Origin of the sequence: Streptomyces monomycini (genome assembly GCF_022271435.1) — a bacterium.
GTDB lineage: Bacteria > Actinomycetota > Actinomycetes > Streptomycetales > Streptomycetaceae > Streptomyces > Streptomyces monomycini.
The window spans coordinates 1-53,042 of the sequence record NZ_JAFIQY010000054.1 but is presented as its reverse complement, the minus strand read 5'-3'; the positions used below and the strand labels follow the sequence as shown (position 1 = coordinate 53,042).

Sequence of the window (53,042 nt, the reverse complement as noted above, 5' to 3'; positions counted from 1 at the left end):
ACATATCTGGCGTTGACTTTTGGCACGCTGTTGAGTTCTCAAGGAACGGACGCTTCCTTTGTGCCTGTTTCACCAGGCTCTCCGGGCGCTTCCCTTCGGTCTTGCGTTTCCGACTCTATCAGATCCTTGCGGTCCTGATTTTCGCCGGTGCGTTTCGGCCTTTCGGCTTCTTCGCGGTTCCAACCTTACCAGATCCGTTCGGCGTTTCCGCTTTCCGTTTCCGGCCCCTGTTGGAGCGGGGTGACCGTCCGGCTTTCGCTTTTCGGTCTTTCCGACTCTAGCAGATCCGATTCGCAGTCCATTTCCGGGCTGAATTCGTTTCCGATATTTGTCGGAGTGGTTTGCCTTTCGGCTGTTCCGACGCTATCAGATTTCTCTGGGCCGGATTTCCGCCCCGGCAGGGAGGTCCTCCGGACGCGCAGGCGTACTGGGTTCCCCTTCAGGCGGAGCCGTAAACGTACTGGAGCGGGGCGCCCGGATGCAAATCCGGTTGCCCCGCTCCCCTACCTGTGCAGGCGGCCCCTGAGGGGTCAGACCTCGACGACCACCGGAAGGATCATCGGGCGCCGGCGGAAGTTGTCGGAGACCCACTTGCCGATGGCCCGGCGGACCAGCTGCTGGAGCTGGTGCGGCTCCGCGACGCCGTCCTGGGCGGCCTTGGCGAGGATCTCGTGGATCTTGGGCATCACCGCGGCGAAGTCCGCGTCGTCGATGCCCGAGCCGCGGGCCTGGATGTGCGGACCCCCGACGATCTTGCCGGTGCTGGAGTCCACGACCAGGAACACCGAGATGATGCCCTCGTCGCCGAGGATGCGGCGGTCCTTCAGGGAGGACTCGGTGACGTCGCCGACCGAGAGGCCGTCCACGTACACGTACCCCGCCTGGACCTTGCCGACGATCTTGGCGACGCCCTTGACCAGGTCGACGACCACGCCGTCCTCGGCGATGACGATCCGGTCCTTGGGCACGCCGGTCAGTGCGCCGAGCTCGGCGTTGGCCCGCAGGTGGCGCCACTCGCCGTGCACCGGCATCAGGTTCTTCGGCTTGCAGATGTTGTAGAAGTACAACAGCTCGCCGGCCGAGGCGTGGCCCGAGACGTGCACCTTGGCGTTGCCCTTGTGGACGACGTTGGCGCCCCAGCGGGTCAGGCCGTTGATGACGCGGTAGACCGCGTTCTCGTTGCCCGGGATCAGCGACGACGCGAGGATCACCGTGTCGCCCGGGACGATGCGGATCTGGTGGTCGCGGTTGGCCATCCGGGACAGGGCCGCCATCGGCTCGCCCTGGGAACCCGTGCAGACCAGCACGACCTCGTCGTCCGGCAGGTCGTCGAGGGTCTTGACGTCGACGACCAGCCCGGCCGGGACCTTCAGATAGCCCAGTTCACGGGCGATGCCCATGTTGCGGACCATCGAGCGGCCCACGAAGGCGACCCGGCGGCCGTACTCGTGTGCCGCGTCCAGGATCTGCTGGATGCGGTGCACATGGCTCGCGAAGCTGGCCACGATGATGCGCTTCTGGGCGCCCGCGAAGACCGTGCGCAGCACGTTGGAGATGTCGCGCTCGGGCGGGACGAAGCCCGGGACCTCGGCGTTCGTGGAGTCGGACAGCAGGAGGTCGATGCCCTCCTCGCCCAGCTTGGCGAACTTCGGGAGGTCGGTCAGGCGGCGGTCCAGGGGAAGCTGGTCCATCTTGAAGTCGCCGGTGTGCACGACCATGCCCGCGGGGGTGCGGATGGCGACCGCGAGGGCGTCCGGGATGGAGTGGTTGACCGCGACGAACTCGCAGTCGAAGGGGCCGATGCCCTCCGTGTCGCCTTCCGCGACCTCCAGCGTGTACGGCCGGATGCGGTGCTCCTGGAGCTTCGCCTCGATCAGGGCGAGGGTCAGCTTGGAGCCGATCAGCGGAATGTCCGGCTTCTCGCGCAGGAGGTAGGGGACACCGCCGATGTGGTCCTCGTGGCCGTGCGTGAGCACGATGCCGTCGATGTCGTCGAGGCGGTCCCTGATGGACGAGAAGTCCGGCAGGATCAGGTCGATTCCGGGCTGCTCCTCCTCCGGGAAAAGCACTCCGCAGTCGACGATCAGGAGCCGGCCGCCGTATTCGAAGACCGTCATGTTGCGGCCGATCTCACCCAGGCCGCCGAGGGGGGTGACGCGCAGGCCGCCCTTCGGGAGCTTCGGCGGCGCGCCGAGCTCGGGATGCGGATGACTCAAAAGACTCTCCTCACCACACACGCCACGTCGCCGTGAGGCACACGTGGCGCGCATGACATTCGTGCACTTGCGGTTTGGCGGTTGTTTTCCGTGTTCAGTTGTGAAGTCTGTGGTTACAGCTGTACCCCGCCGGCGGCGAGATCGCGCTTGAGCTGTTCGGTCTCGTCCGCGGACAGTTCCACCAGCGGCAGGCGCAGCGGCCCGGCGGGCAGGCCCTGGAGCCCGAGCGCGGCCTTGGTCGTGATGACGCCCTGGGTGCGGAACATGCCGGTGAAGACGGGCAGCAGCTTCTGGTGGATCTCGGTGGCCTTGGTGACGTCACCGTGCAGGTGGGCGTCGAGCAGGGCGCGCAGCTCGGGCGTGACGACGTGGCCGACGACCGAGACGAAGCCGACGGCGCCGACGGACAGCAGCGGAAGGTTGAGCATGTCGTCGCCGCTGTACCACGCGAGGTTCGAGCGGGCGATGGCCCAGCTGGCGCGGCCGAGGTCGCCCTTGGCGTCCTTGTTGGCGACGATCCGCGGGTGCTCGGCGAGCCGCACCATGGTCTCGGTGTTGATCGGCACACCGCTGCGGCCGGGAATGTCGTAGAGCATCACCGGCAGGTCGGTGGCGTCCGCGATGGCGGTGAAATGCCGGAAGAGACCTTCCTGCGGGGGCTTGCTGTAGTACGGCGTGACAGCGAGCAGGCCGTGGGCTCCGGCGTCGCGCGCGGCGCGGGCCAGCTGCAGGCTGTGGTCCGTGTCGTTGGTGCCGGCTCCGGCGACGACGAAGGCCCGGTCTCCGACCGCATCCACCACGGCCCGGACCAGCTGGGCTTTCTCCGCATCGCTGGTGGTCGGTGACTCACCGGTGGTGCCGTTGACGATGAGACCGTCGTTGCCGGAGTCCACCAGGTGCGCGGCGAGCTGCTGCGCACCGTCGAGGTCGAGAGCGCCATCCGCCGTGAACGGCGTGACCATGGCGGTCAGCACCCGCCCGAAGGGGGTCTGCGGTGTGGAAGTCGGAGCCATGGGCACCACGCTACTCGTAGCTCACCTCGGGTCGCGCCCCTGGGGAGCCGGGATGTGGACTCCGGCACTGCTTGCTCGGGGGTTCAAGCAGTGCCGGGTCCGTTTCTTCAGCGTAGATGAACTTCTCAAAATGCCGCAATACGGACACCGGGCACGTCTGTGCGGTCCGGTACGGCCCCGGAGGGCGACGGCCGGTCCGCACAGCGGTCCGGCGGGTCGTCCACGGGAACGGGGCGTTACGGAGCGATACGGCCGTTGGCGTTGAAGGCGGCGTGGGTGAGGGGCATCAGGCGGGCCCAGTGGGCCTCCATCTGCTCGCCGACCATCTCGATCTCGCGCTGCGGGAAGGACGGCACGGCCGCGAGCTCGTGCTGCGTACGCAGGCCGAGGAAGTGCATCAGCGAACGGGCGTTGCAGGTCGCGTACATCGAGGAGAACAGGCCGACCGGCAGGACCGCGCGGGCCACCTCGCGGGCGACACCGGCGGCCAGCATCTCCTGGTACGCCTCGTACGCCTGCCGGTAGGAGTCCTCCATGACCTTGCCGGCGAGCGTGTGCTGCTCGGGGGTGCCCTCGACGAACTCATACTTGCCGGGGCGGCCCTGCTGGACCAGCTTGCGGGAGGCGCCGGGCACGTAGAAGACCGGTTCGAGCTGACGGTAGCGGCCGGACTCCTCGTTGTAGGACCAGCCGACGCGGTGCCGCATGAACTCGCGGAAGACGAAGATCGGCGCGCTGATGAAGAAGGTCATCGAGTTGTGCTCGAAGGGGCTGCCGTGGCGGTCCCGCATCAGGTAGTTGATCAGGCCCTTGGAGCGCTCCGGGTCCTTCTGCAGCTCCTCCAGCGACTGCTCGCCGGCGGTGGAGACACGGGCCGCCCACAGCACGTCACTGTCCGCGGCGCTGTGCTTGACCAGCTCGACCGTCACTTCACTGCGGAAGCTGGGGGCTGTGCCTTCGGAGCTTTCGACGCTCTCGGCGGGGGTAGGGGACACCGACGGTTCCTTCCGTTCATTCCACGTGGCGCGCCCCAGCCTACGGCCCGCCACCGACAGTCCCGGAAATACGACAGGAAGCCGCGTACCGTACAAAATCGGACTCTGTCTCGCCCGGCTCGTCCTGTGGTTGATATTTTTCACAGAACTTGCAGAAAACGGGCACCAAACGGGCGCGACAGTCGTCTAACCCTGTGACAGTGCCCACTTCGAGGTTCCAAGGAGAGCCCGCTCATGTTCCGCCGGCGAGAGCCAGTGCCGTTCGCCTTCGTCGCCGAGGCCGACCGGTTCCGCAGCAATGTCGCGCCCCCGCCCCGAGAACGCGTCAGTCGTGCCCAGCTCGCGGGCCGGTCCCTGATCGGCCTGACGGTCGTCGGCGGTCTCGCCGGCGCCCTGCTGCTCGGCGTTCCCGCGCTCCAGCAGGAGACCGGCGGTGTCGGCACGCACCAGTCCGAGGCGGCGCACGGCCGCTGATCCGGCCGGGCGGTCCGCGCGCAGTCGTCGCGCGTGCCGCCCGGCACGGAGTGGTTCCGGCACGTAAGTCTCGATAACCTCACCGGTCACAGCCTTCATCTGCGTGCCTGGAGTGAGGATCCGCCGTGCCCCTGACCTTCCTGACGGCCGACCGTGATCTCGACGACCAGGCCGGTCAGGCGGTCGAAGCACCGCTGCCCCATGCAGGGCCGGACCGCTGGCGCCGTCCCTACCGCCCGGGCCCCGGGCGTGTGGGGGCGGCCGCCGTCCTTCTGCTGCTGGCCTCGTTCGTCCTGCTGTCCGCCGTGATCATCGTGGCCACGGGGACGCTGCCCGCCGCCGCCGTCTGCGCCGGTGTCGCGGTGCTGATCATCGCCCTCGCGCTGCGTTTTTTGCGGGTGGGGGTGTGGGTGAGCGCCCACGGCCTGCGACAGGTGGAGCTGCTGCGGACGACGACGCTGCGCTGGAGCGAGGTCGCGGCCGTCCGCACCACCCAGCGGCCGGTGCGCTGGCTGGGTCTGCCGCGGACGGTCCAGGGCCAGGCGCTGGTCGTCGAGCGGCAGGGCGGCGCCACGCTGCGAACGCTCGTCACGGACCACAACGGGGACTTCCTGGCGCGCCCCGAGGCGTTCGAGCTGGCCGCGGACGTGCTGGAGGCGTGGGCGGCGGAGTACTGCCGGTAGCCATGCCGGGAAGTACCGCCGGTAGCAGCGGGCCGGGGCCGGCTCCTGGTCGGAACCGGCCCCGGTGGGCAACGGTGCCCGTACGGCTCAGGCCGTACGGGCACCGCGTCGTTGAGGCCCGTACGGGCCCCCGCGTCGTTCAAACCCGTACGGGCTTGCCCTCGTGCAGGGCGATGGCCCTCTGCATCGCCTTACGGGCCCGCGGGGTGTCCCGGGCGTCGTGGTAGGCGACCGCCAGCCGGAACCAGGCCCGCCAGTCGTCCGGCGCCTGTTCGGTCTCGGCACGCCGCCGGTCGAAGACCTCGTCGGCGGAGTCCCGGTCGATACGGCCGCCCGGGGTGCGCTTCAGCTCGTCGACCGGCAGCCCGCCCTCGGCCTCCAGCTCGCGCGCGAGGCGGCCGGCCTTGCGGGCGAACTGGGTGGTGTGCCAGAGGAACCACAGTCCGATGAACGGCAGGATCAGGACGGCGACGCCGAACGCGACGGTCAGCACGGTGCCCTGCTCGATGAGCAGGAGGCCGCGGCTGCCGACGAGGACGAAGTAGACGACCAGGATCGCCGCGAGGACGCAGTAAGTGATCTTTGCACGCACGGTCGGTTCTGCCCGTCAGTCCAGGTCGAGGAAGTTCTCCAGGCCCATGGTCAGGCCGGGAGTGGCCACCACGCGGCGCGCGCCGAGCAGGATGCCCGGCATGAAGCTGCTGTGGTGGAGCGAGTCGTGGCGGATGGTGAGGGTCTCCCCCACCCCGCCGAGCAGCACTTCCTGGTGGGCCAGGAGGCCGCGCAGCCGTACGGAGTGGACGGGGATGCCGTCCACGTCCGCGCCGCGGGCGCCGTCCAGCGCGCTGCTGGTGGCGTCCGGCTGCGGCGGGCAGTCAGCGGCGGCGCGGGCCTCGGCGATCAGCTTGGCCGTGCGGGCCGCGGTGCCCGAGGGGGCGTCCGCCTTGTTCGGGTGGTGCAGCTCGATGACCTCGGCCGACTCGAAGAACCGGGCCGCCTGCTGCGCGAACCGCATGGTCAGCACCGCGCCGATGGAGAAGTTCGGGGCGATGAGCACGCCCGTACGGGGCGACGCCTCCAGCCAGGTGCGCAGCTGCGCGAGGCGCTCGTCGGTCCAGCCGGTGGTGCCGACGACGCCGTGGATGCCGTTGCGGACGCAGAACTCCAGGTTCGCCATGACGGCGTCGGGGTGCGTCAGCTCGACCGCGACCTGGGCTCCGGCCTCGGTCAGCGTCTCCAGCTCGTCGCCCCGGCCCAGGGCCGCGACCAGTTCCATGTCCTCGGCGGCCTCGACGGCCCGTACGGCCTCGGAGCCGATGCGGCCCTTGGCGCCGATGACCGCCACGCGCAGCTTGCTCATCGTTTCCCGCTCTCTCTTTCCCAGTACCCCTGGTACGCCTGGTACCTCTGGTACGCCTGATGTGAAAGGTCAGGCGACCGCGTCGTGCAGCCGGTCCACCTGCCGGTCCTTCAGCGGGCCGATGACGGACAGCGACGGGCGCTGTCCCAGTACATCGCGGGCCAGTTCCCGTACCTCGTCCGGGGTGACCGCCGCTATCCGGGCCAGCATGTCGTCGACCGACATCTGGGCGCCCCAGCACAGCTCGCTCTTGCCGATGCGGTTCATCAGCGCGCCGGTGTCCTCCAGGCCGAGCACGGTCGAACCGCGCAGCTGCCCGATCGCACGGCGGATCTCGTCGTCCGTCAGGCCCTCGTCGGCGACCTGGTCGAGCTGGTCGCGGCAGATCTTCAGGACGTCGTCGACCTGGTTGGGGCGGCAGCCCGCGTACACGCCGAACAGACCGCAGTCGGCGTAGCCGGAGGTGTACGAGTACACGCTGTAGGCCAGGCCGCGCTTCTCCCGTACCTCCTGGAAGAGACGGGAACTCATGCCGCCGCCGAGGGCCGTGTTCAGTACGCCCATGGCCCAGCGGCGGTCGTCGGTCCGGGCCAGGCCCGGGACGCCGAGGATCACGTGGGCCTGCTCGGACCTGCGGTTGAGCAGTTCCACCTGGCCCGCCGTACGGATGGTGCGGGAGCCGTCGCGCGGGGTCATCGGCACGGCGTCCGTACGGTCGAGGGCTCCGGCCTTCTCGAAGGCGGCGCGGACCATCCGTACGACCTTGGCGTGGTCGACGTTGCCGGCGGCGGCGACGACCAGGCGGGTCGGGTCGTAGTGCTTCTTGTAGAAGCGGCGGATGCGCTCGGGAGTGAGGGCGTTGACCGTGTCGACGGAGCCCAGGACCGGGCGTCCGAGGGGGGTGTCGCCGAGCATGGTGTGCGCGAACAGGTCGTGCACGCAGTCGCCCGGGTCGTCCTCGGTCATCGCGATCTCTTCGAGGATCACGCCGCGCTCGGCGTCGACGTCGGCGGGCTCGATGAGCGAGCCGGTCAGCATGTCGCAGACCACGTCGATGGCGAGCGGCAGGTCGGTGTCCAGCACCCGCGCGTAGTAGCAGGTGTACTCCTTCGCCGTGAAGGCGTTCATCTCGCCGCCGACCTCGTCGATCGCGGCGGAGATGTCGAGCGCGCTGCGCTTCCTGGTGCCCTTGAAGAGCAGGTGCTCCAGGTAGTGGGTGGCGCCGTTCAGCGACGGGGTCTCGTCACGGGAGCCGACGTTGGCCCAGATCCCGAAGGTGACGGACCGGACGGAGGGCAGGGTCTCGGTGACCACGCGCAGGCCGCCGGGCAGGACCGTCTTGCGGACCGTGCCGGCGCCGTTGGTGCCCTTGAGAAGCGTTTGGGTACGGGCGACGGCCCGCCCCTCCGAAGAGGTGCGGGCCGTCGTCCGTGAGCTACGGGACGTCACTTGGCGGCGTCGTCCTTCGCCTCGTCGTCTTCGCCCTCGATGACCGGGGCCAGCGACAGCTTGCCGCGCTGGTCGATCTCGGCGATCTCCACCTGGACCTTGGCGCCCACGGCGAGCACGTCCTCGACGTTCTCGACGCGCTTGCCGCCGGCCAGCTTGCGGATCTGCGAGATGTGCAGCAGACCGTCCTTGCCCGGGAGCAGGGAGACGAACGCACCGAAGGTGGTGGTCTTGACGACCGTGCCCAGGTAGCGCTCGCCGACCTCCGGCATGGTCGGGTTGGCGATGCCGTTGATCGTGGCGCGGGCGGCCTCGGCGGCCGGGCCGTCGGCGGCACCGATGTAGATGGTGCCGTCGTCCTCGATCGTGATGTCGGCGCCGGTGTCCTCCTGGATCTGGTTGATCATCTTGCCCTTGGGGCCGATGACCTCACCGATCTTGTCCACCGGGATCTTGACGGTGATGATGCGCGGCGCGTTCGGGGACATCTCGTCCGGAACGTCGATCGCCTCGTTCATCACGTCCAGGATGTGCAGACGGGCATCGCGGGCCTGCTTGAGGGCCGCGGCCAGCACGGACGCCGGGATGCCGTCCAGCTTGGTGTCCAGCTGCAGGGCGGTGACGAACTGCTTCGTACCGGCGACCTTGAAGTCCATGTCGCCGAACGCGTCCTCCGCACCGAGGATGTCGGTGAGGGCGACGTAGTGCGTCTTGCCGTCGATCTCCTGGGAGATCAGGCCCATGGCGATGCCGGCGACCGGGGCCTTGAGCGGCACACCGGCGTTCAGCAGCGACATCGTCGAGGCGCAGACCGAGCCCATCGAGGTCGAGCCGTTGGAGCCCAGCGCCTCGGAGACCTGGCGGATCGCGTAGGGGAACTCCTCGCGCGTCGGCAGCACCGGCACGATGGCGCGCTCGGCGAGCGCGCCGTGGCCGATCTCGCGGCGCTTGGGCGAGCCCACGCGGCCGGTCTCGCCGACCGAGTACGGCGGGAAGTTGTAGTTGTGCATGTAGCGCTTGCGGGTCACCGGGGAGAGGGTGTCCAGCTGCTGCTCCATGCGGAGCATGTTCAGGGTGGTGACGCCCAGGATCTGGGTCTCGCCACGCTCGAACAGCGCCGAGCCGTGCACCCGCGGGATCGCCTCGACCTCGGCGGCGAGCGTACGGATGTCCGTGACGCCACGGCCGTCGATGCGGACCTTGTCCTTGATCACGCGCTCGCGCACGAGGGACTTGGTCAGCGCGCGGTAGGCGGCGGAGATCTCCTTCTCGCGGCCCTCGAACTGCGGCAGCAGCTTCTCGGCGGCCACGGCCTTGACGCGGTCCAGCTCGGCCTCGCGGTCCTGCTTGCCCGCGATGGTCAGCGCCTGCGCCAGCTCGCCCTTGACGGCGGCGGTCAGCGCCTCCAGGACGTCGTCCTGGAAGTCGAGGAAGACCGGGAAGTCGCCGACCGGCTTCGCGGCCTTGGCGGCCAGGTCCGACTGGGCCTTGCACAGCACCTTGATGAAGGGCTTGGCGGCCTCCAGACCGGCGGCGACGACCTCCTCGGTGGGGGCCTCGGCGCCGTCCTTGACCAGCTGGATGGTCTTCTCGGTGGCCTCGGCCTCGACCATCATGATCGCGACGTCGCCGTCCGGGAGGACGCGGCCGGCCACGACCATGTCGAAGACCGCGTTCTCCAGCTCGGTGTGGGTCGGGAAGGCGACCCACTGGCCGTCGATCAGGGCGACACGGGTGCCGCCGATCGGGCCGGAGAAGGGCAGGCCGGCCAGCTGCGTGGAGCAGGAGGCGGCGTTGATCGCGACCACGTCGTAGAGGTGGTCGGGGTTGAGGGCCATGATCGTCTCGACGATCTGGATCTCGTTGCGCAGGCCCTTCTTGAAGGAGGGGCGCAGCGGCCGGTCGATCAGGCGGCAGGTGAGGATCGCGTCCTCGGAGGGCCGGCCCTCACGGCGGAAGAAGGAGCCGGGGATCTTGCCGGCGGCGTACATGCGCTCTTCGACGTCCACCGTCAGGGGGAAGAAGTCGAGCTGGTCCTTGGGCGTCTTGGACGCGCTGGTGGCCGACAGCACCATGGTGTCGTCGTCCAGGTACGCGACGGCGGAGCCGGCGGCCTGCTTGGCCAGGCGGCCCGTCTCGAAGCGGATGGTGCGGGTGCCGAAGGAGCCGTTGTCGATGACGGCCTCGGCGTAGTGGGTCTCGTTCTCCACCAGGGATATCTCCTCGTCTGCGTCCACCGCCCGTGTGGCGGTGGACCTTCGTCGGTGGAGCGCCGGAGTTGCGGGCCGGTCTTCGATCGAAGCACCCGGACACGGGGTCGCGCGGATCGTTCCGCGCGCCGTCCGGGGGCCACTACCGAGGACCGGCGGCTGAAAGGCGCTCCACCTCTTCGCTATGGCGTTATGGGACCAGACTACAAAGCTCCGGTCCACCAGGCAGGGGACCGGACGTCCGGTGCGTACGGCAAAGGGAGCGGCCCCCGGGCGTGGGAACCGCTCCCTTCACGTCGTCCTACTTGGCGCCCGCCGCGCCGCGGCGGATGCCCAGGCGCTCGACCAGCGCACGGAAGCGCGTGATGTCCTTCTTCGCCAGGTACTGCAGCAGGCGACGGCGCTGGCCGACGAGCAGCAGCAGACCACGGCGGGAGTGGTGGTCGTGCTTGTGGGTCTTGAGGTGCTCGGTCAGGTCCGAGATACGGCGGGACAGCATCGCGACCTGGACCTCGGGGGAGCCGGTGTCGCCCTCCTTGGTGGCGAACTCGGCCATGATCTGCTTCTTCGTGGCGGCGTCGAGCGACACGCGTACTCCTCTAGGAATCCATCGGGCCCGTGAGCGCCCCTGGATTTGCTTCACAGGGGGTCTTGGATGACTCAGCAGAGGCCGTCACCCAGAGTACCAGCTGAAAACAGCCCCCGACCGGGTGGTCGGGGGCCGTGCGGACGGGTGACCCCCTGTCGCGGGCGGGTCACCCGTACGAGGAGCTTTTCGTGGCCCCCTACGAGGAGCCGGTCAGACCGCGCACGGTGCCGTACACGTCCAGCACCGCCAGGCACAGCGGCACCAGCGACAGCAGGACGACGCCGTCGAAGATGTCGAAGACGCGGCCCCAGAAGGGGGTGACGCCCTTGCGCGGGACGATCAGGCCCACACCGACCAGGATGGCGGCGCCGGCCGCGATGCTGCCGGCGAACCAGACCGTACGGATGTTGAGCGGGCCGGAGTCGCCGAAGCGCACCAGGTCGGCGATGACGTCGACCGGCGGGTGCAGCGCGATGCCCAGGATGAGCAGGACGACCGTCAAGATGCCGGCGATCGTCAGGCAGGCGACCTGCGCGGTGTAGTCGAAGAGCCGGGCCCGCAGCGTGATCGTGATGCCGGCGGCCAGCGCCAGCAGCTGCGCCCAGCTGTTGTCGGAGAAGCCGAGGACGACACCGGCGGCGCCGACGACCAGCGCGGAGCAGCCGGCGACCAGGCCGAGCAGGAGTTCGTGGCCGCGCTTGGCCTGGTTGCCGATCTTGACGAAGTCGACGGACTCGGTCGCCGCGCCCGGCTCGCCGTCGTTGTGCGGACCGGCGGCGATCTGGTCGGGCGACTTGTAGCCGATGGGCAGCCGGGCGAAGCGCGAGGACAGGCCGGGCAGCCAGGCGACCACCGCGATGGCGACGACGGCGGTGACCGCGGCGGTCTCGCGCGGCTCGGCCTCGGTGAGGATGGCGGCGAAGACCGCGAGAGTGCCGATGGTGGCCAGGAAAGCGGCGGCCACGAAGGGCGCGTCGCCGCGCGGCAGCAGGACCACCAGCAGTACGGACGCGATCAGTACGGTCACGCAGCCGACCAGGAACTGCAGCCGGCCGGGGCCCTCGCCGTCGGCCACCGGCATGATCCCGGAACCGGCGATCAGCAGGTGCGGCAGCGACGCCAGGCCCAGGGCGATGGACGAGGCGTGGTCGTCGTAGACCCGGGCCCGCACGCCGGACAGGGCGACCAGGACGATGCCGGTGACGCCGGCGATGATGCCGGGCAGGCGGTGCATGTCGCGGTCGACCGGGTTCGAGAACCACAGGGCGAACGCCATCATGACGAGCAGGAGCACGCCGGCGGTGAGGCCGACGATGTTCATCAGGTCGTCGCTCCACCGGTTGCGGTTGCGCTTGACCGCGGAGGCGACGGCGTCCGAGACGTCGTCGAAGACCGGCAGCGGCAGCGACTCGGCGAACGGGCGCAGCAGGAGCAGGTCGCCGTCGAGGATGCGCTGCTGGGCGAGGGACTGGCCGGCGTCCAGGACGGTGCCGTCCCGGCGCACCAGGTGGTATCCGGTGGGGGCGCCCTCCGCCTGGGACTGGCCGGAGAGTCGCAGGATCTCCGGATAAATATCGACGAGTGCGACATCCTCCGGCAGTGCCACGTCGATCCGTGCGTCCGGCGCGGCGACTGTGACCCGGCAGAAGCCGGTGCCTGTAGTCGTGCTCACCTGGCGGTTCCCCCTATCCGTTGGGCAGTTTGTCGCGTGCGTGCCTTATATATAGGGGCGCCGCCACCGTGCCTTATATATAGGGACGTCGTTACGGGGCCTTGGGCGCGCTCGCGAGGCGTCAGCGTACCCCCCAATTAGGGCGCCGCCCCACCCGCCCCGGCACTTGACCGTTAACAGTAGGATCAACGCCTGCGTCGGGCCATGGACTTGGTCCGGGGGACCGTCGAACCAACGGGGGCGGTCCGAGACTGCGAGATGCATGAAGGACTGATGCCTCGGTGAGCGTTGTCATCGTCAAGCGCCCGCCCCGCGCGCTTCCACCTGATATCACCGGTGAGGAGTTGACGCTCGAAGCTCCGCCGGAGCTGCCTCGCGAAGGCGAGGACAACATGCTGATGAACCTCATGCCGATGATGGGCATGGCGGGTTCGGCGGGTTTCCTGTTCATGGGCACCCAGCCGTTCATGAAGATCATGGGCGGCGTGATGGTGGTTTCCACCCTCGCGATGGCTATTGTCCAGATCGTCAAGGCTCGCCAAGGGCCTTCCGGGCAAATGCTCCAGGAGCGCCAGGATTACCTCAAATACCTGGCACAGAAGCGAAAGGAAGTACGGCGCACCGCGCGTAAACAGCGTGACGCGCAGCTTTTCCTCCACCCCGATCCGGGGCAATTGTGGGCGGTCGTCGCCGAAGGCAAACGGGTGTGGGAACGCCGCCCGTCCGACCCCGACTTCGCGCAAGTACGGATGGGACTCGGCCCGCAGCAGCTGGCCACTCCCCTGAAGGCGCCGGAGACCGCGCCGGTCGACGAACTGGAACCGCTCACCGCGCACGCGATGAAGGAGTTCCTCGACAAGCACGGGCACCTGGACCAGCTGCCGCTCGCGGTCTCGCTGCGCGCCTTCTACCACCTGACGGTCTCGGGCGACCCCGACACCGTGTACGGGTCGGCGCGCGCCATCCTCGCGCAGCTGTGCACCCTGCACTCGCCGGAGGACCTGGTCGTCGCCGTGGTGGCGGCGCCGGGCGCGCAGGCCGAGTGGGAGTGGACCAAGTGGCTGCCGCACGTCCAGGACAAGACCACCGACGGCGCCGGCACCCGCCGGCTGGTCGTCGGTGACCTGGGCGAGATCGAGGAGCTGCTCGCCGAGGAGCTGGAGGGCCGCGGCCGCTTCAACCCGCAGGGCACGCCGGTCACCGACACCCCGCACGTGGTGGTCGTGCTGGACGCCGGCGAGGTGCCGATGGACTCGGTGATCGCCGGGGCCGAGGGCCTCCAGGGCGTGACGATCCTGGAGGTCGTACCGGGCGACCTGGACGAGATCCGGGGCGGACTGGCCGTGCAGGTGTGGCCGGGCAAGCTGGTGCTGGAGTCGGCGGGCGGCGCGGTCTACAACGGCACCGTGGACACCCTGTCGGTCTCCGAGGCGGAGTCGCTGGCCCGTCTGCTGGCACCGCTGCGGGCCGGTTCGGGCGCCGACGGCGAGGAGCCGCTGCTGTCCAACCTGGACTTCACGGACCTGATGAACATCGGCGACGCCGGTTCGGTGGACGTCTCGCGCACCTGGCGCCCGCGCACGCTGCACGAGCGGCTGCGCGTGCCGATCGGTGTCGACAAGGACGGCCAGCCCGTCATGCTCGACATCAAGGAGGCCTCCCAGGAGGGCATGGGCCCGCACGGCCTGTGCGTCGGCGCGACCGGTTCCGGCAAGTCCGAGGTGCTGCGCACCCTGGTGCTCGCCCTCGCGGTCACCCACTCCTCGGAGACGCTGAACTTCATCCTCGCGGACTTCAAGGGCGGCGCCACCTTCACCGGCATGTCCGACATGCCGCACGTCGCCGCGGTCATCACCAACCTGGCCGACGACGTCAGCCTGATCGACCGCATGCGCGACTCGATCACCGGTGAGCTGCAGCGCCGTCAGGAGCTGCTGCGTTCGGCGGGCAACTACGCCAACATCACCGACTACGAGAAGGCCCGCGCGGCCGGTGCCCCGCTGGACCCGCTGCCCTCGCTGGTGATGGTGCTCGACGAGTTCTCCGAGCTGCTGACCGCCAAGCCGGACTTCATCGACATGTTCATCCAGATCGGCCGGATCGGCCGTTCGATGGGTGTGCACATGCTGCTCGCCTCGCAGCGCCTCGAAGAGGGCAAGCTGCGCGGTCTGGACACCTTCCTGTCCTACCGGCTGGGTCTGCGGACGTTCTCCGCCGCCGAGTCCCGTACGGCGATCGGTGTGCCGGACGCGTACCACCTGCCCAACGTGCCGGGTTCCGGCATCCTGAAGTACGACACCGAGACGATGGTGCAGTTCAAGGCCGCGTACGTGTCGGGCCCGTACCGCGGTCCCGGCGCCGGCGGTGGCGGCGGTGGCAGCCGTACGAACCGGATGCCGGTGCCGTTCACGGCGTCGCCGGTGCTGGCGCCGATCGTCGAGGAGATCATCGCCGAGGAGCCGGCGCTCACCCAGCAGCAGGACGACGCGCTGGCCGACACCGTCCTGGACGTGATCGTCCAGCGGATGCAGGGCCAGGGCCCGCCGGCGCACCAGGTGTGGCTGCCGCCGCTGGACGAGTCGCCCACGGTCAACCAGCTGCTTCCGGCGCTCGCGGTCACGCCCGAGCGGGGCGTGCACGCCCCGGAGTACACGGCGCTCGGCAAGCTGGTCGTGCCGGTCGCGCTCGTGGACAAGCCGTTCGAGCAGCGGCGCGACGTGATGTACCTGGACTTCTCCGCGGGCGCCGGTCACGGCCTGGTCGTCGGTGGTCCGCAGTCCGGCAAGTCGACGCTGATCCGCTCCGCCATGGCGGGCTTCGCGCTCACCCACACCCCGTCCGAGGTGCAGTTCTACTGCCTCGACTTCGGTGGCGGCGGCATGCTGGCCCTGGAGCAGCTGCCGCACGTCGGCGGCGTCGCCTCCCGGCTGGACGCGGAGAAGGTCCGCCGTACGGTCGCCGAGGTCGTCGGCATCCTCAACGAGCGCGAGGAGTTCTTCCGCTCGAACTCCATCGACTCCATGGGGACCTACCGCCAGCGGCGCGCCGCCGGCGCGTTCCCGGACCAGAAGTGGGGCGATGTCTTCCTCGTCATCGACGGCTGGGGCACGTTCAAGACCGACTACGAGCAGCTCGACCCGGTCATACTGGACATCGCCAGCCGCGGTCTCGGCTTCGGCGTCCACCTGATCCTCGGCGCCTCCCGCTACACCGAGGTGCGGCCCGCCCTGCGCGACCAGCTCCTGAACCGTGTCGAGCTGCGGCTCGGCGACCCGATGGAGTCGGAGTTCGACCGCAAGCGCGCGGAGAACGTGCCGATGGGCCGCCCGGGCCGGGGCCTGTCCCCCGAGAAGCTGGACTACCTGGCGGCCCTGCCGCGGATCGACGGCGTCCAGGAGGCGGAGAGCCTCAGCGACGGCATGGCGCACCTGGTGGCCACCGTCAAGGAGCACTGGCAGGGCGAGCCCGCCCCGAAGGTGCGGATGCTGCCGACGCTGCTCCCGGCGAGCGACCTGCCCAAGGGCAGCGACTACCCGGAGCACGGCATCGCGATCGGTGTCGACGAGACCACGCTGTCGCCGGCGTTCATCGACTTCGAGACCGACCCGCTGCTGGTCATCTATGGCGAGAGCGAGTCCGGCAAGTCCTCGCTGCTGCGTCTGATCGCCAAGCAGATCGCGGAGCGCTACCCGTCGGACAAGGCCCTCATGGTCGTCTCCGACTACCGGCGCGCGCTGCTCGGCGAGATCCCCGAGAGCCACATGTACAAGTACTGTGCCGCGGGGCCGCAGTTGCAGGAGGTCATCACCGGGCTGGCCGGTTCGCTGGGCCGCCGGATGCCGGGCCCGGACGTCACGCCGGAGCAGCTGCGCAACCGCAGCTGGTACGACCTGCCGGACGCGTTCGTGATCGTGGACGACTACGACCTGGTGGCGACCAGCAGCGGCAACCCGCTCCAGCCGCTGCTGGAGTACCTGCCGTTCGCCCGTGACCTGGGCCTGCGCCTGATCCTGGCGCGCAGCTCCTCGGGGGCCGGACGGTCCTCCTTCGAGCCCGTGATGCAGCGGACGAAGGAACTCGGCGCCCAAGGGCTGATCCTGTCGGGCGACCCGGGCGAGGGTCCGCTGATGGGCAACATCAAGGCGACCAGCCTGACGCCGGGACGTGCGCACTTCATCACGCGCAAGCGCGGTGCGCAGCTGGTGCAGACCGGGTGGCTGCCGGCGCACAGCGGCTGACGGGCGGTCCGGCGCCGCGGTGGCGCCGGACGGGCCGGCTGAAAGCGGTGGGGCGCCTCTCCTTTGGGAGTGGCGCCTTGGCGCTTTTCTGGGGGGGGAGTGGGTGGATGAGGGGGGCCGGTCGACTGATCGGCTGGTCGGGCGGCTGGGTCGGCTGGGCTCGGGCTCAGCCGAAGGCGCCGTGGCGGCGGACGTCGGGGGGCGGGGGCTTGGGGTCTCCGGCCTCGGCGTCCTTGGGATGACGGCCCTTCTTGGCCTGGGTGCCCTCGGGGGTTCCGGCGGTCTCGGCGGCTTTGTCCTCGTTGCTCTTGTCGCTCTTGTTGCTCTTGCTTTCGGTACCGGGCCGGGCCTGGGCGCCGGTCGGCTTCTTGGCGTCCGGCGTCCTGGGGGTCGCCTCGGAGGCGTCTCCGGCGGCCTCTCCCGTACGTGCGCCCTTGGCCACGCCCGCGCCGCCCCCTGCGCCCTTCGGTCCGGCCTGCGGCGGCCCGAAGGGGTCGGGCCCCTGAGGCGCGCCGGAAGTCTCCCACCGCGCGGTCAGCGGAGGCCGCTGCCCCCGGCCGCCGCCCTTGCCGCGGAAGGCGCCGCCCAGCGACGTGGCGAGCTGGCCCAGGGCCATGAAGCCGTACGCGGTCTGCGTACCGGACGACTGGGAGTCGGACGACTGCGCGCCGTCGTTCTGGGAGGCGTCCGGTGCGGTGTCGTGCGCGCCGGAGCCCGCGCCCGCGTGCGCCCCCTTGTCCTGGGAGGCGGCGTTCTCCAGGTCGGCGGCGGCGAGTTCGAAGGCCGGCAGGGTCTCGTCGACGGACCGCTTGAGCCGGTGCCACTCCGCCGCGAACGCCTCACCCGCGGGGCCGTGCCAGTTGGCGGCAGCGGCCTTGCCCACCTGCCGGTCCAGGTCGCGCACCAGGCCGTCCAGGTGCTTTCCCATGTCCCGCCAGCCGGCCGCCGCCTCATGCAGGGCGTGGGGGTTGCGCTGCTCGGTCACTGGACACCCCGGATCGCCTTGACGCGTTCTTCCTCGGCCGTGTCCGTCGACACGGCGGTCTCCCGGAGGCCGCCGGCGACCTCCGTCAGCCGCTCCCGCAGCTGTTCCAGGGCGCGCTCGGCCTGCTCGTACAGCTCCAGGTACGGTCCGGCCGCCTCGTGTGAGCCGAACCCGTCGCACAGCGCCGCGGCGTCACTGCGCCGTCTGAAAACGGTCAGCTGACGGCCCAGGTCGTCCGCGGATATCTCGAACTTGGTACCGAGCTGGTGCAACTCCTCGGTACTGATCCGGACCTCGTCCGACATCTTTTCTCCCCGAATTGATTGGCGCGGCGCGAATGACGCGGCCCGAAAGCGGCGACGGCCCGCTGGACAAGTCCCCAGGTCTAGCACACCCGGATAGGGCTCGACCGGCGCGTCCGAAGCGGCGGGACGGCAGTACGGGGAGGGAAAAGGGACCAATATCCCGGAATGCCAACAAGCCTCCTTGAGCGCGCTTCCGACCCGTCATTAGACTCATGACGCCGGTGCAGCACACGCGGTTGCTGTACCACCGAGTTCACCGGGGGCAGAAGACATGAGCGGTACGTACGGCGCGGGCCATGAGCGGCAGATCCAGGACGCGGACCTGATGGACGTCGCCCAGGATCCGGAACAGGCGCACCGGCTGCGCAAGGCTTTGCAGACACTGGCCACCAATCCCAAGGTGGGCGGAAAGCTCCAGGAGATGGCCCAGGAGGTGCTTTCCGGGCGGATCGGCATGAAGGACGCCATCCAGTCCGAGGAGTACATGGGTGCCATCGGCGACCGGATGAACGAGATGCGGCGGGCCGCGGAGAACCAGACGCAGGCCGAGCGGGAGGCGTCCCGCGAGCAGTTCGCGAAGTGGCAGGCGCAGCAGGAGGCGAAGGAGGACCAGGAGCGCGCCGAGCGGGACGGGCCTTCGGGGTCCATCGTCACGGGGCCGCGGCGGGGCGGCCGGGGCGGATCGAGCCACCGGGACTGAGGACTGAGGCTGCGGGCCGGGGTACTGACGGCCGGGTTCTGGGCGCTGTTCGCCCTGTGGGATCGGCCTTTGGCGTCTTCGGTGCCATGCCTATCGGGGCCTGGCTCGGCCCCCTGTTGTCCCGCTGGCCCGCTCTCCCGTCCGGCGTTTGATCGTATTCACCGGTACGTGATCATCCGTTGACGGCGCATGCCCATTCTTGTCTGTACTTGCCTGCGCTTGTCTGCGCTCGCCTGTACTTGCCTGTACTTGCCTGTACTTGCCTGCGCTTGATGGGAACTTGACCGGCATTACTATCGTGCGCGATCGCGTGCCGGAGAAGCGCACGCGGGAGAGAGCGGAGCAAAATGCCACATATTCGGGTGCTCAGTAAGGGCGCGCGGATCACGGCAGGCGCCTTGTGCCTGCTTTTCCTCCTGCACACCCTGTACTGGCTCGGCCATGATCTTGTGACGCTCGGGCCCGGCACGGTGTGGGATGTGTGGACGGGAGGCGCTTCCGCCGTATTCGGCGGCGCCCCGATGGCCGCCTTTCCCGTCACGACTCCGTACGAGCTGGGCCTGGCCCTGCTGCAAGGCGCCGCCGTGGGCACCGCGTTCGCCGGGCGGCGGCCGGCCGGCGGCCTGCTCGCGGTGGCGACGGTGCTGACGCTCTCCCTGCGGGTGCAGGCCGTCGTCAGCACCGGCAGCCACACCTCGGCCAACCGCTGGTTCCTCGGCGCGGGCGACATCGACGACTCCACCCTCACGGCGGTCTTCCTCTCCGCGGGCGCGCTGGTGCCACTGGCCCTCGTCGCCGCCGTCGTCCTGCCCGCCGACATCCGGGCCTGGCCGCGCCCCGGCTCGGCGCCCGGCCTGCCTCCGGTACGCCCCGGCGGCCCCGCGGGCGCCGTGTCCGCGATCGTGCTGGGCGCGCTCACGCTCCTGTGGGTGAGCTGGATCTGCTACGCGCTGGGGCAGTCCCTCGACAGCGGGCCCGGGGCGTCGCTGGAGATCCTGTTCACCGGCCGCGGCGTGCTGCGGGCCATGCTCGGCATGGCATCCGGCTGGGCCTCGCTCACTTTCCTGCCGCTGTGCGCGGTCGGCGCGATCCTGGCCGCCACCCGCCGGGTCTCCGCCCGCGGCTTCGCCCTCGGGACGGCACTGGTCCTGCTGCCGGTCGCCTTCCTGGCCCTGGTCGGCTCGCTCCGTACCGGAACGCTCTTCGAGCTGGGCGACGTCGCACCGGGCGGCGCGCTGCTGGGGCGGGTGCAGATGCTGGTGGAGCTGGTCGGTTCGGTACTGATGCTGGTGCTGATGGGGCGGCCCGGGGTGCCGGTTCAGCCGGGGATGCCGGTACCGGGGTTTCCGGGGGTGCCCGGGCCGGGGGTGCCGGGCTTCGCGGTTCCTGGGCCCGGGGTGCCGGGGTTCTACACGCCCGGGCCTGTGGGGGCACCTGCGTACGGGCCGGTTCCCGGCGCCCCGGGGTATCAGGCGCCTCCTGGGTATCAGGCGCCGGGCGGCTTCCCGGCGCCCGGCGGATATCCGCCGCCACAGGGCGGCTTCGGGCCGCCGCCCGCGGGCTGACCTTGCTGACCTGGGCTTCTTCGGGCAGCGGTACCGGTGTCAGTGCCGGATCGTAGGATCAGCCAGAAGTCGAGGAAGCCGGGAAGCCGGCAGGCAGAAGGCGGAGAGCGGAAGGCGCGGGGCGGGGAACGGAAGGCGCGGGGCGGGGAACGGAGGGCGAAGGGCGGCAGGCGAGGAACGGAGTACGGGCAGCGCGGGAGTGCGGGCGGGCGGCGCTCACGGCGCGCGGGCATCGGAAACAGCACGGTCAGCAACGCGGTCCGGCCGGCACGCACACGCGGCGGTCCGCGACGGTGGAGGGCGAAGGGTCCATGGGGGACGAGGAATTCATGCACGCCTCGGGCGAGGAGCGCAGCGGTACGGGGGGTTATACGCCGCATCCGTACATCGGCGGCCGCACCGCCGTCCTGCGCGCGCTCGCCGCATGGCGGATGCAGTGGCCCGGCGCGCCCCGGGTCGTCGTACTCACCGGGAGCCCCGGCAGCGGGCGTTCGCACCTGGTGGCCGGCTTCCTCATGCTGTGCGACCCGGAGCACCGCAAGCGCCTGCCGCTGGACGACCTCGACCCGACGATCGTACCGCCCGACCTGCCCGCCCCCGCCGTGCCCGCTCCCGAGGGCCGTACCGCCGGACAGCTCCTGTGGACCCTCGCCGACCACTTCGGCCTGGCCGCCACCCGCAGCGCGGACATCGTCCCCGGGCTCGCCGCGGCTGCCGGCCCGGTGACGGTCGTCGTGCCGGACGTCGACCGGGCGGGACCGGTGCGGGCCGCCGACGAGCCCGCGCGTCTCGTACGGGACGTGCTGAAGCCGCTCGCGGAGACCGGCACGGTCCAGCTGCTCGCCGACGTGCCGCGGGCGCTGGCCGCCGAGGTGATCGCGGCGCTGCCGTCCGGCCATGGGCAGATCATCGACCTCGACGAGCCGCGCTGGGCCGATCCCGAGGGGCTGGTCCACCAGGTGGAGGCGGCGCTCTCCCCGGAGGCCGGCGCCCCGGCCCTGCCGTACACCGAAGACCCCGGGGCGCGCCGGGCGCTCGCCGAGGCCGTCGCGGAGCGCGCCGACGGCAGCCGGCTGACCGCGCAGCTCGCCGTGCGGTGTGTCCTGATGCGGCCGGAGGGCTTCGACCCGACCGACGGGTCGCACCTGCCGGGCAGCGTGGGTGAGGCGCTGGACCTGCACGCGCGGCGGCTGGGCGCCGACCCGCGGACGCTGCGGCTGATGCTGGCGCCGCTGGCGCTCGCCGAAGGGGACGGGCTGCCGCTCGGGCTGTGGGGGCCGCTGGCGTCCGCCGTCGCCGGGCGCGACCTGACCCGGGAGATCGCGGACGGGATGCTGCTGGCGGGGCCGTTCGTCGAAGCGGCCGGGGATGCCGACGATGGTGGCCGTAAGCTGCTGCGTCTCGTGCATCCCGGCGTCGCGGACGCGGTGCGCGCGGGGCTGGCCGACCCTCGCGACGCGCAGACACGTATCGCCATGGCGCTCCTGGAGGCGGTGCCGGAGCAGGACTGGTCCCGCGCCGACCCGTATGTCCGCGACCATCTCGCAGCGCACACACTGGCCGCCGGTCTACTCCCGCAACTGCTCACCGACCCGGGCCTGTTCGCACACGCCGACCCGGTCGCGCTGCGTACGGCGATCGAGGCCGTGCCGTACGAGACCCTGGGCGCTCCCGCCCGTACGTACCTGCGGACGGCGCCGCTGCTCACCCGCTCCCAGGCGTCCGTCGTCATGCGTGCGGCGCTCCTGGAGACGGCCTTCGTCGAGGACGGCCTCGGCCCGTACGCGGACGCGGTGCACGCACTTGGCCTCGGCCTGCCGTGGCGCACGCTGTGGAGCGTGCCGCTGCCCGGGGTCACGGGCGTGACGGTCGGCAGCCTGCCGCGGTCTCCCGCCGCCGAGGGCGCGGCCGGTACGGCACCGACCGGCACGGACCCGTCAACGACCGGCACGGACCCGTCGCTCGCCCCGCTGCCGGTCGCCGCGATCGTCGTCCCCGAAGGCCCCCCTGGCTCGCGTACTGCCCTCGCCGGGGCCACGACCGGGACCGGATCCGGGGCCGAACCCGGAGCCGGTGCGGCGTCCGGGGCCGCCGGCCCCGGGGCCGCATCGGGCCCCGGGGAAGCGGGCGGGCACGCCGTGCTCGTCCATCGGCTGCTGAGCCCTGGACTCGTGGACGCCGATCCGGCGCAGGTCCTGCGCCCCTCGGAGGATGTACGGGCAGCGGGGCCGCTCACGCTCAGCCGGGGCGCGGACTACGTCCGGGTCTGGGACCGGCAGCGTACGGAGGTGGTGGCCGCCCTCGTCAGCGACGTCCCCTTCACGGGCGCCGACCTCTCGCCCGAGGGCGTCCTGGTCGTCGCCACGGAGCGCGGCGTCAAGGCGTTGCAGATACCGCTGCCCGCGCCCCGGCCCGCCCCCGTACCCGCCTCGGCGCCCCGCTCCGCCCCCGTACCCGCCCCTGCTCCCCCTGCCGACACCCCCGCCGGTCCGCACGGCCGCGAAGGAGACCGCACGTGATCACCCAGGCGCAGGCCCAGGCCACCGCCGACCGCTGGCTCAACCCCGAGGGGCACCAGGGCCCGCCGCGCCAGGTCGGTATGGAGGAATTCGACCTCGGCTGGGTGGTGTGGGCGGTTCCGCCGCCGCCCGAGGTCGATCCGGCGACCGGCCGCCGGCGACCGCCGGCGGAGGTGGGCAACGCCTGTGGCGTCGTCGACCGGGCCGACGGCGAGCTGACGGTCTGGCCTTCCGTGCCGGTCGAGGAGGTCGTCCGGATGTACCGGCGGAAGCACGGCGCGGACAGCGGTACGGGCGACGGTGCGCACGTCGATGCGGGCAGCGGTACGGGCAGCGATGCGGACAGCGGTACGCCCGCGGCGGCGTCCGCCGGGCCGCCGGTCACCGGACCCGGCAACACCGCCGTCGCCACGTACGACGACCCGTCCAGCGGCGCGGAGACGAACCTGGTGCGCGTGTCACGCCCCGGTCTGCCGCCCGCCGAGTACCAGCTCTTCGACGAGCTGCGGCGCATCGGCGTCCGTGGCGAGGACGTACGCGCGGTCCACACCGACCTCCGCCCCGCGCTGTTCCCGGGCGGCTACACCGGCGACTTCGTCTTCCGCGCCTTCCCCAACGCCCGCTTCTCCTGCACCGAGGGGTACGGCGCGACGCCGGAGGAGCGCGCCGCGGGCGTCGCCGGTCTGCTGCGGCACGTCGAGATGATGCACCAGCTCTCGGGACAGCAGCCGCCGCCGCGCCCCCACCGGCTGCCGGTCCCGTCGCCCGACAGCGTGTCGCCGGCCGAGCCGGTACGGGACGTGGCACTCGGCAAGCAGCTCGCCGAGGCGTTCGGTCCGCAAGGAGTGTTCCGCCCGGACGCGGACGACATCGCGGGCACCCAGCTGCCCGAGGCCGCCAAGAAGACGCTGACCTGGGCCGGTCTGCCCGCGGAGGTCCCGTACTTCTTCACCGCCGACCAGGCGGGCCGGGCGCCGGCCGGCGGCCTGTTCACGGACGCGGCCACGCATCTGCGCGCGATCGGCACGGAGGCCTCCGAAGCGACGCTCGGCAACCTGGCGGGCCATGTCCGCATCGGGACGGACGGCGCCTACCTGGTCACCGTCCAGTGCACGGCGCCGGAGGAGAGCCGGGCGCTGATCGGCGCGGTGTGGGCGGTCCAGCCGTCCTCGGGCGGCGGCCGGTTCGTCAACGCCTCCCTCGCGGCGTTCCTGCGGTCCCTGGCCCTGCTGACGCTTACTCGGCAGCGGATGCGGGGCATGGACCCGCGGGCGGCGGGTGCGGCGGTCGCCGCCTTCCAGGAACAGCTGGTCGCGATCGACGCGTGGGCCCTGGACAGCGACAAGAACTGGTGGTCCCTGGTCGTCGAGCAGATGTGGCACGGGCTGTTCTGACGGGCTGTTCTGACGGGCTGATTTCTACCGGGCGCGTGGGGGTGTTGGGGGGCGTGTGAAGGTGTTCGGGGGCGTGCGGGGCGCGGCAGGGCCCCTCAGGGGAGCAGCAGCCAGTCGGCGGCGAGGGCCGCCGCCAGGCCCAGGCCGAGCAGCCAGGTGCCCAGCCGCGTACGTCCGTTGCGGCTCAGCTCGATCACGACCCCGCACAGGATCAGCGCGGCCCCGTACACCCCTACGACCAGGACCGACGTACGGCTCGCGAGGCGGATCACGAGTACGGCCGCCATCGCGGCCATCAGCACGGAGGCCAGAACGATCCGTACCTGCCGTGCCTGACGCGGCGTCAGGTTGACGCGGCGGGCGGGCAGGGGCTGTTCGTCGGCATCGGCGGCATCGGCGGGTGCGTCCATGAGCGGGAATGGTACGGGACGGCTGTTCGGGCCCGTACGGCTGCGTTCGCCTCCCCGGCCCTCGATTCCGGCTCTCCCGACTCTCCCGGCTCCCGGCTCCCGGCTCCCGGCTCCCGGCTCCCGGCTCCCGGCTAAGTGAAGAAGAGCACCGCGCCGGACAGCACCGCGCCGATCAGTCCCGCGGCCATCAGCCCGACCATCAGCGTCCGCAGCACGCCGGGGCCGACCGAACGCCACGCATCGTCGAAGGTCGGGGCGTTCCGGAAGCGGTAGCCGGTCACCGTGCAGAGCACGCCCAGGACGAGGACGACCAGTCCGCCGCAGAGGCACAGCACGCCGTTGGCCAGGCGGTTCCAGCTGTGCTGGACGTAGCTGGAGCGGCCGACCTGGCGCACCTCGATCAGGTCGCCCTCCTTGAACCGGTGCCAGGAGTCGACGCTGGCGTTCAGGTCCTTGGTCCGGCCGTCGTCCGACCGGAACGTGCCGTAGCACTGGATGTCCCGCGTACGGTTCCCCGAGTGCTGCTTGTTCGCGTAGTGGTAGTCCGTGGCGCACGCCTCCACGGTGATCTTGCCGGGGCTGCCGTCCACCCACACCGAGTACGGGCCCACGTAGACGCCGATCGCGATCAGCAGCAGCGCGGCCAGGAGAACGCCCACCCCGATCAGCCGCCCCAGACCGCGCTTCACCCCGTCCCCCACACCCGGCGCATCGCCCGCACTGGAGGCATGGGACGCGCCTGACCTGGTGTGTTCCGACTGTGCTGCCATGGTCAGCGATCCTTTCCAGGGGCGTGCGAAGGTGCAGGACGAACGATGCACGCGTCGGTATGCCGGTCATGCCGCGCGTACGGGGTGTACGTGCTTCCGCGATGTGCCGAGGTGTACGTGCTTCCGCGATGTGCCGAGCCTACGGCCCGGACGCACCCGCCCGGCCGGCCAGGCGGTCCGCAGCGTCACCCGTAATGCTGCAAAAAGAGGAAGACGGCTGCACCAAGGATGCCCACCCCGGTGGCGGACAGCAGCAGCGGGCGCAGCACCACCCCGCCGGGCAGTCCGCCCCCGCCGTCGCCGAACGGCCGTCCCCGGCGGGCGCCGAAGCCGGTGAGCAGGCAGAAAGTGCCCGCCGCGAGCATCGGCAGGGACACGGACACCCCGGCGGCCCGGCCCCACAGCTGCTCCCGGCCGGCGGCCACGTACGTTCTGCCGTCACCGCTCTGTACGGGGACCCGGGTGCCCGGCGGATACACCGTGTCGGGGTGGAACGCCCCGAAGGGATTGACCGCGCGGGCACCGTCGATGTCCCCATCGGTCCGGAACGTGCCCGTACAGCTGATCGTCCGGCTGCCGTGCCGGCCGCTGCCGCCGGCCGTGTAGCGCTCCCGGGCCCGGCTGAGCGAGCGGAGTGACGCGAGGGGCGCACGGCGCGCTGCCGTCGGCGGCATCAGACGATGCCGCCGACGAGCAGCGCCGCACCCGCGCAGAGAGCGGCCAGACCGCCGGCCCCGGCCAGTACGGCGCAGACCACCGTCCCGCCGGGCGCCCGGTGCCAGGCGTCCCAGAACCCCGGGCCGCGCCGTACGCCGAAGCCGGTGAGCAGGCAGAACACTCCGGCCACGAGCGCGCACACCGAGACGCAGACGATGTCCGGGCTCTGCCGGATCCACTCCTCGTCGATCATGACGAACGTGTAGTCCGTCTTCTGGACCGCCACCTGCTGGCCCGGGTCGAACTTGGCACCGGTCTCCACCGTCGCGTCCGCGACCGTGGCACCACCCCGGTCGTCCCGGAAGGTGCCGGTGCAGGTGACGACGGGCCGCGCGTGCCGGTGGCGGGACGAGCCGACGCGGTCGAAGTGTGCACGGCAGTCCTGGACGGTGAGCGTGCCACCGTCCCCCTTGTGGTCGTTCGGGTAACCCATGTCCTTGGCGGCCATCCCGCCGAAGAAGAGTCCGGCGAGGGCCGGACCGGCGCCTACGACCCTGCCCGCCGTGGACGGCAACCGGGTCGAGGAGCGCGTGCGCGGGGACGGCGAGCGCCTGCGGAAGAAGGGCTGCGGGGGCATGGAAGGACCGCGTTGCTGTGGAGGGCAGTGTCGGCCTGCTCGGCAGCCGTACGGCACACGCACGCACGCCACCCGGGGCGCGCGGCCTCTTGACCGGGCAGGTACCAAGACTTAACCATCTCTTTCCCCGTGCGCACCATTCCCTCCCGTCTCGCATTCCGGTCGTCGCCAACACCGCAGCACGGTCAATCCCCCCGAATTCGAGCCGCATTCGAGTGGATTCCACGCTCGCACGTGTTTCAACGAGCCCTCTGCGGCGCCCTGTTGAAACCCTTTTCGCAGCCGCTGTCCCTGTGGCGCGCAGGCCGCCTGTCAGGCGCCCGCCCGCTCGGGACCGCCTTGACATGCCTGCGTTAAGAACACATAAAGTGGTCACGCCGGGCCTGTCGAGAGACAAACACGCCGGGCGCGAATGACAGGGCAATGACGGGGGTCGTGATGGCGGACCAGGCATTCGACGTGGATCCTGAGGTGCTGCGCACACAGGGTCATGCGTTCGTGAACATCGGCACGGAGTTCGGCAAGGCCGCCAAGAAACTCAAGGACGACCTGGAGGGCCTCGGAAAGCCCTGGGAGGACGCCGACTTCGGCGCGGCCTTCGACGTCGTCTACACCCCGATCCGCGACGGCATGTTCACCTCCATGGATTCGCTGAGCGAACGCATCGAGGACATCGGCGACAAACTCCAGGGTATGGCGCGCACCTACACGGCCTCCGACGAAGAGGGCGTCCACGTCGTCAGTTCGGTTCCCCGCCCCGCCGTCTGAAGAACACCGCGGACCGTACGGCCATGAGCGCGGCCGTACACACGGCCGCATGCATGGCCGTACGCATGGCAGCGCGCACGGCCATGAGCACGATCACTCCAGCCGCACACGGCTGCAACCGCACGGGGGACGATCACTGTGTCACTGACACTGCCGAGCGAGGTCGCCTGGGTCCTCGGACTCCTCGGGTACGACTGGCCGCAGGCCGACGAGGACACGCTCTTCAAGTGCGCCGAGACCTGGCGCGCCTTCGCCGCGCAGGTCGAACAGGCAGCCTCCCAGGGCTCGTCGGCGGCGAACGAGGTGTTCGGGGCGAACACGGGTGAAGCCGTCGACGGATTCACCAAGGAATGGGGCGCCTTCTCCGGCAGCGCCGGCTCCGACCACTATCTGCGGGACGCGCAGATCGCCGCCGAGACCATCGCCCTGGCTTTCGACGCGGCCGCCATCGCCGTACTCACCGGCAAGATCGCCATCATCGCGCAGCTCGTCGTCCTCGCGGTCGAACTGATCGCCGCACAGGCGGCCGCTCCCTTCACGTTCGGATTGTCCGAAGCGGGTGCGGCGGGTGCCACACAAATCACCCGCGTCGCCGTCCGCGAGATTCTGAACAAGATCAAACAAGAGGTCGTCCAGGCCGTCACCAAGGCCATGGAACACGCGACGATGGACGCCATCAAGAAGCTGGCCAAGAAGGCGGTGTCCAAGGAATCCCGGCAGCTGGCCCTGGACTACGCCAAGAAGACGGTCAAGGACACGGTCAAGGAGACCGTCCAGGACAAGGTCGTCGAAGAAGGCAAGGGAAAGGCCACCGAAGCCGCCACGGAAATGGGGCAGAACATCGCCCAGCAGGGCATCGAGAACCATTTCGGTGCCCGGGACGGCATGGACTGGGGCGAGACCGCCGACATCGGCAAGGAAAAGGCCGGCGAATACGTCGACGGGCTCAAGGAGGGCGCCCAGAGCCTGGCCGACCCCCAGACGTACGTGGACCACGCCCGGGAAGACCTCACCAACCGCGGCCTCGACGCGGCCCAGAAACACGTGGACAACCGCACGGGAGGCGCCGCGACCCGCCACCAGGGCGTCACCGACGGGGCGAGGGATTCGGTGCAGTCCGTGTTCGGGTGAGGGCTCGGGGCGGGCGGGGAGTGCGCGGGGGTCGGAGGTGGCGGGAAGGGTGTGCGCGGCGTGGGCGCCGCTCGTCCCTATCCTCCGCTCGCCCTTTATTTACGCCACTTGCCCCCTGGGGCCGTTAGCCCTATGAGCCCACACCCTTCAGGGAGTCTCAGCCGAAAACAGCGCGAACATCCTCCGCGGCAGCGGACCGGCCCTCACCTCCATTCCCGCCACCACTACCTCCCTCTCCTCCCCCTCCTCCCCCACCTCCCTCTTCTCCTCCACTTCTCCTCCCCCGCTGAACGGCTTCCCTCGTCCTCGCCGCCACGGTATTGGTCCCCGCTTCCGTAGCGCCGTCGAGCAGCCGGTCACGATGGGTGGCGGGGTCGAGGAGACCGGCCAAGCCTCCCTCCCTCTCCCCCGGGCCACTCGGCGTGCCGACGACGTACTCACCGGCTTTGAACTCACCGTCTCGCACCGTGCCGAACTGCTTCGCGAACTCCTCCTTGGCGCCGTCCACCGTGTCGCCCAGATCGACGCCGGCGCGGGCGCCGAAATGGCTTTCGATCCCCTGCTGGACGATGTTCTGCCCTGCCCCCGTCACGATGCCGAAGGCCTTCTCCTTCGCGGGATCGGCCACGATGTCCCGTACGGCCTTCCGCGCATAATCCGTCGCGAAGTCCTTGACCTGATGCTTCACGAAGTCGGACGCGATCTCCCTGACACCCTTTTCCGCGGCGTCCGCCATCGCCTTGGTGACCGCTTCGACGACCTCCCGTTTCAGCGTGTCCAGGAGCCGGCGCACCACAAGACGGGTGGCCTGCGTCACCCCCAGTGCTCCGATCTCCGAAAGCCCGAAGGTGAAAGGCGCGGCGGCCTGCGCCGCGATCAGTTCGACGGCCAGCACCACGAGCTGCGCGACGACTTCGGCCTTCGCGGCGAACACCGCGGCCGCCGCCACCTCGAACGCGACACCGATCACCTGCGCCGCGATCCGCGCGTCGGTCAGGTACGAGCCCGGGCCGCCCGAGAAGTCCTCCCACTCGCCCGTGAAGCGACGCACCGCCTCGCCCGAATTGCCGCCGGCGACCTCCCGTACGGCGCTTCCGCCCTCCCCGTCGGCCCGCCCGACCTGCGCCGCGAACTCCAGCCAGGTCCGCCCGCACTCCATGAGCTTGTCCTCGTCCGCCTCGGGCCACTGGTACCCGAGCAGATCGAGCACCCATACGACCTCACTGGGCAGCGTCAGCGCCACGGCCGCCTCCTCGCCGGACGCCCGCCACCGTCACAGCCCCCGAGACGTCGGGTACGAGCACGACACCTGCCCGACGAGCTGCACGCTCTCCCTCTCAGCCGCCTCATACCTCCTCGCCATTTCCTGAAGGTTCTCCCCCATTCCCTCCATCCGCTTTCCGAGCGCATCCATGGACGCGAACATGCCGTCCCGGACCGGCTCGTACACCATGGCGAACGCCTCCGCGAACTCAGCGCCCCGCCACGGCGACCCCAGCCCCTGCAATGTGTCCCGGAGCCGCTTCGAAGCGCTCCCGAATTCCGTCCCGATACGGACGAACTCGCGGCCCTGACACCTGATCCCGTCCGCATCGACATCGAATGCCCTGTCCATCACACAGCCCCCACTCGAACAATCAACCAACGAAAGAGGCGGCGAAATAATCGCCCGCCCGATGAAGTGCCGTGAGCCTTCCACTCCACCGCAGGACCAGCAAACGACCGCCCGGCGAGCGCCTCTCCGCCCCGCCCCCTTCGCACGCCCGAACCAACCCCCCCCGCTCCCCCGCCACCCCACCGCCATGACAATCCGAAGAAACCTTTACCGGGCCACGGCCAAGCCCCTCCGGAGCCACGCCACACACCTCACCCCTCAGCGCCACCCGGCCATCCCCGCACAGTCACTCGCAAAAATCAGCCAGGCCCAGCCCAGCAACCGGCACGAACAGCGCACATCCACGTCAATATCAATCACCACTCATCCGGGCTAACAACGTGCACGCCGCTGACGGCCCGGTCCCCGGCCCTTCACCCACACGCGAAAGAGGGGCCCGCAACGAGCTGCGAGCCCCTCCTCCCATTACGCGACGCGGCTACTGCCCCGGCGACTGGGCAGGCGGAACCGGCGGGTAGGAACCGTAAGGGCCGGGCTGCTGCCCGTACGGGTTCGGCTGCTGTCCATACGAGCTGGGTTGCTGGCCATACGGACTTGGCTGCTGTCCATAAGGACTTGGCTGCTGATGCGGCCCGGCCTGGTGCGGCGGAAAGCCGACATGACCGCCGGGCCCTCCGAAACCACCGGGGCCACCAGGCGGCGGACCGCCGTTGTTCTTCTTGCGCCGCACCACGACGATGACGACCACCAGAGCCGCCACGAGCAGAACCAGCACCAGGCCGATGATGACGATCGGAGGAATACCGATCCCACTGCCGCCGGACGCCTTCTGCACACCGGCATCCCCAGCCGTGGCGCCGCCATTCTCCTCGGACGCCGACTCCTCGACTTCCGGAGCCTTGAGTGGTCCGTACTTGGATCCGGCCGGAATGTCCTGGGTCAGCGCACGGAACGGGCGGACGGTGCCGTAGCCGTACTTCGGACTCGGCGTGCTGATGTCCGACTTGCCGTTGGGGGTGATCGCGGTCCTCGTCAGCCGATTGGCCACCTGACCGGCGGTGAGATCCGGAAACTTGGACCGGACGAGCGCGGCCGCGGCGGACACGTAGGCCGCGGAATCGGACGTGCCGTCCGACTGCCGGTATTTCCCGTCGAGACCGGCTGAGTAGATGCCCTGCCCTGGGGCCAGAAGCCGCACGTGCTCACCGTAATTCGATTTGCGCCACACCTGCCCGTCCTTGGCCACCGCACCAACAGCCAGCACTCCCGGTGCGGCAGCGGGGTACTGAGGCGAGGAGGAGCTGTCATTCCCTGTAGCGGCCACGAGCAGCACGTCCTTCGACAGGGCGTAGCTGATCGCCTTCTTCTCGTCGAGGTCGATGGAGCCCGAACCGAACGACATGTTGACGACCTTGGCCCCCTGGTCAACCGCATACCGGAGCGGCTCCGCGAATCCCGAAGACGTCACGGCCGTCTCCGTACTGTCCGTCATGACCGGAAGTATCTTGGCGTCCGGCGCCAGACCCATGATTCCCGCAGAGCCATTGGCCCCGTGCCCGTGGCCGGCGATCATCGCCGCCATCGCGGTGCCGTGAGCATCCTGTGTCGGGTGGTCTGCTCTACCACCCGCGTGAGTGAAGCTCTTCCCTTGGAGGACATTCCCCTTCAGGTCGGGGTGGGCTGCGTCGACTCCACTGTCTATGACCCCCACGATCACATTCTTACCCGTGGAATGCCGGCGAATATCATCCGCGCCGAACGCGCCGAGCGCCCACTGCCCGTCCCTGATGTAATCCGCCGAAGCGGCTGGAGCGGTGCCGAAGAGCAACGCTCCTGCCACCACCGCGCCGCTCACCGCACGCAACGTCCGCGTGAACCTCATGCCGTACACCTCTCCCGAAACAAGACGGGTCCCACAGCCCGAGGACTGTGGGACCCATAGGACAAGGCTCCCGCGAAGAAGTATTCGGCAACGGAGCCTGCCCAAGCTCACACGTCTTCTACTGGCCCGGAGGCTGATTGGGCGGCGCCGGCGGCGGATAACCGCCGGGAGCACCGGACTGCTGGTAGGGACCGGACTGCTGGTACGGACCCTGCTGCTGATAGGGGCCGGGCTGCTGGTAGGGACCAGGCTGCTGCGGCGGGTAGTAACCCGGACCGCCAGGGCCACCGTAACCGCCACCAGGAGGCGGGCCGTTACGCTTCTTCTTCCTCTTCTTCACCAGGACGACAATCGTGGTGATGATCGCCAAGACAATGAGCGAGAAGGCCGCGACACCGAAGGCTGCCTTGGTGTTGCTGTTGTCTTTCTCTTCCTCCCAGCGGCGGTCCTCGGCCGCACTGCCGTTGGAAGGCTGCTCCTGCCCCTGGGCCGTGGGCGCCTTGAGAGGGCCGTTCTTCGGCCCGGCGGGGATGTCCTTGGTGAGGGCGTCATAGGGACGGATGACGCCGTAACCGTAGTACGCGTCCGGAGCCGTTCCCGAAGCCGCAGACGGGAACTGCGCAGTTTTGGTGAGCCGATTCGCCACCTGGCCTGCGGTCAGGTCCGGGTACTTGGACCTGAGAAGAGCCGCCGCAGCCGACACGAACGCAGTCGCGTCCGACGTACCGCGGGTGTACTGATACGGCTGGCTGGCGGCTGCCGAACGAATATTCCTGCCCGGGGCGCTCAGGAGAAGGTGCGGCCCGTAATTCGAATGATCCCAGACCTTCCCTTCCTGGTTCACCGCCCCGACAGCCAACACGCCTGGCTCTGCCGCCGGATAGTAACTGTAGCTCGACCCGTTGTTCCCGGACCCGGCAACCAGCAAAACATCTTTGGAGGCCGCGTAAGCGACTGCCTGCTTCTCGTCGTCCCGGAGTGAACCCACGCCGGCGAACGACATGTTCACCACTTTGGCGCCCTGGTCTACCGCGTACCGCAACGGTTCAGCCATGCTGTTGCTAAGGGTGTTGCCATCCGAGTCCCAGGTCTTAATGGGCAGGATCTTTGCGTCGGGAGCTAGGCCTTTGACCCCTTGACTGCCGCCGCTCCCGTGCCCGTGGCCAGCGATGATGGAAGCCATGCCCGTGCCGTGATTGTTCCGGGTTTCATGGTCAGCCGGGTCTCCGCTGGAGAAATTTTTTCCGGGCAGCACGTTTCCCGTCAGGTCCGGGTGACTCCCGTTCACGCCATTGTCGATGACAGCGACAGTGACGCCTTTCCCTGTGGACTGCGACCATGCCTGGTTCGCACTCAGATAATCGAGAGCCCACTGATCGTCTCTGACCTGGTCTGCCGAAGCAGCCGACGCGGTGCCGAAGAGCAGCGCTCCCACCACCACCGCGCCGCTCACCGCACGCAACGTCCGCGTGAACCTCATGCCGTACACCTCTCCCGAAACAAGACGGGTCCCACAGCCCGAGGACTGTGGGACCCATAGGACAAGGCTCCCGCGAAGAAGTATTCGGCGACGGAGCCTGCCCAAGCTCACACGTCTTCTACTGGCCCGGAGGCTGATTGGGCGGCGCCGGCGGCGGATAACCGCCGGGAGCACCGGACTGCTGGTAGGGACCGGACTGCTGATACGGGCCCTGCTGCTGATACGGGCCAGACTGCGGCGGGTAGTAACCCGCACCGCCAGGGCCGCCGTAACCGCCACCAGGAGGCGGCCCGTTACGCTTCTTCTTCCTCTTCTTCACCAGGACGACAATCGTGGTGATGATCGCCAAGACAATGAGCGAGAAGGCCGCAATACCGAAAGCTGCCTTGGTGTTGCTGTTGTCTTTCTCTTCCTCCCAGCGGCGGTCCTCGGCCGCACTGCCGTTGGAAGGCTGCTCCTGACCCTGGGCCGTGGGCGCCTTGAGCGGGCCGTTCTTCGAGCCAGCGGGAATGTTCTGGGTCAGGGCTTCGTATGGGCGGACGACTCCGTAACCATAATGAGAGTCCGGCCCCTCACCTGCTGTACCCCCCGTTGGCATCTGTGCGGACTTGACCAACCTGTTAGCCACCTGCCCCGCTGTAAGGTCAGGGAACTTGGCGCGGACCAGCGCGGCAGCACCAGATACGTAGGCCGCAGCGTCGGAGGTACCGCTCGCCAGTCGATAGGGCTTGGTCGCTGCTGCGGAACGGATCACTTCACCGGGCGCTGACAGGAGTACGTGGGGACCGTAGTTGGAGTCTTCCCAGATTTTCCGGTTCTCCCCCACGGCTCCCACAGCGAGGACCCCCGGTGCGGCCGCTGGGTAGTTGGGGTTCGCCGAGCCATCGTTGCCCGAGCTGGCCACCAAGAGGACATCGTGTTGCACGGCGTAGGCAATGGCGGCATTGTCGGCATCCGTGCCGTCGCCGATGCCGCCAATCGACATGTTGACGATCTTCGCCCCGTGATCGACTGCGTAGCGCAGCGGCTCGGCAAAGGAGGAGCCGTACGTATCGCCTTCGGAGTCCGAGTGCTTGAGCGGCAAGATCTTGGCGCCGGGGGCGATTCCCATGACGCCCTGCGAGTTTCCGGGGCCGTGCCCGTGACCGGCAATCAGCGAGGCCATCGAAGTGCCGTGATTGTTCTTGGTCTCTTGGTCAGCAGGGTCACCTGAGGCGAAATTCTTGCCCGGTAGGACATTGCCTTTCAGGTCCGGGTGACTGCCGTTCACGCCACTGTCGATCACAGCGACAGTGATGCCCTTACCAGTGGACTGCTGCCACGCCTTCTCGACATCAAGAGAGCGAAGAGCCCACTGATCATTACGGATCCCGTCCGCCGAAGCAGCTGGCGCAGTGCCGAAGAGCAGCGCTCCCACCACCGCCGCGCCGCTCACCGCACGCAGCGTTCGCGTGAAGCTCATGCCGTACACCTCTCCTCTGCAGGACGGGGCCCACAGCCCTAGGACTGCGGGCCCCGTCTTGGTTCCGCCGGCTACTGGGCCAGATCGGCCTTACTCGATGACCTTCGGCGCCACATTACGCTCCGGCGTCCAGGTCTCCTCGTCTTCCACAAGGTAGTCAGGACGCTCGCCGTTCGGTCCCCTTTCCTTGCCCTTGCCGCCATGTGCTCCGGGCATCCCCGGCATGCCCGTGGGGCGACGCCCGCCTCCAGCACCCGACTGCGTACCACCGCGGCTGCGGTGCAGGCCGGAGCCGCCTTGCCCACCGGTTCCGGTTTTGCCTCCGGTGCCTCCGACGACGCCGCCCTTCTGCCGGGCCAGCGCCCCGCCACGTCCGGCCGCAGTGCCCTTGGCGCCGCCGCCGGCTCCGGCCGCGCCTCCCATGCCGGGTGCGCCGGCACGTCCGCCGCGGGTACCGGCACCAGCGGCGCCACCGCCGCCCGTACCCGACCGTCCGGCCATCGTGCCACCGGGCATGCCGCCGCCCGGGATGCCCGTCGCTCCGGAGCCACCGCCGCTGATGTGACCGCCGCCTCCACCGACGCCGCTCAGGCCTCCACCACCGGCGAGACCACCACCGCCGCCACCGCTGAGGCCTCCGCCACCGGAGCCCCCTCCCGGGAGGCTGTTGAGACCGGTTCCCACATGCGGAAGGGTCGATGTCTTGGGCGGAGTCGTGCTGCCGACACCGCCGGAAATGCCGCGCTGACGCGGAGCTTCCAGGTCACCGGGCGAGGTGTACCCCGGCCCCTTGGAAGAGGGGAGAGACCCCTTCGGCGTGGACGGCTTCGGTCGGTTGACCACTCCGTCGGGCAGCGGTACGAAGGGCGGCGGCGAAGGCGTGTCGCCTCGCTCCGGCACCTCGCGGTCCCGCCCACCGCCCAGCGGCGGGTCTCCGATCGCCTTGGCGTTGGACCGATAGGCCGACCCCAGATACTCCATCATGACGGCCGTCTGGAGCTGACGCTCCTTGCCCTCCGACAGCTCTCCCGAGTTGCCGTTGAGGACCTCTGTGGTGTCCGTGCCCTTTTCGAGTTCGTGGATCGCCTTCGAGTCGTCGCGTCCACCCTTCGAACCGAAGGTCACCACCTTGATCGCATAGTTGCCCGCGGCGTCGAGGTTGCTCTCCGTGCCGGAGGGCTTCTCCATCGCGTCGATCTTCTTCTTGTACTCGTCCAGCGTGTGCCCGACGCCGTCCATGACGTGGTGCATGTTGGACGCATACGGAGCCGAGTTGCCGATGTTCTGGCTGATCGTGTCCGCGCGCTGCCGGAACCCTTCGGCAGCCTTACCGCCCCAGTGTTCGAGGACCTCCTTGACGGCGTCGTCGAACTCCTTCCTCAGCCCGCCCCGCCCGTCTTCACCCACGAGAGTGTCGTGGATCCACTTCCAGTTGACGGCGATCTCTTTGACCTTGCCGGGATTGGCGTGCGCCACCATGGCCTTGAGCTCGTCCATGTTGCGCTCATAAAACTTTGTCGCGTGCTTGGCGTAGAAGCACCCCTTGTCGGTGGTGACTCCACCATTGCTTTCCGACATGGTCACTTCCCCCCGGGGTTCAGCGCATTGTGGACGTCGTACTCACGGTCGTGGTAGGCGTCCTTCGTCTTGGCCGTCTTCTGACTCAGGTCGTCGACGAGGTCGGCGAGCTTCTTCAGAATTTGGTCGTCCATGTACGACTTCATCTTGTCGTGCGCCCGCCGGAGCTCCTCCTCTTCCTGAAAGCCCGTGCCCAGCGTCCCGGCCGGAAGGAAAGTGCTGTGTCCCGCCTTGCTCTTGGCCTCCGTCATGGCCCTGAGCACTCCGTTGAGCTTGCGCCCCACGGTGTCCAGCGCTTCGAGATCGACGTAGTACTCGTCGCTGCTGCCCATTAATGTCCTCCCCGTGTGTTCAAGGTGTTCTTGCGGCGCCAGTCGCGCAGGGCGATCGAGGTGCCGACGACCGTGGCGACGGCCAGAGCGCCGCCGCCGATGATGTAGATGGCGATGCGGGCCTGGCGTTCCTCGGTGGATTCGCCGATGGTCAGGGCGGCCGGCTGGATGTTGGCGCCGCTGTCGGCGCCGCCGGAGTCGGTGTCCGGCTTGGGTTCGCCGGTCGGCTTGGTCTTGTCGTTGAGGGCCGCTACGGGGTCGACGACGCCCCAGCCGATGTTGTGGTCCCGGTCCTTGCGGACGCGCTCGGCGGTCTTCTCCAGGTGCCAGATGACCTCGCGCGGCTTCCACTGCTGGTGCTCGGCCTTGTTGCGGCCGATCAGGAGGGCCGCGGCACCGGCGGCGTAGGGGGCGGCGAAGCTGGTGCCCTGGTCGACGCAGTTGCCGCCGTTGGGGACGGTGGAGACCATGTCCACGCCGGGGGCGGCGATGTCGACGAAGGCGCCGGCCTGGGAGAAGGGGGCGCGCTCGTTGTTGCGGTCGGAGGCGGCGACGGCCAGCACGTTGGAGTTCTCGAAGGCGGCCGGGTACATGCTCTGCTCGGCACCGCTCGCGCCGCCGTTGCCCGCCGAGGCGACGATCAGGACGTCCTTGGCCTCGGCCCGGGTGACCGCGGCGCGCAGGCCGCTGAGGAGGGCGGGGTTCGCGTTGGTGCCCTGGGAGATGTTGATGATGTCGGCGCCCGCGGCGACCGCGTCGTCTATCGCCTTGGCGAGACTGGCGGCCGTACCGCCCTTTTCCTTGTCCGTCTGCTGGAAAGGAATGATGGTCGCCTTGGGGGCGAGGCCGTAGAAGCCGGAGCCGGCCTTCGCGCGGGCCGCGATGATGCCCGCGACCTTGGTGCCGTGGCCGACCTGGTCCTCGGTGGGATTGCCCTTCTCGACGTAGCTCTTGCCGCCGCTGATCGCGCCGCGCAGCTGCTCGTTGCCGGAGTCGACGCCGGTGTCGATGACGGCGACCTTGACGCCCGTTCCTTCTCCGTAGGCCCACATCTGCCGGGTGAGCAGGCGCTGCAGCGACCACGGGGTCTCTTTGATGTCGTCGGTGCCGAACGTGCACTGGCCACTGTTCAGAGGCACGTTCGGGTCCGCGAACGCCGGCGCTGCCGTCGCGCAGGACAGGGCGACGGCCGAGGCCGCACCGGCCAGTGCTACCGCCGCGCGTCGGCGGTGGCCGGCTCGGTGACCATTGGCGCGAGATCCCACGAGATGTCTGCTCTCCGTGTGTGGCGGATTCGGGAAGGTGGAGGTGAGGGGAAGGAGCCGAGGAGGCGGTGGGGGGAGGGTGTGGACTGCGTGAGGGCGGGCGCACTGGTGCAGCGCGCCCGCCCTCATTCACCACTGTGCGAGCCTTCGTGGCTGCTCAGCCGTTGTGCCGTGTCCGTTCCGTCGGTGGACGGTGACGGGTCAGCCGCCCCAGATGCTGGCGTTCTTGGACTCGGTGCTCTGGTAGTTCTGAGCGGCCTGGTCCAGGGCCTTGGCGATGGCTTCCAGGGTCGAGTGCAGGGAAGCGGCGCGCTGGTCCCACTCGCGCTGGCGGGCCTGGTAGCCCTCCTGCGCGGCACCTTCCCAGCTGGCGGCGATCTTCTTGACACCCGACTCGAGGTCGTCGAGCTGGGTACGGATGTTGTTGGCCGTTCCGCGCACGTCGGAGGCGGCCTGGGAGATCGTCGCGAAATTGACGAGGATCTGGCCGGACATGAAGTCTCCTCGGGGAGTTGAGCTGAGATCGATTCACAGGCCGCAGCAGGCCGGGCCCACGGTCCGCCGGGGGCGGTGGGCCGGTGCGTGCTGCGGCGAAGTGGGCGCGCCGCGGGGTGCGGCGCGGTCCCGTCATCCGAAGGGCGAAGCCTGCGCGGAGACGTGGGACATCGACTGAGCCTGCTCCTCTTCCGAGGCCACGTAGTTCTTCGTGGTCGAGTCGATCGCTTCCTTGATCTCGTTCAGCAGCTGGTTCAGGCGCTTGGCGTCATCATTCACCTGGGTCTGCAGCTGGTGGTACGAGGTGGCGGCAGCGCCCTTCCACCCGGACGTGATGCCCTCGACGACCCCGTTCAGGCGAGTGATCTCACCCTGGATCGACTGGTTGACGGAGGAGATACGGCCGCTGAATGCGACCATCTCCTCCTCAGTGGTTGTGAACTGCTGACCAGCCATAAGTCAACGTCCCCCATGAGACTCGTACGTCGTGCCGGAGGACTGACGTGAAGCGAGCCCCCGGTCGGCATCTTCTGTTGACGCCTTCCGCCACTTTAACCACTCCATACCCCTGTTCCCAACAGCGGGTGGAGGGTTGTGACGGGATCACAACAAAGGCAACTGGCCGATCGCGAATGCCAATTCGATGGAAACGGACAGATGCCTTTGTTTCGGTCAAGCGGGCAGGTGAAGCGGTTCCTTCGGTTGTGAAGGAACCGCGCGGGTACGGAGGTCAGGAGCTCTGCGGCTTCTTGGCGCTGTCGACATCCAGCTGCGGCCCTTCCGACAGCAGCTGCGACCACGCCTTGTCGACCGTCGGCGGGCGCACGCTCTCGTATCCGAGGTGGATCTGCGCCTGATCGCGCGCCTTCTCCGCATTGCCCGCCTTGGTGGCGCTGTCGTTGCTGCGCGGCACCGAATAACGCAGACCGGTGTCGGTCACCAGGAAGAGCGTGCCCTCCTTGGCATTCGCCGTCACCTGCTGGTACAGCAGGCCGCTGCCGGGCGTCACGTAGGAGGCCGAGCCGGAGGCGATGGCGGCCGGGTAGTCCTTGCCGACCCAGGTGGTCATTTTCGGCACGGCGCCGTTGAAGCCGAGCGCCCTGCCCGCGCCGTTCGCGTACTCCGTGCTGGTGCCGTGGTAGACGCTGCAAGCCACGTCGGCGCCCTTGCCCGCGTCGCCGATGCCGGAGCTGCGGCGCGTCGCGGCGGCGTTCGCCATGGTGACGGCCTCGGAGGGCCACAGGGCCGTGCCGGGGAAGTTGCCCATGAACTGGACGACCTGGTCCTTGTCGTCACGCTTGGGGGTGATGCTGTCGGTGGACACCTTGATGACGTCCATCTTCTCGCCGCCCTTCTTGACGGCGGTGGCGTTCGGCCCTTCCAGCAGCAGCTTGGCCTGAAAGTTCGAGACCTTCTCCAGACCGTCGGCGGTCACCACGTACTTCTGGCTGTCACCGGCTTGCAGGACGTTGCCGATGACGCTGTAGTTGCTCGGCACGCCCTCGATGTCCGCCCGGGTGCCCGCCTTGTCCACCCGGGGCATGGTGAGCGGCATCTGGCTCTTGATGAGGGTGTTCATCCATTCGGAGGTCACCTGCTGCGGCTGCGCGTCGCCGAAGATGACCTGGCGCAGCTTGTCGTCCTGCTGCTCCTTGACGGCCGGCGAGGGGGCCTTGCCGCCGAGGGCGTCGAACGTGAAGGCCACGCCGTTCTCGTCGACCAGGTACTTCACGCCGTCCGGGTCCTGGACGTACAGCGCCTGGTGCAGGTCCAGCTTGCCGTGGTCGAGCACCTTGGCCTTGTCCTTGCCACCGAGGACGAACACGGCCTGCTGGGACTTGCTGTTCTCGCCGCTGCCGGGACGGTCGCACACCGCCCAGACCTTGGGGGTGCCGGCTTCCTTCTCGGTGGGCAGCCGGTCGGGGGCGTACGGGATTCCGATGGCCGGGCCGTGCGGAATCTTTCCGTCGAGTTCCTCTTCCTTCACCTTTACGACCTGAAACTTCTTCGGGTCGAGAAGGAGTTTGGCGGAGGCCAGGTTGAGGATCGGGTGGAGAAGTTTCTGATTGCTGCCGTTTTCGCCCTTGCTGTTCAGTACGACATACCGGGTGGTGGACTTGTCGCCGACGATGACGTTTTGCGCCGGCGTGTCCCAGCCCTTCGGGGCGACCGGCTTGAGGATGCCGCAGGCGCCGAAGCCCACGGTCACCACCAGGCCGAGCAGGATGCTCGGGAGCACCGCCTTGAGCGGCCGCGGCGCGCTCTCGATCGAGCCGTTCGGCAGCGGCTTCAGAAATGCCGCAGTCGTCCGCTTTCGAGCGAACGAATACGCATTCAGCTCGTCCCGACGTGATGCCATTGTTGCTTTCTCTCCCCGCCTGTCGGATCCACCGTGGACCGCCCCCGGCACTCGGGCCGCAGCGCCCTCTACTATGCCGTGTGTCGATCGACCCGTACGGTACGGGTGCCACCTTCCGGTGCACCAGTCTCGACGACGGTACTGAGGCCGGGAAGACATACCGCTCAGAGGCACAATGCTCGGAGCCACACCACCAGTAGAGGAGCAGGCCGGGGGATGTCCAGCGCCACCAGGGCTCGACGCCGCAATGGGCGGCAGCAACAGCAACAGCCTTCCGTTGCGCCGCATTACGCGGGAAATGCGGGCCAAAACGGTATAGCTCCGGGCAATGGAGGAAATCAGGATCGCGGAACCGCGGACCGGCCGGCCGGACCGGTGGCGCCCCGGCTGCGCGCGCAGGCCGGCAGCATCGGCGGCGTCCGGGTCCAACAGCTCGCGATCATCGAAATCGCCGCGGCGCTGGTGCTGGTCGGGTGGGCGATCCACCCCGTGGCCCTGACCGTCGCGGCGGTCCTGGCGGCCGTACTCGTCGTCTTCGCCCTCGGCCGCCGCCGGCGCATCCCGCTGCCGGAGTGGATCACGACGGTACGGGCGATGAAGCGCCGGGCCAAGCGGAGCGGTTCGGCCGCGGGCTCCGGCGGCGTCGACCCGGCCTTCGCGCCGCTGGTGGAGTGCGACCCGGCGCTGCGGACGTACGAGTACACCGACTCCGACCAGCGGGCGATCGGCTTCGTCGGGGACGGCACGTTCCTGACCGCCGTCGTCCAGCTGGAGGGCCGCGACGAGCCGCTGCGCCCGGCGAGCGGCGGCCGTCCGCTGCCGATGGACGTCCTGCACACCGCGCTGGACGTGGAGGACATCCACCTCGAATCGGTGCAGTTCGTGCAGTACACCCAGCCGGCCCCGGCCCCGCACCTGCCCGAGCAGGCCGTCGCCGCCCGCTCCTACGCGCCGCTCCAGGCGCAGACCAAGACGCCCGCGCTCCAGCTCACCTGGATCGCGCTGAAGCTGGACCCGGAGCTGTGCGCGGAGGCCATCGAGGCACGCGGCGGCGGCCTCGACGGCGCCAAGCGGTCCCTGCTGCGCGCCGCCGACCAGCTCGTCAGCCGCCTCTCCGCACACGGCGTACGCGCCAAGGTGCTCGCCGAGCGCGAGGTGGTGGCCGCGATGGGCACCGCGGTGTGCGTCAGCCCGCGGGCCGCGAACGGCGCCATGGGCCGCGACGGCCGCGCCGCGCGCCGCACCCAGGAGACGGTCCGCGCGATGCGCTGCGACGACCGCTGGCACACCACGTACTGGATCGGCCGCTGGCCCCAGCTGGGCCAGGGCGGCACGCCGCTGGCGGGCATCGTCCAGCTGCTGAGCAGCACCCCGGCCATGGCCAGCACCTTCGCGCTGACCGCCTCGCACGGCAGCGGCCGGGCCCCCGCCATCTCCGGCTACGTCCGCCTGTCGACCCGCAGCGAGAACGAACTGAGCGCCGCGCAGGGCGAGTTGGAGCGCCGCTCCGGCTCGGTGAAGGTCGGCCTCGTACGGCTGGACCGGGAGCAGCTCCCCGGTCTCCTGGCCACGCTTCCCCTCGGAGGTACCCGCTGATGGCGACGCCCACCTACCAGCCCCGCGCCACCCCGAGCAGCGACGGCTGGCGCAATCCCCCCATCGGCGGCGCCCCCGCGGGCGGCGGGCGGCGGCTCTCCCACGAGCCCCGTCCCGACGAGCGGCAGACGGCGGCCGGCGGACCGCGCCCGCAGCCGGGCTTCGGACTGCGCGGCCCGCGGCGCAGCCCGCACGTCCTGCCGCCGGAGTCGCTCGGCTCGCTGACCCTGCCGGTCGCCGAGGACGGGGTCATCATCGGCATCGACCCGCAGAACCAGCCCGCGGTGGTGAACCTGCTGCGGCCCAGCCCGCTCGAAGTGGTGCTGGTGGGCAGCATGTGGCTGGCGCAGGTGCTGTCGCTGCGTACGGTCGCCACCGGCGCGCGCGTCGCGGTCGAGACCGCCCGGCCGCCGGCCTGGGCACAGATGGCGCAGGCCGCGGGCGGCGGGCAGCAGTGCGTCTCGGTCCACGACGTACGGCAGATCGCCCCGCAGGGCGCGTCGGTCTCCAGCCCGGTCCTGGTCGTACGGGACATGGGCGCGCGGCCGCCGCGCAACCAGCTGGCGCCCGGGCCCTGGCAGTCCGTACTGACCGTGCTGCCCTTCCTGGGCCCGCGGTCGCCGCAGCTGCTGGCCCGCGCCGACCTGGTCTGCCTCCAACGGCTCTCGCCCGAGGAGGCCGAGGTCGTGACGCGCATCATGCGGCTCCCGGCGCAGATCGGCGGTGTGCTGCCGACGCTCAGCGACAACGCGATGCTCTGGTGCACGCGGGACAGCCACCAGTTCGTGATGACGCAGCCGACCGAAGCGGAGACGAATCTGCTCGGCGGCGCGCGGCGCATGGACTGACGGAGCGGTTCGCACGACGCGTCACGTACGGCGCGTCATATGCGGCGCGTTACGTACGGCGTGTTCCGTACGGCGCGGGTCTTCGCGGGTACCTCTTGAGGGTGCCCGCGGGCCCGCGCGAGTGCGGCCGCGGGTACGCCCGTGGGTGCGCCGCCGGGTTGCCAAGACGAGATACCGCCGACTGCCGTTCGTGGCCGACTGTTGATTAGGCTGTGTCGGAGAGCCGCAGGAGCACACCGACGGCTGCCGATACGGGGATGGAGACAGTTAGTGTTGGCGCTACCCGGGGTGGTGTGGTCCGACGTCCGCTACATCCGATCGATCCGCCTGTATCCGGTCCTGCCGTTCAGGTGCGTTGCAGTACACCAGGAGGCACAGTGAGGGAGCAGGAGGCTTTCCGTCCGGACGGGAACGATCCTGACGACGACCAGTCCGAGTTCGATCTGACGGGTGAATTCAAGATCGATTTCGCGGCTCCGGCCTGGTACGCCAGCAACGACACCAGCGGCGGCGGTACGGCCGCGGCCGCACCGGCCACACCTCCCGCCGCCACGCCCTCCACGCCGCCCACCGGCGCGCCGCTGAGCGGGCCCGCACAGCCGAGCCCCGGCCAGGCCGGTCCGCAGGCCGCCCAGCAGCCCGGTCCGCAGGCCGGTCCGAACCAAGGTGCCCCGCAGGGCGCGCCGCAGGGCGATGCGACCCCGCCTGCCGCCCCTCCCGGGTTTCCGACGCTGCGCCCCGACGCGGGCGCCCCCGACGTCGCACCGGCCCCCGCGCCCACCGCGCCGCCGGTCGCACCGGCTCCCGTCACCCCCGCGCCGACTGCCGTCACTCCCGCCCCGGCTCCCGCCACGCCCGCGCCGGAGCCGACGGCTCCCGTGACGCCGCCGGCGCCCGTCGCCGAGGCCGCGCCCGAACCGCCCGCCGAGGCCGCGGAGTCCGACGCTGCGGCAGCGGCGACCGCGTCCGGGACGACCGTACGCGCCGGCAGCGGTGTCGACCCGTCGGCGTCCCTGTGGGCCGACGACCCGGAGCCCGAACCGGCCCCCGTGCCTGCCCCGGTGGAGGCCGCGCCGGCCGCCGACGCACAGCGAGCCGAAGAGGCGGACCGGTCCGGCGCTCCCTCCGCGACCGAGGCACCGGCCCCGACTCCCTTGGCGCAGCCCGCGCCGGAGGCCGAAGCGCCCGTCGCCGCGCCGCAAGCGTCCGGACAGCAGCAGCCCGCTCCGGAGGCGCAGCAGCAGCCGGAGGCTGTCCAGCAGGAAGCTCCGCAGCAGGACGTGCCGCAGGAACTGCCGCCTCAGGAACTGCCGCCTCAGCAGCAGGCAGTTCCGCAGCAGATGCAGCAGGTGCCGCAGCAGCAGGGCACTCCCCCGCAGGGCGCGCCTTGGGGTTCCGCCGCCGGGCAGCAGGCAGGTGCGCCTGCGCACCTGCCGCCCCTGCCTCCTGAGTACCAGCCTGCGGACCCGCGGGAAGCCCAGGCCCAGGCCCAAGCCCAGGCACAGACCCAACAGCCGTACCAGCAGCAGGCGCAGCCCCAACCGCAGCCCGCGCAGCAGCAGTACGCGCAACAGCCGCCGCAGCAGCAGCCGTACCAGCAGTCCGGCTACCCGCAGCAGTACCCCCAGCAGGCCCAGCAGCCCCATCCCCAGCAGCAGGCCCCCCAGCAAGCCCAGCCGCAGGCCGCGTACGGCTACCCGCAGCCCGCCTACGGGTACCCGCACCAGCAGCCCCAGCAGGGCGCCCCGGCACCGCAGCAGCAGACGGCCGACCCCAACGCCGCCGCGACGCAGAGCGGTTACGGGTATCCGCAGCAGGCCCACCCTCAGCAGCAGGCACAGCAGCAGGCCGCGTACGGCTATCCGCAGCAGCAGGGCGCCTACGGCTACCCGCAGGCCGCCCAGGGCTACCCGCAGCAGACCACGCCCGCGCAGCAGCAACAGCAGTACCCCGGGTACGGCCAGCACCAGGTCCCGCCGCAGGCCCAGCAGCCCCAGGCCCAGCAGCCTCAGAGCCAGCACCCGCAGCAGCCGCAGGCTCAACAGCCCCCGCAGGCCCCGCAGCAGCCGCAGGCCCCCACCCCCGTCCAGGGCGCCGACCCCAACGCCGCCGCCAACTACGCGCAGTACTCGCAGCCGGGTCAGCAGCAACAACAGCAGCGGGCCGCCCCCGGCGCGCCCCTGGGCTACAGCGCCGCCGTCGAGCTGACCTCCGACCGGCTGCTCCGCAACCAGCCCAAGAAGAAGAAGCCGGGTGCCAACGCGCAGCCCTCGCGCTTCAAGCTGGGCGCGAAGAAGGAGGAGCAGGAGCGTCAGCGCAAGCTGGAGCTGATCCGTACGCCGGTGATGTCCTGCTACCGGATCGCGGTCATCAGCCTCAAGGGCGGCGTCGGCAAGACCACGACGACGACCGCGCTGGGTGCCACGCTCGCCTCCGAGCGGCAGGACAAGATCCTGGCGATCGACGCGAACCCGGACGCCGGCACGCTCGGCCGCCGGGTGCGCCGCGAGACCGGCGCGACCATCCGTGACCTGGTGCAGGCGATTCCGCAGCTGCACAGCTACATGGACATCCGCCGGTTCACCTCGCAGGCGCCGTCGGGTCTGGAGATCCTCGCCAACGACGTCGACCCGGCCGTCTCGACGACGTTCAACGACGACGACTACCGGCGCGCGATCGACGTCCTCGGCAAGCAGTACCCGATCATCCTCACCGACTCGGGTACGGGCCTGCTCTACAGCGCGATGCGCGGGGTGCTGGACCTCGCCGACCAGCTGATCATCATCTCCACGCCGTCGGTGGACGGCGCGTCCAGCGCCAGCACCACGCTGGACTGGCTGTCCGCGCACGGCTACGCCGACCTCGTGCAGCGGGGTATCACGGTGATCTCCGGGGTCCGTGAGACCGGCAAGATGATCAAGATCGACGACATCGTGTCGCACTTCGAGACGCGATGCCGCGGCGTGGTCGTGGTCCCGTTCGACGAGCATCTGGCCGCCGGCGCCGAGGTCGACCTGGACATGATGCGGCCCAAGACCCGTGAGGCGTACTTCAACCTGTCCGCGCTGGTGGCCGAGGACTTCTCCCGGACCCAGCAGGCACAGGGCGCTTGGCAGGACCCCGCCGCCCAGCAGCAGATGCAGCCGGGCGACCCGAACGCCCAGCAGCCGTACGGCCAGGAGCAGTACGGGCAGCAGCAGTACGGCCAGCAGGCGTACCCTCAGCAGCCGGGCCAGGAGGCACCGGGTCAGCCGCCCGCCGGGTACCCGCCGCAGCAGGGCGGCTGGACCCAGCAGCCCCAGCAGCAGGGGCAGCCGCCCCAGGGCTGGCAGCAGCCTCCGGACGCGCCGCAGGCGCCCGGACAGCCCGGTCTCCAGCCGGGGTGGACGCAGCAGCCCCCGCCGCAGTAGTAGCACGGCACACGACTGGGCCCGGCACTCCTCCGAGTGCCGGGCCCAGTCCCGTTGTCGCGGGGCCCGCGTGCGGGCCCGTGAGCGCCGTCAGCTATCGGCCTCGGCCTCGGCCGCCCCGATCAGCTCGCGTGTCTCCTTCACGTCGACCGCCATCCGCTCCAGCAGCCCGTCGAGCGTCTCGAACTTCTCCATGCCGCGCAGGTACGCGTAGAAGTCCACCGCGGCGTGCAGGCCGTACAGTTCCAGGCCGACGCGGTCGATGGCGTGTGCCTCGACGGTCCGCGCGGTGCCGTCGAACTGCGGGTTGGTGCCGACCGAGATGGCGGCCGGCATCTTCTCGCCGTCCGCGTGCAGCCAGCCCGCGTACACCCCGTCCGCCGGGATGGCGGTGTGCGGCAGCGTCTCCACGTTCGCCGTCGGGAAGCCCAGCTCCCGGCCGCGCTGGGCGCCGCGCACCACGACGCCCTCGACCCGGTGCGGCCGCCCCAGGACCTCCCGCGCGCCCGCGACGTCGCCCTCGGCGACCAGCCGCCGGGTCAGCGTGGAGGAGAACGGCTCGCCCCCGCCCGCCGTCCCGCGCTCGAAGAGGTCGACGACCTCGACCGCGTAGTCGTAGGTGCCGCCCAGCTCGGTGAGTGTCTCGACGGTGCCCGCCGCCTTGTGCCCGAAGCGGAAGTTCGGCCCCTCGACGACCAGCCGCGCGTGCAGCTTGTCGACCAGGACCTTGACCACGAAGTCGGCCGGGGCCAGCTTCGAGAAGTCGGTGGTGAACGGCAGGATCAGCACGGCGTCCACGCCGAGGCCCGCCATCAGCTCCGCGCGCCGCTCGTGCGGCGCCAGCAGCGGCGGGTGGGTGCCGGGCCGTACGACCTCGCTGGGGTGCGGGTCGAAGGTGACCACCACCGCCGGTATGCCCAGCTCCCGGGCGCGCGCCACCGTCTTCCCGATGATCAGCTGGTGCCCGCGGTGCACGCCGTCGTAGGAGCCGATGGTGACGACGCTGCGTCCCCAGCCCTCGGGGATGTCCTCCAAGCCACGCCAGCGCTGCACTGTGCCCGCTCCTCGCCAGAACTCTCGTCCGTCACTGCGCCGGGAAGAACCCGGTCGGATCCGGGCACCCTCGGCCTTACGCAGGTCTAAGACTGCCATGCCTCGCGCATCGCTTCGCGGGAAGGGTCACCTCGCTTCTGTGGAGTGCGGCACCCCCGGGCGCGCGGCCCGCCGTCCCGGCCCGCGCGTGTCACCCGTACGCCGGAGCACGCCGCCACCGTTCGCGCCCCGACGGGCCACCGGAGCCTGGAGGCCACCGGGCGCGGCGGATACGACGACGGGCGGCGCCGTCACAAACGGCACCGCCCGTCGTCCTGCTCCGCGCCCCCGAGCCGCAGCCCGGAGCAGCGGTCCCGCGTCACTCCGCGAAGACCGCCAGGCTCTTCGCCCGGCCACCCTGGTTCTCCAGCAGCGCCAGGAACGTCCCGTCCGGCGCGAACGCCGCCGCGGGCCGTGCCGGTCCGTCGCCCTCCTCGTCGAACCGCGGCATCGGGATGCGCACCCCGTTGGTGAGCAGCCGGGCCTGGTCGAGGGTGACGTCCCAGCGCGGGAAGGCCGCGGCCGCCGCCTCGCCGATCGGCATGACCGGCAGGCCGCCGCCCGCCTCGTCGTCCACGGCTGTCTGGAGCTGTTCCAGCGTGCGGGCCCGGTCGAGCTTGTACGGACCCACCCGGGTACGCCGCAGAGCGGTCAGGTGGCCGCCGACCCCGAGGGCCTCCCCCAGGTCGCGGGCGAGCGCCCGGATGTACGTACCGGAGGAGCACTCCACCGAGACCAGCAGGTCGGTGACGGGCGTGCCGTCCGCCGCCTCGGCCTCCTCGACGGAGTAGACGACGAAGGAGGAGACGGTCACCGGGCGGGCCGGTATCTCCACGTCCTCGCCCTTGCGCACCCGCGCGTAGGACCGCTTGCCGTCGATCTTGATGGCGCTGACCTTGGACGGCACCTGCATGATCGCGCCGGACAGCTCCGCCACGCCCGCGTCGATCGCGGCCCGGTCCAGGCCGTGTGCGGCCTTGGACGCGGTGATCTCGCCCTCGGCGTCGTCGGTGACCGACGTCTGGCCCAGCCGGATCGTGCCGACGTACTCCTTCTCGGTCAGCGCGAGGTGGCCGAGCAGCTTGGTGGCGCGCTCGATGCCCAGCACGAGCACGCCCGTCGCCATCGGGTCGAGCGTGCCGGCGTGCCCGACGCGGCGGGTGCGGGCCATGCCGCGCATCTTGGCCACCACGTCGTGCGAGGTGAAGCCGGCCGGCTTGTCGACGATGACCAGGCCGTCCGGCGCCCCCTGCTTGGCGCGGGTGCGCTCGACACGCTTCGTGCCGGTGTTCTCGCGCTTCATTACTGCGGGGTGTCCTCGTCCTCGTCGCCCGGCTTGCGGTACGGGTCGGCCTCGCCCGCGTACGCGGCGCCCGAGGACGCCTCGCGCACCTTGGCGTCCGAGGCCCGTGCCTTGTCGAGCAGGTCCTCGATCGTCTTGGCGGTCTCCGGCAGCGCGTCCGCGACGAAGGTCAGGGTCGGCGTGAACTTCACGCCAGCCGCCTTGCCGACCTCGGAGCGCAGGATGCCCTTGGCGCTCTCCAGCCCGGCGGCCGCGCCGGCCCGCTCCTCGTCGTCGCCGTAGACCGTGTAGAAGACCGTCGCCTCCCGCAGGTCGCCGGTGACCCGGGTGTCCGTGATGGTCACGTGGCTGCCGAGCCGCGGGTCCTTGATGCCGCGCTGCAGCTTCTGGGCGACCACCTCCCGGATGAGGTCCGCCAGCTTCTTCGCCCGCGCATTGTCGGCCACTGGTCCGTCTCCTTCTGTGTCTTTCACCATGGTGCGTGTGGCGCCGACGACCCGCTCAGTCGTCATGATCGCCGTGGATCCGCCGTCGTACCGACAGCAGCTCCACTTCGGGCCGTGCGGCGACCAGGCGCTCGCAGCGGTCCAGTACGTCTGTGAGGTGCCCCGTGTCCCCGGACACCACCGCGAGTCCGATGGTGGCTCTGCGGTGGAGATCCTGCTCGCCGACCTCCGCCACGCTGACCGCGTACTTGCGGTGCAGTTCGGCGACGATCGGGCGGACGACGGAGCGCTTCTCCTTCAGCGACCGTACGTCGCCGAGGAGGAGGTCGAAGGACAGCGTCCCTACGTACATGCGGTGCGGGTAAGGCCACCCGTGGGGCACTAGATGCAGATGTACGAACTGTTCGAACCGTACATGCAACGGCCGGAGCCGATCGACGGAATTTTTCTTCCGCCGACCGGCCCCGGAGGTGAGAGCTGGATCAGCCGCGCGGCTTCTCCCGCATCTCGTACGTCGCGATGACGTCGTCGACCTTGATGTCGTTGAAGTTGCCGAGGTTGATACCGCCCTCGAAGCCTTCGCGGATCTCGGTGACGTCGTCCTTGAAGCGGCGCAGACCCTCGATGTTGAGGTTCTCCGCGATGACCTTGCCGTCGCGGACCAGGCGGGCCTTGGTGTTGCGCTTGACCTCGCCGGAACGGATGAGAACACCCGCGATGTTGCCCAGCTTGGACGACTTGAAGACCTCGCGGATCTCCGCCGTGCCGAGCTCGACCTCTTCGTACTCCGGCTTGAGCATGCCCTTGAGGGCCGCCTCGATCTCCTCGATCGCCTGGTAGATGACCGAGTAGTAGCGCACGTCCACGCCCTCGCGCTCGGCCATCTGCGTCGCGCGGCCTTCGGCGCGGACGTTGAAGCCGATCACGATCGCGTCGGAGCCGGACGCCAGGTTGATGTCGGACTCCGTGACCGCACCGACGCCGCGGTGCAGGACCCGGATGTCGACCTCTTCGCCGACGTCGAGCTGCAGCAGCGAGGACTCCAGGGCCTCGACCGAACCGGACGCGTCGCCCTTGATGATGAGGTTGAGCTGCTGGACCTCGCCGGCCTTGAGCACCTTGTCCAGGTCCTCCAGCGACACCCGGCGGGTGCGCTTGGCGAACGCGGCGTTGCGCTCACGGGCGGCGCGCTTCTCGGCGATCTGGCGGGCCGTGCGGTCCTCGTCGACGACCAGGAAGTTGTCGCCGGCACCCGGGACGTTGGTCAGACCCAGCACCAGGACGGGGGTCGAGGGACCCGCTTCCTGCACGTTCTGGCCCTTGTCGTCGAGCATCGCCCGGACCCGGCCGTACGCGTCGCCGGCCACCATCGTGTCACCGACGCGCAGCGTGCCGCGCTGGACCAGGACGGTCGCCACGGCGCCGCGGCCACGGTCGAGGTGGGCCTCGATCGCGATGCCCTGCGCGTCCTGCTCGGCGTTGGCCCGCAGGTCGAGCGAGGCGTCCGCGGTCAGGACCACGGCCTCCAGCAGCTCCTCGATGTTCAGGCCCTGGCGCGCGGAGATGTCGACGAACATCGTGTCGCCGCCGTACTCCTCGGCCACCAGGCCGTACTCGGTGAGCTGGCCGCGCACCTTGGTCGGGTCCGCGCCCTCGACGTCGATCTTGTTGACCGCGACCACGATCGGCACGTCGGCCGCCTTGGCGTGGTTCAGGGCCTCGATCGTCTGCGGCATGACACCGTCGTTGGCCGCCACCACGAGGATCGCGATGTCGGTCGACTTGGCACCACGGGCACGCATGGCGGTGAACGCCTCGTGACCCGGGGTGTCGATGAAGGTGATGCGCCGCTCTTCGTCGTTGACCTCGGTCGCGACCTGGTAGGCACCGATGTGCTGGGTGATGCCGCCGGCCTCGCCCGCGATGACGTTCGTCTTGCGGATCGCGTCCAGCAGGCGCGTCTTGCCGTGGTCGACGTGACCCATGACGGTCACCACCGGCGGACGCGCGACGAGCATCTCCTCGCCGCCCTCGTTCTCGCCGAAGTCGATGTCGAACGACTCCAGGAGCTCGCGGTCCTCCTCCTCCGGGGAGACGATCTCTACGACGTAGTTCATCTCCTCGCCGAGGAGGTGCAGCGTCTCGTCGGAGACGGACTGCGTCGCGGTGACCATCTCACCCAGGTTCAGCATGACCTGGACGAGCGACGCCGGGTTGGCGTTGATCTTCTCGGCGAAGTCGGTCAGCGAGGCACCGCGCGACAGGCGGACCGTCGCACCGTTGCCACGGGGCAGCATGACGCCGCCCACCGACGGGGCCTGCATGGCCTCGTACTCCTGGCGCCTCTGCCGCTTCGACTTGCGGCCGCGGCGCGCGGGACCGCCGGGACGGCCGAAGGCGCCCTGCGTACCACCACGGCCACCGGGACCGCCCGGACGACCACCGAAGCCGGGACGACCGCCGAAGCCGCCGCCACCACCGGGACCGCCGCCACCGGGACGGCCGGCGAAACCGCCGCCGCCACCCGGACGACCGCCACCGCCGCCACCGGGACGGCCGGCGAAGCCGCCGCCACCGGGACGACCGCCGCCGCCGGGACGACCGGCGCCACCGGGACCGCGACCGCCGCCGCCACCGGGACCCGGACGCGGGCCGGCGGCCGGGCTCTTCGGCATCATGCCGGGGTTGGGACGGTTACCGCCGCCGGGACGCGGGCCACCCTGGCCGGCACCCTGCGGACGGGGCATGCCGCCCGGGGACGGACGGTTGCCGCCGGGAGCCTGCGGACGGGGACCGCCCTGGCCACCCTGGCCGCCGCCCTGCGGACGCGGGCCGCCGGGGGCACCCTGGCCGCCGGGACGCGGCGCGCCACCGGGACGGGGGGCCTGCGGACGGGCCATGCCGGTGGAGCCACCGGACGTGAAGGGGTTGTTGCCCGGACGCGGGCCGGACGGACGGTTGCCGCCGGGACGCGGGGCGCCGCCCTGGCGGTCGCCGCCGGGACGCGGGGCGTTGCCGCGGCCCTGACCACCCTGGCCGCCGCCCTGGCCGCCCTGCTGCGGGCGGGCCGGACGCGGGCCGGGGGTGGCGCCCGGCTTGGGAGCCGGGGCCGACGGCGGAGCCTGGAACTCGGGCTGCG

The 53,042-nt window shown here is 70.2% G+C and carries 43 protein-coding genes; 12 read left to right on the top strand and 31 right to left on the bottom strand.

Annotation, left to right across the window (positions count from 1 at the left end; translation table 11 throughout):
• Nucleotides 1–530 precede the first annotated feature (530 nt).
• From JXZ78_RS36635 to thyX, 3 genes are all read right to left on the bottom strand, one after another.
• Entirely contained in the window at nt 531–2,216 is a 1,686-nt protein-coding gene (locus JXZ78_RS36635; protein WP_030023057.1) for a ribonuclease J, read from the bottom strand.
• Between the two features lie 113 nt (nt 2,217–2,329).
• On the bottom strand, nt 2,330–3,229 hold the full coding sequence (dapA, locus tag JXZ78_RS36630; RefSeq protein ID WP_030023056.1) for a 4-hydroxy-tetrahydrodipicolinate synthase: 900 nt from the start codon (nt 3,227–3,229) through the stop codon (nt 2,330–2,332).
• A 236-nt stretch (nt 3,230–3,465) separates the two neighbouring features.
• Complete coding sequence (thyX, locus tag JXZ78_RS36625; RefSeq protein ID WP_030023055.1) at nt 3,466–4,224, bottom strand: FAD-dependent thymidylate synthase; 759 nt, start codon at nt 4,222–4,224, stop codon at nt 3,466–3,468.
• 234 nt (nt 4,225–4,458) lie between these two features.
• On the opposite strand from thyX, the gene JXZ78_RS36620 reads away from it, so the two are divergent.
• Nucleotides 4,459–4,698, top strand: coding sequence for a hypothetical protein (locus JXZ78_RS36620; protein WP_030023054.1), 240 nt, complete (start codon nt 4,459–4,461; stop codon nt 4,696–4,698).
• A 125-nt stretch (nt 4,699–4,823) separates the two neighbouring features.
• Nucleotides 4,824–5,381 carry an SCO5741 family PH domain-containing membrane protein gene (locus tag JXZ78_RS36615; protein WP_030023053.1) on the top strand — a complete coding sequence of 186 codons (558 nt, stop codon included), beginning with the start codon at nt 4,824–4,826 and terminating at the stop codon, nt 5,379–5,381.
• Between the two features lie 139 nt (nt 5,382–5,520).
• Here the strand turns inward: JXZ78_RS36615 and JXZ78_RS36610 are convergent, their stop codons facing one another.
• The 6 genes from JXZ78_RS36610 to eccD all read right to left on the bottom strand — a co-directional run bounded on the left by JXZ78_RS36610 (nt 5,521) and on the right by eccD (nt 12,661).
• Complete coding sequence (locus tag JXZ78_RS36610) at nt 5,521–5,973, bottom strand: tetratricopeptide repeat protein (RefSeq protein ID WP_030023052.1); 453 nt, start codon at nt 5,971–5,973, stop codon at nt 5,521–5,523.
• Between the two features lie 15 nt (nt 5,974–5,988).
• Nucleotides 5,989–6,741: a 4-hydroxy-tetrahydrodipicolinate reductase gene (dapB, locus tag JXZ78_RS36605; protein ID WP_030023051.1), complete on the bottom strand. Its 753-nt coding sequence runs from the start codon at nt 6,739–6,741 to the stop codon at nt 5,989–5,991.
• A 69-nt stretch (nt 6,742–6,810) separates the two neighbouring features.
• On the bottom strand, nt 6,811–8,190 hold the full coding sequence (locus JXZ78_RS36600) for a M16 family metallopeptidase (protein ID WP_030023050.1): 1,380 nt from the start codon (nt 8,188–8,190) through the stop codon (nt 6,811–6,813).
• Complete coding sequence (locus JXZ78_RS36595) at nt 8,187–10,400, bottom strand: polyribonucleotide nucleotidyltransferase (protein ID WP_030023049.1); 2,214 nt, start codon at nt 10,398–10,400, stop codon at nt 8,187–8,189. Before JXZ78_RS36595 ends, JXZ78_RS36600 begins: the two co-directional genes overlap by 4 nt.
• Nucleotides 10,401–10,701: 301 nt before the next feature.
• The gene (gene rpsO, locus JXZ78_RS36590; protein ID WP_006602744.1) at nt 10,702–10,989 is read right to left on the bottom strand and encodes a 30S ribosomal protein S15; all 288 of its coding nucleotides are present in this window, start codon (nt 10,987–10,989) and stop codon (nt 10,702–10,704) included.
• Between the two features lie 196 nt (nt 10,990–11,185).
• The gene (gene eccD / locus JXZ78_RS36585) at nt 11,186–12,661 is read right to left on the bottom strand and encodes a type VII secretion integral membrane protein EccD (RefSeq protein WP_030023048.1); all 1,476 of its coding nucleotides are present in this window, start codon (nt 12,659–12,661) and stop codon (nt 11,186–11,188) included.
• A 281-nt stretch (nt 12,662–12,942) separates the two neighbouring features.
• On the opposite strand from eccD, the gene JXZ78_RS36580 reads away from it, so the two are divergent.
• On the top strand, nt 12,943–16,899 hold the full coding sequence (locus JXZ78_RS36580; protein WP_030023047.1) for a type VII secretion protein EccC: 3,957 nt from the start codon (nt 12,943–12,945) through the stop codon (nt 16,897–16,899).
• Nucleotides 16,900–17,065: 166 nt separating this feature from the next.
• On the opposite strand, the gene JXZ78_RS36575 is transcribed toward JXZ78_RS36580, so the two are convergent.
• Nucleotides 17,066–17,884 (bottom strand): WXG100 family type VII secretion target, encoded by an 819-nt coding sequence (locus JXZ78_RS36575; protein WP_030023046.1) that lies wholly within the window; start codon nt 17,882–17,884, stop codon nt 17,066–17,068.
• Entirely contained in the window at nt 17,881–18,189 is a 309-nt protein-coding gene (locus tag JXZ78_RS36570) for a hypothetical protein (RefSeq protein WP_030023045.1), read from the bottom strand. The genes JXZ78_RS36575 and JXZ78_RS36570 overlap by 4 nt, the downstream gene beginning before the upstream one ends.
• 271 nt (nt 18,190–18,460) lie before the next feature.
• Between JXZ78_RS36570 and JXZ78_RS36565 the strand changes: the two genes are divergently transcribed.
• The 4 genes from JXZ78_RS36565 to JXZ78_RS36550 all read left to right on the top strand — a co-directional run bounded on the left by JXZ78_RS36565 (nt 18,461) and on the right by JXZ78_RS36550 (nt 24,367).
• Entirely contained in the window at nt 18,461–18,889 is a 429-nt protein-coding gene (locus JXZ78_RS36565) for a hypothetical protein (RefSeq protein WP_030023044.1), read from the top strand.
• A gap of 362 nt (nt 18,890–19,251) precedes the next feature.
• Nucleotides 19,252–20,454 carry a hypothetical protein gene (locus JXZ78_RS36560; RefSeq protein ID WP_050502856.1) on the top strand — a complete coding sequence of 401 codons (1,203 nt, stop codon included), beginning with the start codon at nt 19,252–19,254 and terminating at the stop codon, nt 20,452–20,454.
• Nucleotides 20,455–20,765: 311 nt separating this feature from the next.
• Nucleotides 20,766–22,973, top strand: a complete 2,208-nt coding sequence (locus JXZ78_RS40535; RefSeq protein ID WP_030023040.1) for a hypothetical protein — start codon at nt 20,766–20,768, stop codon at nt 22,971–22,973.
• On the top strand, nt 22,970–24,367 hold the full coding sequence (locus JXZ78_RS36550) for an SUKH-4 family immunity protein (protein WP_030023037.1): 1,398 nt from the start codon (nt 22,970–22,972) through the stop codon (nt 24,365–24,367). The genes JXZ78_RS40535 and JXZ78_RS36550 overlap by 4 nt, the downstream gene beginning before the upstream one ends.
• 95 nt (nt 24,368–24,462) lie before the next feature.
• Here JXZ78_RS36550 and JXZ78_RS36545 read toward each other — a convergent pair whose 3' ends face one another.
• From JXZ78_RS36545 to JXZ78_RS36530, 4 genes are all read right to left on the bottom strand, one after another.
• The gene (locus JXZ78_RS36545) at nt 24,463–24,777 is read right to left on the bottom strand and encodes a hypothetical protein (protein WP_030023036.1); all 315 of its coding nucleotides are present in this window, start codon (nt 24,775–24,777) and stop codon (nt 24,463–24,465) included.
• Between the two features lie 131 nt (nt 24,778–24,908).
• The gene (locus JXZ78_RS36540) at nt 24,909–25,547 is read right to left on the bottom strand and encodes a hypothetical protein (protein WP_157851708.1); all 639 of its coding nucleotides are present in this window, start codon (nt 25,545–25,547) and stop codon (nt 24,909–24,911) included.
• Between the two features lie 185 nt (nt 25,548–25,732).
• Complete coding sequence (locus JXZ78_RS36535; protein WP_030023034.1) at nt 25,733–26,221, bottom strand: hypothetical protein; 489 nt, start codon at nt 26,219–26,221, stop codon at nt 25,733–25,735.
• Nucleotides 26,221–26,841: a hypothetical protein gene (locus JXZ78_RS36530; RefSeq protein ID WP_157851707.1), complete on the bottom strand. Its 621-nt coding sequence runs from the start codon at nt 26,839–26,841 to the stop codon at nt 26,221–26,223. The genes JXZ78_RS36535 and JXZ78_RS36530 overlap by 1 nt, the downstream gene beginning before the upstream one ends.
• A 423-nt stretch (nt 26,842–27,264) precedes the next feature.
• Between JXZ78_RS36530 and JXZ78_RS36525 the strand changes: the two genes are divergently transcribed.
• Both JXZ78_RS36525 and JXZ78_RS36520 read left to right on the top strand, forming a co-directional pair.
• A complete protein-coding gene (locus JXZ78_RS36525) occupies nt 27,265–27,609 on the top strand; it encodes a WXG100 family type VII secretion target (RefSeq protein ID WP_238783628.1) in 345 nt (114 codons plus the stop codon).
• Nucleotides 27,610–27,747: 138 nt separating this feature from the next.
• On the top strand, nt 27,748–28,740 hold the full coding sequence (locus JXZ78_RS36520) for a WXG100-like domain-containing protein (protein ID WP_030023031.1): 993 nt from the start codon (nt 27,748–27,750) through the stop codon (nt 28,738–28,740).
• Nucleotides 28,741–28,897: 157 nt separating this feature from the next.
• Here JXZ78_RS36520 and JXZ78_RS36515 read toward each other — a convergent pair whose 3' ends face one another.
• The 11 genes from JXZ78_RS36515 to JXZ78_RS36465 form a co-directional block, all read right to left on the bottom strand.
• Complete coding sequence (locus tag JXZ78_RS36515; RefSeq protein ID WP_050502855.1) at nt 28,898–29,983, bottom strand: WXG100-like domain-containing protein; 1,086 nt, start codon at nt 29,981–29,983, stop codon at nt 28,898–28,900.
• A gap of 30 nt (nt 29,984–30,013) precedes the next feature.
• On the bottom strand, nt 30,014–30,355 hold the full coding sequence (locus JXZ78_RS36510; RefSeq protein ID WP_030023028.1) for a WXG100 family type VII secretion target: 342 nt from the start codon (nt 30,353–30,355) through the stop codon (nt 30,014–30,016).
• 478 nt (nt 30,356–30,833) lie between these two features.
• Entirely contained in the window at nt 30,834–32,237 is a 1,404-nt protein-coding gene (locus JXZ78_RS36505) for a S8 family peptidase (RefSeq protein WP_238783627.1), read from the bottom strand.
• A gap of 118 nt (nt 32,238–32,355) precedes the next feature.
• The gene (mycP, locus tag JXZ78_RS36500) at nt 32,356–33,717 is read right to left on the bottom strand and encodes a type VII secretion-associated serine protease mycosin (protein WP_238783626.1); all 1,362 of its coding nucleotides are present in this window, start codon (nt 33,715–33,717) and stop codon (nt 32,356–32,358) included.
• A 118-nt stretch (nt 33,718–33,835) separates the two neighbouring features.
• Nucleotides 33,836–35,179, bottom strand: coding sequence for a type VII secretion-associated serine protease mycosin (mycP, locus tag JXZ78_RS36495; RefSeq protein WP_238783625.1), 1,344 nt, complete (start codon nt 35,177–35,179; stop codon nt 33,836–33,838).
• A 90-nt stretch (nt 35,180–35,269) separates the two neighbouring features.
• Nucleotides 35,270–36,757 carry a hypothetical protein gene (locus JXZ78_RS36490; protein WP_050502995.1) on the bottom strand — a complete coding sequence of 496 codons (1,488 nt, stop codon included), beginning with the start codon at nt 36,755–36,757 and terminating at the stop codon, nt 35,270–35,272.
• A 2-nt stretch (nt 36,758–36,759) separates the two neighbouring features.
• On the bottom strand, nt 36,760–37,089 hold the full coding sequence (locus JXZ78_RS36485) for a hypothetical protein (protein ID WP_030024342.1): 330 nt from the start codon (nt 37,087–37,089) through the stop codon (nt 36,760–36,762).
• Complete coding sequence (gene mycP / locus JXZ78_RS36480) at nt 37,089–38,228, bottom strand: type VII secretion-associated serine protease mycosin (protein WP_238783624.1); 1,140 nt, start codon at nt 38,226–38,228, stop codon at nt 37,089–37,091. Before mycP (JXZ78_RS36480) ends, JXZ78_RS36485 begins: the two co-directional genes overlap by 1 nt.
• Before the next feature lie 327 nt (nt 38,229–38,555).
• Nucleotides 38,556–38,849 carry a WXG100 family type VII secretion target gene (locus JXZ78_RS36475; RefSeq protein WP_030024340.1) on the bottom strand — a complete coding sequence of 98 codons (294 nt, stop codon included), beginning with the start codon at nt 38,847–38,849 and terminating at the stop codon, nt 38,556–38,558.
• 132 nt (nt 38,850–38,981) lie between these two features.
• Nucleotides 38,982–39,305 (bottom strand): WXG100 family type VII secretion target, encoded by a 324-nt coding sequence (locus tag JXZ78_RS36470; RefSeq protein WP_030024339.1) that lies wholly within the window; start codon nt 39,303–39,305, stop codon nt 38,982–38,984.
• Nucleotides 39,306–39,579: 274 nt separating this feature from the next.
• Nucleotides 39,580–41,208 (bottom strand): type VII secretion protein EccB, encoded by a 1,629-nt coding sequence (locus JXZ78_RS36465; protein WP_030024338.1) that lies wholly within the window; start codon nt 41,206–41,208, stop codon nt 39,580–39,582.
• A gap of 375 nt (nt 41,209–41,583) precedes the next feature.
• Here JXZ78_RS36465 and eccE point away from each other — a divergent pair, with 375 nt between their 5' ends.
• The 3 genes from eccE (at nt 41,584) to JXZ78_RS36450 (ending at nt 47,062) form a co-directional block, all read left to right on the top strand.
• The gene (gene eccE, locus JXZ78_RS36460) at nt 41,584–42,804 is read left to right on the top strand and encodes a type VII secretion protein EccE (RefSeq protein ID WP_030024337.1); all 1,221 of its coding nucleotides are present in this window, start codon (nt 41,584–41,586) and stop codon (nt 42,802–42,804) included.
• Complete coding sequence (locus JXZ78_RS36455) at nt 42,804–43,652, top strand: hypothetical protein (RefSeq protein WP_030024336.1); 849 nt, start codon at nt 42,804–42,806, stop codon at nt 43,650–43,652. The genes eccE and JXZ78_RS36455 overlap by 1 nt, the downstream gene beginning before the upstream one ends.
• Before the next feature lie 377 nt (nt 43,653–44,029).
• Nucleotides 44,030–47,062 (top strand): SCO5717 family growth-regulating ATPase, encoded by a 3,033-nt coding sequence (locus tag JXZ78_RS36450; RefSeq protein ID WP_030024335.1) that lies wholly within the window; start codon nt 44,030–44,032, stop codon nt 47,060–47,062.
• A 90-nt stretch (nt 47,063–47,152) separates the two neighbouring features.
• Here the strand turns inward: JXZ78_RS36450 and JXZ78_RS36445 are convergent, their stop codons facing one another.
• The 5 genes from JXZ78_RS36445 to infB form a co-directional block, all read right to left on the bottom strand.
• Nucleotides 47,153–48,115, bottom strand: a complete 963-nt coding sequence (locus JXZ78_RS36445; RefSeq protein WP_030024334.1) for a bifunctional riboflavin kinase/FAD synthetase — start codon at nt 48,113–48,115, stop codon at nt 47,153–47,155.
• Nucleotides 48,116–48,473: 358 nt separating this feature from the next.
• Nucleotides 48,474–49,457, bottom strand: coding sequence for a tRNA pseudouridine(55) synthase TruB (truB, locus tag JXZ78_RS36440; protein WP_050502993.1), 984 nt, complete (start codon nt 49,455–49,457; stop codon nt 48,474–48,476).
• Nucleotides 49,457–49,903, bottom strand: coding sequence for a 30S ribosome-binding factor RbfA (gene rbfA / locus JXZ78_RS36435; RefSeq protein ID WP_030024332.1), 447 nt, complete (start codon nt 49,901–49,903; stop codon nt 49,457–49,459). Before rbfA ends, truB begins: the two co-directional genes overlap by 1 nt.
• A 55-nt stretch (nt 49,904–49,958) precedes the next feature.
• Nucleotides 49,959–50,255, bottom strand: a complete 297-nt coding sequence (locus tag JXZ78_RS36430; protein ID WP_030024331.1) for a DUF503 domain-containing protein — start codon at nt 50,253–50,255, stop codon at nt 49,959–49,961.
• 130 nt (nt 50,256–50,385) lie between these two features.
• Nucleotides 50,386–53,042: translation initiation factor IF-2 (infB, locus tag JXZ78_RS36425; RefSeq protein ID WP_238783622.1), on the bottom strand; the 2,657-nt coding region annotated here is incomplete at its 5' end.

Coding starts and splice junctions, on each gene's coding strand:
- dapA (WP_030023056.1), bottom strand. CDS start 3,229: ATGGCTCCGACTTCCACACCGCAGACCCCCTTCGGGCGGGTGCTGACC.
- JXZ78_RS36620 (WP_030023054.1), top strand. CDS start 4,459: ATGTTCCGCCGGCGAGAGCCAGTGCCGTTCGCCTTCGTCGCCGAGGCC.
- dapB (WP_030023051.1), bottom strand. CDS start 6,741: ATGAGCAAGCTGCGCGTGGCGGTCATCGGCGCCAAGGGCCGCATCGGC.
- JXZ78_RS36570 (WP_030023045.1), bottom strand. CDS start 18,189: ATGTCGGACGAGGTCCGGATCAGTACCGAGGAGTTGCACCAGCTCGGT.
- JXZ78_RS36565 (WP_030023044.1), top strand. CDS start 18,461: ATGAGCGGTACGTACGGCGCGGGCCATGAGCGGCAGATCCAGGACGCG.
- JXZ78_RS40535 (WP_030023040.1), top strand. CDS start 20,766: ATGGGGGACGAGGAATTCATGCACGCCTCGGGCGAGGAGCGCAGCGGT.
- JXZ78_RS36545 (WP_030023036.1), bottom strand. CDS start 24,777: ATGGACGCACCCGCCGATGCCGCCGATGCCGACGAACAGCCCCTGCCC.
- JXZ78_RS36540 (WP_157851708.1), bottom strand. CDS start 25,547: ATGGCAGCACAGTCGGAACACACCAGGTCAGGCGCGTCCCATGCCTCC.
- JXZ78_RS36535 (WP_030023034.1), bottom strand. CDS start 26,221: ATGCCGCCGACGGCAGCGCGCCGTGCGCCCCTCGCGTCACTCCGCTCG.
- JXZ78_RS36530 (WP_157851707.1), bottom strand. CDS start 26,841: ATGCCCCCGCAGCCCTTCTTCCGCAGGCGCTCGCCGTCCCCGCGCACG.
- JXZ78_RS36525 (WP_238783628.1), top strand. CDS start 27,265: ATGACGGGGGTCGTGATGGCGGACCAGGCATTCGACGTGGATCCTGAG.
- JXZ78_RS36510 (WP_030023028.1), bottom strand. CDS start 30,355: ATGGACAGGGCATTCGATGTCGATGCGGACGGGATCAGGTGTCAGGGC.
- JXZ78_RS36505 (WP_238783627.1), bottom strand. CDS start 32,237: ATGAGGTTCACGCGGACGTTGCGTGCGGTGAGCGGCGCGGTGGTGGCA.
- mycP (WP_238783626.1), bottom strand. CDS start 33,717: ATGAGGTTCACGCGGACGTTGCGTGCGGTGAGCGGCGCGGTGGTGGTG.
- mycP (WP_238783625.1), bottom strand. CDS start 35,179: ATGAGCTTCACGCGAACGCTGCGTGCGGTGAGCGGCGCGGCGGTGGTG.
- JXZ78_RS36490 (WP_050502995.1), bottom strand. CDS start 36,757: ATGTCGGAAAGCAATGGTGGAGTCACCACCGACAAGGGGTGCTTCTAC.
- JXZ78_RS36485 (WP_030024342.1), bottom strand. CDS start 37,089: ATGGGCAGCAGCGACGAGTACTACGTCGATCTCGAAGCGCTGGACACC.
- JXZ78_RS36475 (WP_030024340.1), bottom strand. CDS start 38,849: ATGTCCGGCCAGATCCTCGTCAATTTCGCGACGATCTCCCAGGCCGCC.
- JXZ78_RS36470 (WP_030024339.1), bottom strand. CDS start 39,305: ATGGCTGGTCAGCAGTTCACAACCACTGAGGAGGAGATGGTCGCATTC.
- JXZ78_RS36465 (WP_030024338.1), bottom strand. CDS start 41,208: ATGGCATCACGTCGGGACGAGCTGAATGCGTATTCGTTCGCTCGAAAG.
- JXZ78_RS36455 (WP_030024336.1), top strand. CDS start 42,804: ATGGCGACGCCCACCTACCAGCCCCGCGCCACCCCGAGCAGCGACGGC.
- truB (WP_050502993.1), bottom strand. CDS start 49,457: ATGAAGCGCGAGAACACCGGCACGAAGCGTGTCGAGCGCACCCGCGCC.
- JXZ78_RS36430 (WP_030024331.1), bottom strand. CDS start 50,255: ATGTACGTAGGGACGCTGTCCTTCGACCTCCTCCTCGGCGACGTACGG.